The organism is Psychrosphaera sp. (assembly GCF_982872775.1).
The window spans coordinates 1-45748 of sequence record NZ_CEYNSH010000024.1 but is presented as its reverse complement, the minus strand read 5'-3'; the positions used below and the strand labels follow the sequence as shown (position 1 = coordinate 45748).

38 protein-coding genes are annotated in these 45748 nt (G+C 42.8%); 3 read left to right on the top strand and 35 right to left on the bottom strand.

All coding sequences use genetic code 11. The features are described 5' to 3' along the window. Nucleotides 1-7: 7 nt before the first annotated feature. The 33 genes from AC4E96_RS08800 to ligA form a co-directional block, all read right to left on the bottom strand. Nucleotides 8-520, bottom strand: coding sequence for a DUF2802 domain-containing protein (locus AC4E96_RS08800; RefSeq protein ID WP_490255545.1), 513 nt, complete (start codon nucleotides 518-520; stop codon nucleotides 8-10). Between the two features lie 31 nt (nucleotides 521-551). Beyond that, nucleotides 552-1046, bottom strand: coding sequence for a chemotaxis protein CheW (locus AC4E96_RS08795; protein ID WP_488032649.1), 495 nt, complete (start codon nucleotides 1044-1046; stop codon nucleotides 552-554). A 24-nt stretch (nucleotides 1047-1070) separates the two neighbouring features. Continuing rightward, a complete protein-coding gene (locus tag AC4E96_RS08790; protein WP_488032648.1) occupies nucleotides 1071-2042 on the bottom strand; it encodes a chemotaxis protein CheW in 972 nt (323 codons plus the stop codon). A 4-nt stretch (nucleotides 2043-2046) separates the two neighbouring features. Further along, the gene (locus tag AC4E96_RS08785) at nucleotides 2047-2814 is read right to left on the bottom strand and encodes a ParA family protein (protein WP_490255544.1); all 768 of its coding nucleotides are present in this window, start codon (nucleotides 2812-2814) and stop codon (nucleotides 2047-2049) included. Nucleotides 2815-2857: 43 nt separating this feature from the next. Beyond that, nucleotides 2858-3841, bottom strand: a complete 984-nt coding sequence (locus AC4E96_RS08780; RefSeq protein ID WP_488032646.1) for an OmpA family protein — start codon at nucleotides 3839-3841, stop codon at nucleotides 2858-2860. A 10-nt stretch (nucleotides 3842-3851) separates the two neighbouring features. Beyond that, complete coding sequence (locus tag AC4E96_RS08775; RefSeq protein WP_490255543.1) at nucleotides 3852-4601, bottom strand: flagellar motor protein; 750 nt, start codon at nucleotides 4599-4601, stop codon at nucleotides 3852-3854. Continuing rightward, on the bottom strand, nucleotides 4594-5856 hold the full coding sequence (locus tag AC4E96_RS08770) for a protein-glutamate methylesterase/protein-glutamine glutaminase (RefSeq protein WP_490255542.1): 1263 nt from the start codon (nucleotides 5854-5856) through the stop codon (nucleotides 4594-4596). Before AC4E96_RS08770 ends, AC4E96_RS08775 begins: the two co-directional genes overlap by 8 nt. Nucleotides 5857-5866: 10 nt before the next feature. Further along, nucleotides 5867-8092, bottom strand: a complete 2226-nt coding sequence (locus AC4E96_RS08765; RefSeq protein ID WP_490255541.1) for a chemotaxis protein CheA — start codon at nucleotides 8090-8092, stop codon at nucleotides 5867-5869. Between the two features lie 17 nt (nucleotides 8093-8109). Beyond that, a complete protein-coding gene (locus tag AC4E96_RS08760; protein WP_488032642.1) occupies nucleotides 8110-8853 on the bottom strand; it encodes a protein phosphatase CheZ in 744 nt (247 codons plus the stop codon). 20 nt (nucleotides 8854-8873) lie between these two features. After that, nucleotides 8874-9257 carry a chemotaxis response regulator CheY gene (gene cheY, locus AC4E96_RS08755; RefSeq protein ID WP_488032641.1) on the bottom strand — a complete coding sequence of 128 codons (384 nt, stop codon included), beginning with the start codon at nucleotides 9255-9257 and terminating at the stop codon, nucleotides 8874-8876. Nucleotides 9258-9331: 74 nt separating this feature from the next. Beyond that, nucleotides 9332-10054 (bottom strand): RNA polymerase sigma factor FliA, encoded by a 723-nt coding sequence (locus AC4E96_RS08750; protein ID WP_488032640.1) that lies wholly within the window; start codon nucleotides 10052-10054, stop codon nucleotides 9332-9334. Between the two features lie 10 nt (nucleotides 10055-10064). Next, nucleotides 10065-10919, bottom strand: coding sequence for a MinD/ParA family protein (locus AC4E96_RS08745; protein WP_488032639.1), 855 nt, complete (start codon nucleotides 10917-10919; stop codon nucleotides 10065-10067). Continuing rightward, on the bottom strand, nucleotides 10912-12570 hold the full coding sequence (gene flhF / locus AC4E96_RS08740; protein ID WP_490255540.1) for a flagellar biosynthesis GTPase FlhF: 1659 nt from the start codon (nucleotides 12568-12570) through the stop codon (nucleotides 10912-10914). The genes AC4E96_RS08745 and flhF overlap by 8 nt, the downstream gene beginning before the upstream one ends. A 22-nt stretch (nucleotides 12571-12592) precedes the next feature. Next, nucleotides 12593-14695 carry a flagellar biosynthesis protein FlhA gene (gene flhA, locus AC4E96_RS08735; RefSeq protein ID WP_490255539.1) on the bottom strand — a complete coding sequence of 701 codons (2103 nt, stop codon included), beginning with the start codon at nucleotides 14693-14695 and terminating at the stop codon, nucleotides 12593-12595. Between the two features lie 79 nt (nucleotides 14696-14774). Further along, nucleotides 14775-15905, bottom strand: a complete 1131-nt coding sequence (gene flhB, locus AC4E96_RS08730; protein ID WP_490255538.1) for a flagellar biosynthesis protein FlhB — start codon at nucleotides 15903-15905, stop codon at nucleotides 14775-14777. A gap of 33 nt (nucleotides 15906-15938) precedes the next feature. Further along, the gene (fliR, locus tag AC4E96_RS08725) at nucleotides 15939-16712 is read right to left on the bottom strand and encodes a flagellar biosynthetic protein FliR (protein ID WP_488032635.1); all 774 of its coding nucleotides are present in this window, start codon (nucleotides 16710-16712) and stop codon (nucleotides 15939-15941) included. Between the two features lie 5 nt (nucleotides 16713-16717). After that, on the bottom strand, nucleotides 16718-16987 hold the full coding sequence (gene fliQ / locus AC4E96_RS08720) for a flagellar biosynthesis protein FliQ (RefSeq protein WP_488032634.1): 270 nt from the start codon (nucleotides 16985-16987) through the stop codon (nucleotides 16718-16720). A 12-nt stretch (nucleotides 16988-16999) separates the two neighbouring features. Next, the gene (fliP, locus tag AC4E96_RS08715) at nucleotides 17000-17719 is read right to left on the bottom strand and encodes a flagellar type III secretion system pore protein FliP (RefSeq protein WP_488032660.1); all 720 of its coding nucleotides are present in this window, start codon (nucleotides 17717-17719) and stop codon (nucleotides 17000-17002) included. Between the two features lie 55 nt (nucleotides 17720-17774). Then, nucleotides 17775-18287 (bottom strand): flagellar biosynthetic protein FliO, encoded by a 513-nt coding sequence (gene fliO / locus AC4E96_RS08710; protein WP_488032633.1) that lies wholly within the window; start codon nucleotides 18285-18287, stop codon nucleotides 17775-17777. Further along, nucleotides 18262-18666: a flagellar motor switch protein FliN gene (gene fliN, locus AC4E96_RS08705; RefSeq protein WP_490255537.1), complete on the bottom strand. Its 405-nt coding sequence runs from the start codon at nucleotides 18664-18666 to the stop codon at nucleotides 18262-18264. Before fliN ends, fliO begins: the two co-directional genes overlap by 26 nt. A gap of 22 nt (nucleotides 18667-18688) precedes the next feature. After that, a complete protein-coding gene (gene fliM, locus AC4E96_RS08700; RefSeq protein WP_488032631.1) occupies nucleotides 18689-19756 on the bottom strand; it encodes a flagellar motor switch protein FliM in 1068 nt (355 codons plus the stop codon). Nucleotides 19757-19810: 54 nt separating this feature from the next. Further along, complete coding sequence (gene fliL, locus AC4E96_RS08695; RefSeq protein WP_490255536.1) at nucleotides 19811-20359, bottom strand: flagellar basal body-associated protein FliL; 549 nt, start codon at nucleotides 20357-20359, stop codon at nucleotides 19811-19813. A gap of 234 nt (nucleotides 20360-20593) precedes the next feature. After that, the gene (locus tag AC4E96_RS08690; RefSeq protein WP_490255535.1) at nucleotides 20594-22855 is read right to left on the bottom strand and encodes a flagellar hook-length control protein FliK; all 2262 of its coding nucleotides are present in this window, start codon (nucleotides 22853-22855) and stop codon (nucleotides 20594-20596) included. Between the two features lie 184 nt (nucleotides 22856-23039). Further along, entirely contained in the window at nucleotides 23040-23504 is a 465-nt protein-coding gene (fliJ, locus tag AC4E96_RS08685) for a flagellar export protein FliJ (protein ID WP_490255534.1), read from the bottom strand. A gap of 13 nt (nucleotides 23505-23517) precedes the next feature. Next, nucleotides 23518-24843, bottom strand: coding sequence for a flagellar protein export ATPase FliI (gene fliI / locus AC4E96_RS08680; protein WP_490255533.1), 1326 nt, complete (start codon nucleotides 24841-24843; stop codon nucleotides 23518-23520). After that, nucleotides 24836-25900 (bottom strand): flagellar assembly protein FliH, encoded by a 1065-nt coding sequence (fliH, locus tag AC4E96_RS08675; RefSeq protein WP_490255532.1) that lies wholly within the window; start codon nucleotides 25898-25900, stop codon nucleotides 24836-24838. Before fliH ends, fliI begins: the two co-directional genes overlap by 8 nt. A gap of 28 nt (nucleotides 25901-25928) precedes the next feature. Beyond that, nucleotides 25929-26981, bottom strand: a complete 1053-nt coding sequence (gene fliG / locus AC4E96_RS08670) for a flagellar motor switch protein FliG (protein ID WP_488032625.1) — start codon at nucleotides 26979-26981, stop codon at nucleotides 25929-25931. After that, nucleotides 26974-28638, bottom strand: a complete 1665-nt coding sequence (fliF, locus tag AC4E96_RS08665; RefSeq protein WP_488032659.1) for a flagellar basal-body MS-ring/collar protein FliF — start codon at nucleotides 28636-28638, stop codon at nucleotides 26974-26976. Before fliF ends, fliG begins: the two co-directional genes overlap by 8 nt. Before the next feature lie 127 nt (nucleotides 28639-28765). After that, nucleotides 28766-29119 carry a flagellar hook-basal body complex protein FliE gene (gene fliE, locus AC4E96_RS08660; RefSeq protein WP_488032624.1) on the bottom strand — a complete coding sequence of 118 codons (354 nt, stop codon included), beginning with the start codon at nucleotides 29117-29119 and terminating at the stop codon, nucleotides 28766-28768. 302 nt (nucleotides 29120-29421) lie between these two features. Continuing rightward, nucleotides 29422-30792 (bottom strand): sigma-54-dependent transcriptional regulator, encoded by a 1371-nt coding sequence (locus tag AC4E96_RS08655; RefSeq protein ID WP_490255531.1) that lies wholly within the window; start codon nucleotides 30790-30792, stop codon nucleotides 29422-29424. Further along, nucleotides 30789-32090 (bottom strand): sensor histidine kinase, encoded by a 1302-nt coding sequence (locus AC4E96_RS08650; protein ID WP_488032622.1) that lies wholly within the window; start codon nucleotides 32088-32090, stop codon nucleotides 30789-30791. Before AC4E96_RS08650 ends, AC4E96_RS08655 begins: the two co-directional genes overlap by 4 nt. A 131-nt stretch (nucleotides 32091-32221) precedes the next feature. Further along, on the bottom strand, nucleotides 32222-33706 hold the full coding sequence (locus tag AC4E96_RS08645; protein WP_490255530.1) for a sigma-54 interaction domain-containing protein: 1485 nt from the start codon (nucleotides 33704-33706) through the stop codon (nucleotides 32222-32224). A 107-nt stretch (nucleotides 33707-33813) separates the two neighbouring features. Further along, nucleotides 33814-35871 (bottom strand): NAD-dependent DNA ligase LigA, encoded by a 2058-nt coding sequence (gene ligA, locus AC4E96_RS08640; protein ID WP_490255529.1) that lies wholly within the window; start codon nucleotides 35869-35871, stop codon nucleotides 33814-33816. 220 nt (nucleotides 35872-36091) lie between these two features. On the opposite strand from ligA, the gene AC4E96_RS08635 reads away from it, so the two are divergent. Next, nucleotides 36092-37978, top strand: a complete 1887-nt coding sequence (locus tag AC4E96_RS08635; RefSeq protein ID WP_490255528.1) for a tetratricopeptide repeat-containing diguanylate cyclase — start codon at nucleotides 36092-36094, stop codon at nucleotides 37976-37978. Nucleotides 37979-38073: 95 nt separating this feature from the next. On the opposite strand, the gene AC4E96_RS08630 is transcribed toward AC4E96_RS08635, so the two are convergent. After that, complete coding sequence (locus AC4E96_RS08630) at nucleotides 38074-39435, bottom strand: GAF domain-containing sensor histidine kinase (protein ID WP_490255527.1); 1362 nt, start codon at nucleotides 39433-39435, stop codon at nucleotides 38074-38076. Between the two features lie 316 nt (nucleotides 39436-39751). Between AC4E96_RS08630 and AC4E96_RS08625 the strand changes: the two genes are divergently transcribed. Together AC4E96_RS08625 and AC4E96_RS08620 are read left to right on the top strand one after the other, a co-directional pair. Next, nucleotides 39752-43786 (top strand): ExeM/NucH family extracellular endonuclease, encoded by a 4035-nt coding sequence (locus AC4E96_RS08625; protein WP_490255526.1) that lies wholly within the window; start codon nucleotides 39752-39754, stop codon nucleotides 43784-43786. A gap of 159 nt (nucleotides 43787-43945) precedes the next feature. Beyond that, nucleotides 43946-45307: an MFS transporter gene (locus AC4E96_RS08620; RefSeq protein ID WP_490255525.1), complete on the top strand. Its 1362-nt coding sequence runs from the start codon at nucleotides 43946-43948 to the stop codon at nucleotides 45305-45307. Here the strand turns inward: AC4E96_RS08620 and AC4E96_RS08615 are convergent. After that, nucleotides 45291-45748, bottom strand: a 458-nt coding sequence (locus tag AC4E96_RS08615; protein ID WP_490255524.1) for a response regulator, incomplete at its 5' end; no start/stop codon positions are given. The two genes, AC4E96_RS08620 and AC4E96_RS08615, sit on opposite strands and share 17 nt — an antisense overlap.

Below are 45748 nucleotides of genomic sequence, written 5' to 3'. Positions count from 1 at the left end.
TGAGCTTTTAAGCTGACTTAGCTTTTTTGTTTTGATTTTGCATGGCTAACAAAAGTTCTGCTTCTGCACGTGATAACTCACACTCAGAAACGATTTCTTCTATGTCAGCTCCTAATTCAACCATTTTCTTAGCACGAGAGTACAAACGGTTAGGTTCACTTTCTTGTTCTAATAACAATACCTTGTTACTCAACTCAGAAAGAACTTCAACTTGTTGAGCTTGGTTGTTTTGTAAGAGTTCTAGGTTTGCCCCTAACGAACTGATCTGGCTAGAAAGCTGCTCAGACTGAGTGTTGCTTTTTTGCTGAAGGGATTGTTGCTGCGACTTGAGGGCGTGCAGTTCTTTGCGGAGTAGAGTCAGCTCTGACACTGACTCTTCAATTTGATTTAGGATGGCAGAGTTTTGACGTTTTAAGGACTGTTGGACCTTACGAATACGAAATGACAACATCAACAGCCACACCAGCAACATAACGCCACTGATAAAACCTAATAAAACTTGCCAATTTTCCATATTCATAAGGATTACTCTACTCGCCAGATTCTAGATATTAAATATCAGAAATCTCGTCCCACTCTTCGTCCGTCATAAGTTTATTTAAATCGACTAGGATCAATAGTTGACCGTCACGGTTACTGACACCTTGGATGAACTTGGCACTTTCATCAGTACCGACATTTGGCGCACTATCAATTTCAGATGATTTTAAGTAAACCACTTCTGCGACGCTATCGACTAGAATACCAATAACTTGTTTATCTGATTCGATGATAACAATGCGTGAATTATCATTCACTTCTCCAGGCTGTAGACCGAATCTTGCACGAGTGTCAATGACAGTAACTACGTTACCCCTCAGATTGATAATACCCAACACATAATCAGGAGCACCTGGAACAGGAGCAATTTCGGTATACCTAAGTACCTCCTGCACCTGCATAACGTTAATGCCGTAAGTCTCGTCTTCTAACCGAAACGTAACCCACTGCAATACCTCATCGTTACCGTCAGCTAATTTATTCACTGGGGCTCTTTCTTCACTCATTTGAGCAACTCCTACATTAAAATCTTACACTTGCCGTGCATCTATACCTTTATCAAGCATGGCAACTAAATCTGATACGTGCAACAAAGCACACATTTTTTTCTTAATTGTGCCTAACAGCCATGGGCGTTTACCTGCTTGGGTCCGCCACTTAACTTCATCGGGTTGAATGTACTCGGTGGTCACTAGCTTTTCTGCTGCAAGCCCCCAGTTACTCTCACCTAACATAATTAAGTACTTATAGGATAGTTCAGACTGTAACTTTTCTGTATATTTTTCAGGCATCACCCATTTTGCAGTCTCAACTACGTTGACCTTTTTCTCCCGATTGACCATTACTCCTAAGAACCAGTCTGGTTTGCCAAACAAACTTGTTACTTCGTCTAAGTTATGAATACCACCTAATTCCTGTAAAGGTACGGCCAGCACCAGACCCGCCACATCAAAAAACAAAGCCTGAAATGGCTCATTTATAATGTCTACTTCGGGGTCATAAGCAACGTTTTCACTTTGACTATGTGTCTCGTTGTCTGCTTTCGTCTCTGTCGTTACTTCCGTTTCGACTTCTGTTTCGACTTCTACCGATGTTTCGGTAAACGTTTCTAACGTTGTCTCTAAATCGACTTGAGGCTCTACCTCTGCCTCAAGTTGCAGTTTCATTTTCTCAGCCGCCTCAGCTTCTTTTTGCTGAATACTGACTTGTTGAAGCAACATTTCTAGCGAATTGACTTCAGGCACTTCTGGTTCTTTAACCGGTCGCTTCTTATCGGCAACTATCGCTTTTTCTATAGGTTTTAGTTGTAAATGATGGGATTCTTCCTGAACGCGACTATCACTAAAATCTTTTTTAATTTTAGCACTATACTGGGATTCTGGCGCTTTTGCTTCAACTGTACTTTCTGCTACAGGAGGCTCTGAAATAACGTCATCATCCATGACATCCTCGGTCAATAATTGATCGAGGTAGTTTTTCATTACTTTTTCACTAGCAAACATAATGTTAGCTTTTCTCAATTGTTTTTAATAATTCTTGGTAGGCGAAGACACCACGAGAATTTTTGTTATAAATAGGTAGCGGTGTACGTTCCATACTAGCAGTTCGAAATTTAGTATCAATAGGAATAACACCTTGCCACACCTTGTTTCCATACATGTGGTTTAATTCTTTGTATGCTTCGATGGAGGCTTTGGTTCGTTTGTCATACATAGTAGGGATAATGCAAACGTCGTATTCTTTTTGTTGCGAGCTCTGAATTAACTCCATAGTTCGATACATACGCTCTAAGCCCTTTAATGCCATACACTCGGTTTGAACCGGTATTAATACTTTTTCACAGGCAGCTAAGGCGTTAACCATAAGTACCCCAAGAACGGGTGGGCAGTCGATAAGTATGTGGTCATATTCAGAAGCAAACTTATTCAGTGCGCGTTTTATAATAAGGCCCATACCGGCTTTTTTACTTAAAACACCATCCAGCGTTGCCATTGCCATCGTTGCAGGAAGAACATCAAGGTTTTCAATGGGTGAGTCCCATATACAGCGGTCCCACTCCTGTTGAGTCATGGTATCAGACTCGGTGAAGACATTATAAACACCGTATTCGAGTTGTTCTGAGTCTAAGCCAAAATAATAAGTTAACGAAGCGTGAGGATCGGTGTCTATCATTAACACACGTTTGTTTTGCTGAGCTAATATTGCACCTAAAGTGATTACAGTCGTCGTTTTACCGACGCCACCCTTTTGGTTTGCCACCGTCCAAACTTTCATTTACATTGGCCTACTTAAATCGAAACTTAGTTATTTTTATATTTTAATTATTATTATCGTCGTTACCTGATGATTTTTGCTCATCTTCTGCTTCTTGTCGAGTGGTTATTCTAATTCCACCGTTAGGTAACTGAATTACTCTAATTTCACCGCTATTTTGAGACTGTTCAGGGAACTTGTCAGTGATCTCTTGTTGAAGCTCACTATTGGCAGGCTGTCGGTCCGACTCTTGTAGATAACTAAATTTACTCAATGCAATTACGACGCGCCGATTACGAGCTCGGCCTTCCGCCGTGCTGTTATCTGCAATTGGGTCATTAGGGCCATTAGCTTCAATACTTAAACGCTCTTGCACTATTCCAAAACGCTCTAGTAATCCTGTGATAGCGGCAGCTCTCGCTGCTGACAACTCCCAGTTTGAAGAAAATATCTCGTTATTTATAGCTAGGTTATCTGTATAACCTCTTACCTCTACAAAGTTATTTACTGATGCTAATGTTTGAGCGACCTCTTGAATAACCGGCGTAGCTTGTGGGTTTAATGTCGCGCTACCCGACGCAAACAACACGCCACTGGAAAGTTCTATGGTCAGCCAATCTTCATTTAGTTGTAGATTGGCCTCACCTGAGTCTTCGGTGTCAGAGAGTGCAGTCTGTAAGTCTTGTTTTAAAGCTTGTAGTGGATTGCCGAGTTGTTTGTTTTCTGATTCGTTGATGTTCAGGTTTTCGTCTGTTAACTCTGGGCCTTTTTCTGGTGCCAATGAGTTCCCTTCAAATATGTCCCTTTGTGATACTTGATTGGTTAAGATACCATTTCCAGCAAGTCCTCTTCCGTTGTCACCACTTATTTGAAAGATCTCTCCCAACGACTCTGAAAGCACATCGAATGATTCTTGCTTGACGATAGATAGTGCATACAAAACAACAAACAAAGCAAACATCAATGTCATATAGTCAGCATATGAAACTAACCAACGTTCTAAGTTGTCTTGATTTTTGGCCTTCAGCCTTTGGCTTATCCGTCCCATGGCCGCCTCTCTAACTTTCTGCGCGAGAATATGACGCTAACCGACGTTCAATGCTTTGTGGATTTTCACCATTTGCTGCGTACAACACGCCTTCTAGGATCATTTCTTTCAATAGTACTTCATCGTCTATTTGAGACTGGAGTTTTTGGCCAATTGGAATGAACAGTAAGTTGGCTCCACCAACTCCATAGATTGTGGCGACAAAAGCGGTCGCAATACCGTGGCCGAGTGCAGATGGGTCATCAATATTTGCCATCGCTTGGATCAAGCCTAAAACTGCCCCTATGATACCAATCGTTGGGCTGTACCCACCTAAAGCATCATAAATACGAGCAGCTCGATATTTTCTATCAGACTCGAGTTCGATATCAAGTTCGAGCGACTTTCTTACCACTTCAGTATCGACACCATCAACCAACATAGCGAGTGCTTTTTTAGTAAACGGGTCTTCAACTACATTTATTTCATCTTCAAGTGCCAGAAACCCTTTCTGACGCGCTATATCTGACCAACGACTTATCATCTGTCTAGTCGAAATAAAATTCATTTCTTTTTTGTACCAGACTTGGCCAAACATTTTCAAACCAGTAATGAATTGATGACTTGGTGTTTGCAACATTACGGCACCAAATGAGCCACCAATCACAATAACAAACGCCGGAAAATGAAAAAGAGCAGAAATTCCGCCCCCTTCAATCGCATAACCACCTACTATCGCTACAAGCGCAACGATAACGCCTGCAAATGCTAACCTATCCACCGGATATCTCCTTCATAATCGCAGAGCCCACCTTGTCTAATGCGATGTTTTTTTCAGCAATGCCAGCGACTGTTACTGCTTGTGGCATTCCATAAACTACGCTCGACTCTTCGTCTTGGGCCCAAATAGTTGCACCTCGTTGTTTTAACATCCTGCAACCTTCGCGCCCATCTGCACCCATTCCGGTTAAAATTATTGCCAAAACCTCTCCACCATACGTTTTTGCTGCGCTTGCGAAGGATAGGTCTACGCTAGGTTTGTACGTCAAACGTTCAGATTCATCTTCCCGAATGACTAATGATGCCTTGCCGCTTCGCCCTTCAATGAGCATTTGTTTGCCGCCTGGAGCCAAATAAGCATGACCTGGCTTTAACACATCCCCACTTTTCGCTTCTGATACCTTGATCTGACATTGATTGTTTAATCTAGTCGCAAAGGCGGGCGTAAATGCTGCTGGCATATGTTGGACAATGATAACCGGTAAAGGAAAATTGGCTGAAAATTCTGAAAGAACTCTTTGTAACGCAACTGGTCCTCCCGTTGAAGTACCAATAGCAACAAGCTTATATGAATTGTCGCTTCCTTTGCTCACTCTCTCTGAGTCACTCGAGGCTGTATCAGAACTTGTTGATCTAAGTCGCGCTTTTGCCCTAGCTAATCGCTCCGCCGAGGCTCGACCTAGTGAGTTCGGCTCTGTTGCGTTGCCTCTTAGTGGAGAACGTAATTTATCACTACTAGAGCTTTGCTCGGTTTGACCTCTGGTAGCTCGCGCTGATGTTCTGTCTGTTAATGATTGACGGCTTTGTTGGGCGCGGCTAGACAGAACTCTCGAGCGACTCGGCGATTGCATTGACGCTTTTTTCTTACCAAGTTGTAACACGCGCTCTTGGAGTAACTGAGTGCCCTCTTTTTTGTTTTTCGCAATATCTTCAAAACGTTTTGGCAGGAAATCAAGCGCACCGGCTTCAAGCGCATTTAATGTTGCTTTAGCACCATCATGAGTCAGGGAGGAAAACATGATAATGGGCGTTGGCGTAGTACCCATTATTTCTTTGACTGCACTAATGCCATCAAGGACTGGCATCTCAATGTCCATCGTTATGACATCAGGCTTTAGTCGAGCTGTCTCTTCAATAGCCTTTTTGCCGTCAGCCGCGCTACCGATGACTTGTAATTCAGGGTGATCATTTAGAATTTCAGTAACTCGGCGTCTGAAAAACGCCGAGTCATCTACGACAAGGACAGTAATGGCCATTATTTAGTTATTATTTAAACCTTAAGTTAGAACGCTTCGCGTAATGCTTTAACAAGTTTGGAACATCAAATATCAATGCGATACCACCATCAGAAGTTATAGTCGCGCCAGCCATACCTGGCGTTCCCTGCAACATGGCGTCTAACGGTTTAATAACTACTTCTTCTTGGCCAATCAATGAGTCAACAACAAAACCAACTTGTTGTGCACCGATTTGTATAACAACAACGTGGCCTTTGTCTTCTTTTTCACGGCTGGCTCGATTTGAACCTTTAATGAGCCAGTCTTCAAGATAGAAGAGTGGGATGGCTTTTTCACGGACAATTACGGTTTGTTGGCCGTCTACAATGTTCGTTTTAGTTAAATCTAAATGGATAATTTCATTAACGGTTGAAAGCGGCAATGCAAAAATCAAATCGCCAACAACGACCATTAACGTTGGTAAAATAGCTAATGTAAGAGGGACTTTAATTTCAAGTGTTGTACCGCGTCCTAGCTCTGAGTCAATCTCAACTGAGCCATTGAGCTGTGTGATCTTAGTTTTGACCACATCCATACCTACACCACGACCGGAAATATCAGAGATCTCTTCTTTAGTTGAGAAGCCTGGCGCAAATATTAAGCTATAAGCTTCGGTATCGGATAATCTTGCTGCAGCATCCGCGTCTAATACACCTTTAGATATTGCAATATCTTTCAACTTCTCCGGATCCATCCCCTTACCATCATCTTCAATGGTCAAAAGAATATGATCGCCTTCTTGAGAAGCAGATAAGCGCACGGTACCCATTCGAGCTTTACCAGCGGCTTCACGATCATCTGGCATTTCAATACCATGGTCGACTGAGTTGCGAACCAAGTGAACCAATGGATCCGCCAACGCTTCTACTAGATTTTTATCTAAATCGGTGTCTTCACCAACAAGCTCTAACGTAATTTCTTTATTTAAGGTTCTTGCCAAGTCACGTACAACGCGAGGGAAACGACCAAATACTTTCTTAATTGGTTGCATTCGCGTTTTCATTACCGCGCCTTGCAAATCACCAGTAACCACGTCTAAATTTGAAATAGCCTTTGTCATGGCCTCGTCAGAGCCATAATTGACGCCTAAGCTGACCAAACGATTTCGAACCAAAACAAGCTCACCAACCATATTCATGATTTCATCAAGACGTTTAGTATCAACTCGAACGGTCGTTTCAGCTGGTGCTGGTTGACCCTTTGCACCGCCTGATTTAGCCGATGCTTTAGCTGGAGCTTTTGCAGGTGGTTTGCCAGGCGGTTTTGGTGCTGGCTCACTCGCCTTAGGCGCTTGAGGTGGTTTTGCAGGCGGCTTCTGAGGTGGAGCATTGCCCCCTGCTGCTGGCTCAGGAGCTTTTGGAGAAGGCTTCTTCGTGCTACCTTTTTCGGTAGGTCCTGTTCCTTTACCGTGAATTTCGTCTAACAAAGATTCGAATTCATCATCACTAATTTCATCGCCACCAGGTCCAGGACTTGCTGGTGCTGTTGGTGCTTTTGCTGGTGAATCTTCTGCCTTGAAAGAACCTTTGCCATGAAGCTCGTCTAAAAGAGCCTCAAACTCATCATCACTAATTTCATCTGAAGATGCACTTGGAGGCGCACTCGAAGCGCTTGAGCTACTCGAATCACCGTTAGGTTTGCCGTGTAACTCATCTAAAAGAGCCTCAAATTCATCTTCAGTTATTTCATCAAGAGATTCCGATTCTCCTGCAGGTGATGCATCAGCACTAAAATCATCAAAATCTAAGAAGCCATCGTCGTCCGCATCAGCCACTGGCTCAGCAGCCGGCTCTGGCGCGACTTCTGCTGGCGCTTCGTCGGCACCTTCAGGTTGACAATATCGGTGAAGTGCAGCGAGAAGTTCTGGGTCTGCAGGGTCAGGTTGCTCACCTTGTTTGACCTGCTCGAACATTTCATTGACCGTATCAAGAGACTGTAAAATAACATCCATTAACTCTGGAGTTACTTTACGTTGGCCTGTTCTTAAGATATCAAAAACATTTTCTGCGCCATGACACGCATCAACCAAATTGGTTAATGCCAAAAAGCCTGCGCCACCTTTAACAGTGTGAAAGCCTCGAAATATAGAATTCAATAAGTCAGCGTTTTCTGGATCGTTTTCCAGCTCTACTAACTCTTCTGATAACAACTCCAGTATTTCAGCAGCTTCAATTAAGAAGTCTTGGAGTATCTCTTGATCCACGTCCAATGCCATTCGGCATCTCCCCTAATCTAAAAACCTAAACTAGACAGCAGGTCATCAACTTCGTCTTGATTTGAAACCGCATCTTCACGATTTTCAGCATCAATAATTGGACCTTCAGCACCATTTTTATCGACCGGCTTTTTCGCTTCATTAGTCGAACTTGAACTTGTCTCACCAAATACAGTTAAAAGGTGAATCAGGCTTTCTTCAACTTCTTGTACTAGCTCGATGACTCGTTTAATAACTTGACCAGTCAAATCTTGGAAATCTTGGGCTAATAAAATTTCGGTCATTAAAGAGTGAATTTTAGCGGTGTCTTGTTCCGCTTGTTGCATAAAGTCATTGATGCTGTAACACAAAGACTTAAACTCACCGAGTTCTATTTGACGTTGCATGAGCTTTTCCCATTCAGGCTTCAGCTTTGCAACGTCGCTGTTTATTTTGTCTGCCAACGGTAAACTTTCATCAATGGCATCCATTGTTTTGTTTGCCGCTTGCTCTGTGATATTCATCACGTAATTTAGGCGCTCTTTAGCGTCTGGAATATCATCAGTTGCCAAATTTGCAATTTTTGGGTCTAACTGAAAATTGCGCAAAGAGTCGTGCAATTGACGAGTTAATTTACCGACTTCATCAAAAAGCTCACGGTTTTCTTGGCTGGTTAAATTCTTAACTATTTCGTTAGCAGACTCGTTGTCACCCGCTTCAAGCGCAGCTACAAGCGCTTTTGCGTCGTCAAGACTAATCTGCGGAGTTGTCTCAGAAGACATACACACCCCTTATTTTTAGATTATTCTAGACGTTCGAAAATTTTGTCTAATTTGCCTTTCAGCGTTGCCGCTGTGAAAGGTTTAACGATATAGCCATTAACACCAGCTTGTGCGGCCGCGACAATTTGTTCTTTCTTCGCTTCTGCAGTTACCATCATTACAGGCAAGTGCTTTAGGTTGTCGTCTTTGCGAATTTCACGGAGCAAGTCAATACCTTGCATGCCTGGCATGTTCCAGTCTGTAACAACAAAATCAAAATCACCGTTTTGAAGCATCGGTAATGCAGTACTGCCATCATCCGCTTCAGACACATTAGTGAAGCCAAGATCGCGAAGAAGGTTTTTGATGATTCTTCTCATTGTTGAAAAGTCATCAACAACGAGAATTTTCATATTCTTATCCAAAGCATCCTCCAGTGAGGTAAATTATTAAAATACATTAATTATTATTAATAAAAATAACCAAGTTACAAGTTTAATTACTGCCAATCTTTCATTCTTGCCTTCAATCGCATCATCGCTTGGCTGTGAATTTGACTAACTCGTGACTCACTTACGTTTAAAACAGAGCCGATTTCTCTTAAATTTAGCTCATCATCATAATAAAGCGACAAAATAAGTGCTTCACGCTCGGGTAAAGACTTAATCATTTCGCCTAAGTTCTTATAAAATGCACTTTTCTCTAGTTGCCCGTAGGTCGAATCGTTTTCATCAGCATCGTCGACAAACAGCACATCTTCAGTCACACCTAGGTCTTCAATACCGACTACTTTACCCGCCGCAGCCTCTTTAACCATAGTGTAATATTGGTCAAGTGGTATATCTAAAGCTTCGGCTACTTCGGTGTCTTTCACATCGCGGCCAAGTTTAGATTCTAGTTCATTTATTTTATCTGCAACCAAACGAGCATTGCGGTGAACGGAACGCGGTGTCCAGTCCCCTTTTCTTATTTCATCGAGCATAGCGCCACGTATTCGAATACCAGCAAAGGTCTCAAAGCTAGCCCCTTTACTGTGATCGAAATTTTTGGACGCCTCTAACAAGCCGATCATGCCGGCTTGAATTAAGTCTTCAACTAGCACGCTATCAGGCAGTCGAGCTGCCAGATGGTGAGCAATCCTTTTTACTAGCACAGCGTGCTTTTCCACTATATCCGTCAGTGTTTGTTGAGCTTCGTAGGCCGTTGCTACTTTGTTGTTCAACAGAAACCTCTTAGTTGACCAGTTGCTCTAAAAAAAACTCTAAATTACCGGACGCATGACTCGGCGCCGGCCACTTGTTAATTTTAGCAGCTAGTGTCTTAAACGCGACGGCTGAAGGTGAGCGAGGAAACGCATCAACAATAGCTCGTTGACGTCTAACTGCTTTTCTTAAATTATCATCAAAAGGAATAATAGCAGTTAGTTCCAAACTTACCTCTAAAAATCGGTCTGTTACTAACGTGAGTTTTTTGAAAAGGTCCTGGCCTTCTTTAATCGTTCTGACCATATTTGCCACAACTTTAAATTTGCTTACCCCATGATCTCTGTTTAGAACCTTTATCAGCGCATAAGCATCTGTAATTGACGTCGGTTCATCACAGACGACAACTAATACTTCATGAGAGGCTCTTGAAAATGATAAGACCATGTCAGAAATACCTGCAGCGGTGTCTACAATAAACACATCGACTGGGGTTTTCATTTCGCTGAACGCTCGGATGAGTCCGGCGTGTTGGGCTGGGGTTAATTCGACCATGTCAATGGAGCCCGATGTTGCTGGTACAATTTTTATACCGTGTGGGCCCTCAACAAGAATATCATCTAGCTCTGCTTCGCCAGACAATACATGGGACAGATTTTTGTGAACTCGTAAGCCAAGCATTACGTCACAGTTTGCCAGACCTAAATCGGCATCCAATACCAGTACATTTTGCCCAGACTGGGCGAGTGCAATAGCGGTGTTTAGAGAGACACTTGTTTTACCAACGCCGCCTTTTCCACCAGTTACCGCTACTACTTTTGTTTTTTTCGCTATCGACATATTTCGTAAACCGCTAGCTTGATCGAGAGTGTTATCACTAATCATACATGGCTACTGCTTTTGGCACTACCTTATTATTTTTATTAGAAACTTTTTCTTTAAGTTCATATAGCTGATTAGCTTTTTGCACAATTTTGTCGGCATTTGCAACCCTTATGTCCTCAGGGACTCGTTGACCGTTGGTTAAATAACCAATTGGCAGTCGATTGTGGATTGCCACACTGATTAGCTCACCTAAACTTAATGATTCATCTATTTTAGTAAAGATACAGCCAGATAGTGGAATTGTTTTAAAATGTTTGACACTTTCTTGTAAAACACTCATTTGAGAGGTTGCTGACAATACCAAGTAATTCTTAATGTTAACTCGAGAACGCGTCAAAAGTTGGTTAAGGCGTTCTGTCAGTTTAATGTCGCGCTGGCTCATACCAGCAGTGTCGATTAATAACAGCTTCTTATCGCGTAATTGGTAAATTGCTTCTGATAACTGCTCTGTATCTTTTGCTTGCTTAAGCGGGCAGCCTAAAATTTTTGCATACGTCGCCAGTTGTTCTAAAGCACCGATTCTAAAGCTATCAGTTGTAATTAGACCTACTTTGTCAGCACCGTGAATCTGCGCAAAACGAGCGGCTAGCTTTGCAATCGTTGTCGTTTTACCAACGCCAGTTGGACCTACAAGTGAATAAACACCACCACGTTTAATAATCTCGTTGTCCGTGGTACTTAATTGTTCTGTCAAAGAACCAAGCATTTCTGGCCATGCCTTGTTTGACTCTACATTGTCATCAACGAAGTGAGATAGGTGCTCTGACACGTTACTAGACAAGCCCATGTCACGTAATTTATTGATCAACATAGCTTTAACTGGCGCTTTGCGATTCACATCCTGCCACATTAATTCAGATACCTGATGCTTCAATAATTCTTTAATTGAGTTCATTTCTGTTTTTAAGTCAGAAAGTTGACGGTCAACATTTACATCCACAGGATTACTATCAGCAAAGTTAGCCTCAACAACATTATTAGTAGCCGTTGCTGCGTTGTTCGTTGACGCACTTGGTGCCATCTGCTGAGGTGCCTGCATCGCAGGCTGCTCAACGGTATCGTCTTGAACCGTATGGCGCGCTTTATTTAGCCATTGTTCAAACTCTGATTCTGCCTGTTGTGATAACGCTTCAGTTGCTCGTAAGGATTTTTGTTGATTCGTTAGTTCTGTTGGGTTGTACACTGAGCTTGAAGGTTGCGCAGTTTGAATTGGTTGAGAAGCAGCCTGTGGCGTCGGCGACGTGCGACGCTCTAACATGCTATCCAGCGCATTAGTCATAGGCTGTGCAGGTGCACTTGCTTGCTCACCGCGTTGGCGCTTCAATAACTCGTCTAACGAACTTGCAATCTTAGCCGCACCTTCTGCATTTGGGCCGTCAAAATTGTGCTGGCTATTAGCACCTGATGTTGATGCTACACTGTTTGTCTGAGATGCGCCCATGTTAGTCTGTGATGGCGAGGTTTGTGATTGAGGTGAAGTTACTTGCGCTGCTTCATTTGGCAATTGTGCATCTGCGTCAATCGCAGCAACAATTTCAACACCTGTGGCGGTTTTCTTATTTGACATTATAACGGCATCTGGCCCTAGCTCTTCTTTTACTTGAGTCAGTGCTGTTCTCATATCTTTTGCAAAATAACGCTTAATTTTCACTTTAAACCTCCGTCACCCGGACTTAACCAACTGAACTAACAATCTTAATTTGTTTTTCTTCAGGAATTTCTTGGTAAGACAAAATCACCATGCCTGGAAGACTGTGTTTGACGAATCTCGATAACACGCTTCGGAGCATACCTGAGGTCAATAGAATTGACGGCTCACCTTGTAATTCCTGATTCTTATGAGCTTCAGCTAACGAACTTTGAATGCGTTCTGCTAAGCCTGGCTCAATGCCGGCACCTTCATTACCAGCGGATTGCATGCTCTGTTGCAACATCTGTTCCAACTCTGGCGCCAAGGTTATGACAGGTATTTCAGGGGTTGCGCCAGCGACATCTTGGACGATGAAACGGCGCAGTGAAATTCGACAAGCTGCGGTCAAAACATCGGGATCTTGGCTCTTTGGAGCGTATTCGACTAGTGTTTGAATAATCGAGCGCATATCTCGAATTGTGACGTTTTCGTTTAATAAGTTTTGTAGCACTTTCGTAAGTACCGACAACGACAACATATCTGGAACTAAGCCATCGACCAACTTTGGATAATTCTTTTGAATCATCTCTAACAGATTTTGAGTTTCTTCGTGGCCCAGAAGTTGTGCCGCGTTATTTGTTAATAATTGAGAGATGTGCGTCGCGACTACAGTTGCGGCATCAACGACGGTATAACCTAAAGACTGTGCTTTGTCGCGATTGGTTTTTTCAATCCAAACGGCTTCTAAACCAAAGGCTGGGTCAACCGTTTCTAGACCTTCAACTTTACCAAAAACTTGTCCAGGGTTAATCGCTAGTTCACGATCGTGACGGATTTCTGCTTCACCGACCACGACACCCATCAAGGTTATGCGATAAGCATTTGGATCCAAATCTAGGTTGTCACGAATGTGAACGGCAGGCACTAAGAACCCAAGCTCTTGACTGAGCTTACGTCTCACACCTTTAATCCGAGACAACAGCTCGCCTCCTTGGCCTTTGTCTACCAGAGGAATGAGTCGATAACCCACTTCCAAGCCAATCGTGTCAACGTGACTGACGTCCTCCCAGCTTACATCTTTGTTTTCAGCCGCTTCTTGTGGATCAACAAGTGGTGCTTCTGATTCTTCTTTTTCGGCTTGTACCGCTTCTTGTGCGGCCTTTTTACTCGCATAATAGGCTGTACCAATAAGTAGCGCACCAAAACCTAAAAACGTTAAGTGAGGCATTCCTGGAACCAAGCCCATAGAGAAAAGCACACCACCAGCAACATAGAGAACTTTTTCGGCGCCTAGCTGACTTGAAAATTGTTTACCCATCTCTTGGTCAGTATTTTGACGAGTAACAACAATCGCGGTGCCTATCGATAGTAACAACCCTGGAATTTGCGCCACAAGGCCATCACCAATAGTTAGAATCGTATAAATTTCAACAGCTTCACCGAATAATAAGTCATGCTGAATCATTCCGATGAACAAGCCACCAATGATGTTAATAAACAAAATGATAATACCGGCGATGGCATCACCTTTTACGAATTTTGAAGCACCATCCATAGATCCATAAAAATCAGCTTCTTTACCGATTTCTTCACGTCGGGCTTTTGCTTGTTCGGGAGTAATAAAACCAGCGTTAAGATCAGCGTCAATTGCCATCTGTTTACCTGGCATTGCGTCTAGTGTGAAACGAGCGGTTACTTCAGAGATACGTCCAGCACCTTTGGTGACTACGACAAAGTTAATGATAACGAGAATAGCAAAGACCACGAGACCAACGGCATAGTTACCACCGATAACAACACTACCGAACGCTTCAATTACTTTACCAGCCGCATCACCACCTTGGTGACCTTCAAGTAAAACAACGCGGGTACTTGCTACGTTTAGTGCCAAGCGAAGTACGGTTGCAATAAGAATGACCGTGGGAAAGGAACCAAAATCAAGTGGCTTGAGTGTATAAACAGTAACGAGAAGAATCACCAAGGCCAATGCGATATTAAAAGAAAATAGAATATCGAGCATTAATGCAGGTAGCGGTAAGACTACCATCGCAAGCGCAGCAAGAATAAAAAGTGGTACGCCAAGCCCATTTAAATGGTGCGCATTTTCTTTAGAAAACAACTGGTTAAATTTTGCGGCTAATTCCATCACAACGACCCAAAACTAGAGAATTGCTAGGATAGAGCAATGTTCAGGCCAAAATGAATGTCAACAAACTGACAGCGGATTAATAACGCATTTCTGGTGGAATCGGTAGCTCTTTGTCCAGTGGTTTTGGCTTCTTGCCCTTGCCTTTTGCGTGTTGCTCTTGCTGAAAAACAAACGCAAGAACTTGTGCGACCGCAACAAACAGTTGTTCTGGGATCTCTTGGTTAATATCGGTCGTGTAATATATTGAACGGGTGAGCAACGGAGTCTCGATGATAGGCACATCTTTTTCTTTGGCAATTTTACGAATGTGCATCGCAATCGTATCCGCCCCTTTCGCAACCACAAATGGCGCATTCGACTTGTTAGTATCGTACTTTATAGCCACCGAATAGTGAGTCGGGTTGGTCACAACAACGTCGGCATTGGGTACTTCTGACATCATTTTTCGTTGTGAAATCTCACGTTGCTGCTGACGAATACGCCCTTTTATTTCAGGGTTACCCTCGGTGTTTTTATATTCGTCTTTGACCTCTTGTTTGGTCATTTTTAACTGTTTGTTGTGATTCCAAGTTTGAAACGGTACATCAACAATGGATATTACTATGGTTGAACAACACAACCCCATAAATATCCAACCTAATAGTTCTGTTGCATCGTAGGTATTATTTGGAAGGTCTTCCATGCTCAAAAACAAAATGTCATTGAGGAAAATATTAATGAGCCACACTGAAACCCCTGCGACCACGGCCACCTTGAGGACGGACTTAAACAACTCCATTGCGGCTTGTGGACCAAACATTCTTTTGAAGCCCTTTAAAGGCGACATTTTAGAAAACTTGGGGGCCATTGCCTGCCAACTAAAATTGATTCCCCCTAATAAGCTATTTGCAACAAATGCCGCAACCAAAACAACAGCAAAAATACCAATAACAGGGATAGCGATATGACCGAGAATACTGCCAAACACACCAAACATTTTAGTTGTATCAAAGGCGTCGTCGCGGTCTAAAGTAAACTGTTGTTCCATGACTTCCATCAATGCACGACCTAAGTCATCACCGAAGATCAGCAACGATGCGGCACTCGCAACCAGAACTCCTGTGGTGCCGAGCTCTTTGGAACGCGCTATTTGGCCTTTTTTTCGGGCGTCATCGAGACGCTTGGCCGTGGGTTCTTCGGTTTTTTCCTGATCTGAGCCTTCTGCCATTATTTCTCACTTTATTAATGGGTGGACAGTCTGTTAACAATTGATTAAATCACACATCACTTCGATGGATTTTTGCCAATTATTATCAAAATGGAATACAAAGTTTTCTAGAGTCAACCACATCACAATAAGACCCGATAACATAGTAAATGGGAAACCGATTGAGAAGATGTTTAACTGCGGTGCCGCTCGGGTCATGATGCCAAAGCTCAGGTTAATAACGAGCATCGCCACTAATGGCGCCAATGCTAAAATAAGCGCGGCTGCAAACATCCAACCGCCAAGTAGTGCAACATCATAAAAGTTACCTGTTGCATACCAAACGTCCGTAATTGGCAGGACATAAAAGCTTTTTACCACCATTTGTAGCATCGCTAAATGACCGTCAATCGACCAAAACATTAACGTAGACAGCACAAGATAAAATTGACTGACCGCAGGAACACTCATGCCATTGGTCGGGTCAACCATTGACGCAAAACCAAGACCTGACTGCATCGCAATTGCCTGACCGGCAATAACAAATATCTGCAAAAAGATAACGGATATAAAACCGAGCGCAGCGCCAATCATAATTTGCTGACCAACACGAATGATCATCTCAACAGAAAACAAATTGGTAAACGTCGAAGGCGGTAAAACAGGCATTACCATAATAGTAAATGCGACTGCGTAGGCTGTTTTTATTGGCCCTGGAATCGTTCGACCACCTATAGCAACCATGACCATCATCATCGCAGATATACGGGAGAACGGTAACAATAAGTCCGCCTGATATTGCATGAGTTGCTCGAGCAATACGTCCATATCAGTTAGCCAATAACGGAAGGAATACGTTCGATTAAATCAAAGAAAAAGTCCATGATCATGCCCGTTATCCAATGGCCTGCGACCATTAAGGCAAGCAAGGTGACAATAAGTCTCGGTAAAAAACTCAAGGTTTGTTCGTTAATAGAGGTCGCGGCTTGGAATACTGCGACTATCAAACCGACTATTAGGCTTGGTACAACCATGATAGATACCAGGACTATGATCAGCCACAATGCTTCTCTGAGTATGTCTACAAACGTTTCTGGTGTCATCGAGCCGACTCCTTAAGTACCCAAACCAAAACTTTTGGCGAGTGTTCCCATTACTAACGACCATCCATCAACTAAGACAAACATCATCAACTTAAATGGCAAAGATACAATCATTGGAGACAACATCATCATACCCATGGCCATCAATACAGATGCCACCACGAGGTCGATAATGAGAAACGGAATGAAAAACATAAAACCAATTTGGAATGCGGTTTTGAGTTCTGAGGTCACAAACGCAGGAATGATAACACTCATCGGTAAGTCTTCTGGGCCACCAACATTAGTGTATCCAGCAATTTCAGCAAAGGTTTCTAAGTCGCTGATTCGGGTCTGAGCTAACATGAATTCCCGCATTGGAATTTTGGCTATTTCATAGGCTTGTACAGAAGTGACTTCTTCATTTAGATAAGGTTCGATGGCATTCTGGTGAATTTCATCAAATACAGGCGCCATAATAAAAAAGCTCAAAAACAATGCCATACCAACAAGGAGCTGACTATTAGGCGTTTGTTGTAAACCGAGTGCCTGTCGCAAAATAGCCAAAACAACGATAATACGTGTAAATGAAGTCATCAGCATGACGATGGCTGGAATAAAGCTCAGCGCCGTCATCATGGCTAATACTTGCAAGGTAATACTATATTCTTTACTTCCGTCTGGATTGTCAGTCACAGTAACAGCGGATATTGCGCCAGGGTCAGCAAGCGCTGATGGGACAAACATCATCATCAAAAGGAGTGTAAATTTAGCGACATTACTCATTTGCACTGGCTGTTCCTCAACCTTATTCTTTTTTTGTGGAGGTAGACGATTTGAATGGTGACTCAACGTCTGATTTTTTCATCGAACTCTGAACGCCATTGTTGAGCATTTCAGTTAGTTTGTTAAGTAATTTGTTATCTGAATTCATCAAAGACGTCGGCGTAATAGGCTCTTCTAATTTGAATAACTGATTGACGCTATGTGGTGTCACACCAAGCGCATACTGAACACCTTGAACCTCAATTATCACAATACGTTCGCGTCCACCTAATGACAGGCTAGTGATCGTTTTCATGTGATGATGATGATTTGGGGTGAAGTTGAACTTTCTTGCTAACCAAGCCAGACCGTAGATAAGCAAAATTATTGCTACCAATGCCATTAGTAGAGGTAATAAGGCGCCGTCAGTTGGAGAGTTTAATTTGGGATTAGTCGCAACTTGGCCCACAGATTCTTGGGCCAAGCCATTAAAACTCGATGCAGTTAAGATAGCAAAACTGCTGATTTTATTAACGAAGTTTTTTGATTCTTTCAATTTGGCTGATCACATCAGTTAAACGAATACCAAACTTATCATTAACTACAACCACTTCGCCATGGGCAATTAATGTTCCATTGACCAGAACGTCCAAAGGTTCACCCGCAACGCGGTCCAACTCAACAACAGAGCCTTGGTTAAGTTGTAGTAAATTTCGAATACTGATTTTACTGCGGCCTACTTCCATTGAAATATTGACTGGAATATCAAGAATTGTCTCCAACTTGCGAGACTCATCTTCATTTAGATTATTGCTTGTATCCGTCAGTTCTTCTAGTTCTGCTGCTTGGACGTCGTCACCGCCTTCAGCGTCATCACCTTCAGCTTCAGCAAGGGCTGCAGCCCATTCGTCCATAGTATCTTGATCATCGCTCATAACTTTAACCTCTATAACTCACTTAAAGCTCTAAATCATCTTCAAGTGCTAATAATTCAGAGTCATCGTCTAATCGACGACCACCTTTTGTTAATACATTCATTTCAGACTTGGCCGATTCTGGTCGCTTGATCTTCTCAGCTATTTGCAAAGCGACATTATCTCGACAACGGCCTAATTTGGCTCGGTATGTCGGTAAGTCCTCAATGAATACCGTAATGTATTCTGGCATTTCAATAGGAATGATATCGCCATCTTTAAGTTCCATAACTTGATGGAGTGGCAATTCCATTTCTAATAATTGGGTTTGTAAATCGACGTACACGTCCATGATTTCATCACGTAACGCCTTACTCCAACGGTAATCCGTATCTTCACGGTCACTTTGAACACCGGCATCAAGTAATTCACGGATTGGCTCTAGCATCGAATATGGCAACGCAACGTGGAAATCACCGCCACCACCATCTAGCTCAATGTGGAATGACGAAATGACAATAACTTCTGTTGGCGAAACAATATTTGCCATCGCAGGATTTACTTCAGAGTCTAAATATTCAAAAGACACATCCATCACAGGTGACCATGCTTCTTTGTAATCTTCAAATATAAGCTTGAGCAGCATTTGAATAATACGACGTTCTGTTGGCGTAAATTCACGACCTTCGATTTTGGCGTGATAACGACCGTCACCACCGAAAAAGTTGTCAACTAGAATAAATACTAAACGGGCTTCCATTGTGATTAGGCCCGTGCCTTTTAATGGTCTAAAACGAACCATATTCAAGCTTGTTGGTACAAACAAGGTATGTATGTACTCACCAAACTTGATCATTTGAACACCGTTTATTGACACTTCTGCCGTTCGGCGCATCATGTTAAACAGACTGATACGCATGTGACGGGCAAATCGTTCGTTAACCAACTCCAAGGTTGGCATACGACCACGCACAATTCGATCTTGTGACGAGAAGTCGTAATCGGACATGCCGGCGCCACCGCCGCCACCTTCGTCGATTTCCTCTTCTTCTACGTCATCGACGCCGTGGAGTAGCGCGTCAATTTCGTCTTGTGACAATAAATCAGTCATAATGTTCTCTTAACAAAATGGTGTTCAAAACTTGTTATGCCTAAGCCCAATGGCTTATTGCATCACAAAACCAGTAAATAACACTTCTTCAACAATTTTTGAGCCGGTTACGTCTATAACTGCCTTCTGCACTTCTTGTGCCGCTTTTAACTTTAATGCGTCTTTTCCTGCAGCAGTCGCCAACGCATCTGCGTTTGCCGTACTGAAAGCCTTTAATAATGAGCCTTCGATAAGAGGAATATGTTTTTGCGCCAATTCCTCATTATTGTCACCGCGAACCATAAGTTGAACTTTTATTTGCACTAGACGGTCTCTTGACGTGCCTGGCACATTAAATGTAAATGGTCGTGGCATAGTAACGTACTTCGCGGTTCCCACTTCAACAGGTTCTTCTGGATCCGCGCTCTCAGCGTCGTCACCTTCTTCACCATCTGTGGTTTCTTCGGTGGTTTGCTCCGCCGTTTCATCATCACCTGATAATAAGAAAAAGGCAGCACCAGCGCCAACAACCAGTACCACAACGGCAATGATGATAATCATCATTTTATTGCCGCCTTTTCCACCTTCTTCTTCAAGAGTCAACTCATCATTTTCTTCAGCCATTGCTTATCTCCGTTATTTTAAGCACTGCGCTAAGATAGGCCGCGTCTCACTTAAAATGTTAGCTTCTGTTGTTCTCTACAATGTTATTGTTGATCTCTATTTTTAGCAATAAATAAGCCTGCTTATCCACGACTAAACCTTGCTTTTACTGCCGACTGATGAATAAAACAACAACTACCATTGGTGCTGTTTGCTCTTTGGCGTAAAAAGCCAAATTTCTCTACAAAAAACTTATTAGGCATAATCATCAACTTGCCAAGGTGATTTAACCTTTACTTCGACGGCTTGCGCTTCATCATTATTGTCGTCTTCGCCAAGCTCATTTGCCCCTGCAGTGTTCAGGGAACCTTGTTCGTTTTCTTGCTCGTCTGCTTGGCCGCTATCGTTATCTTTTCTAACGTCACTATCACCGAGCTGCATACCGTGTTGCTCTAACAATTCTTTTAGCCTAGGTAAACTTTCTTCTAAAGCATCTTTGGCTTGTTGACTGCTTACGACGAAACTAACATTGGCTTGCTCACCCATAGATAGCTTGATCTGCATGCTACCTAGTTCGGGTGGATCGAGGCGAATATCTACCGACTTCATATTTCTCGCCAGCATCATACCGACTTGTGCTTGAATATTGCTCGCCAAAGCTTGTTTGTTAAATAAAATGTTTTCTTTAATTACAGCATCAGTCTTGGTTTGCGTAATACTTTCAAGCTTCGGTGCTTGAAGCGTTTTATCTAGTTGTACACCGGCTACTTCTACAACTGATGGTTTGTTGTATGTTGTCGGCTTATCTGTATTTACAGCTTCTCCTAATACACCAGACTCAATAAGACTTTTTAACTGACTGGACTTAGAAGTCCCCGTGTCGGTCATTAATCGTTGTAATTCTGACAACTTAAAGTCATTTAATTTTTCGCTTTGACTGACTTGCTGCTCTAACTCTGCGCTCACAACCCCTTGAGCCACAACATTAGCGTTAGTGCTTTGACCGTTTGCCGCAGCTTGTAACTGAATCGGTGCAGTAATTGGCGGCTTAGTTTGCGCGCTTGATTCTGTATTATTTAGTGCCGCGATGACCTGTTGTGCCATTGCCGCATTGCCATCACTTTTAGCTGAACCGTTTCCTTGGTTGTTCGCAATGTTATTGGCAAAGTTAAGAGGAGTGTTTTTATCTGATGCTCCAGTAACACTTTCTGATGCATTGGTATTGTTCTTCGTGCCGTTCAAAACATCAGGCCTAATCGTCGCGGTACCATTTTCTGTCGATTGTTCACGTGTTGCCTTAATATTGGCGAACTCCAGCAATGACTCTGCTGAAGTGACCTTTTCAGTCACGGATGCTGACGTTAAATCTGAATGACTTTTTTCAGATTCATTTTTTAATTTAAGTACGACATCATTGAGCCAACTTAAAGTGGACTCTTCAGAGTCTGGACTCTCATTTGAAGGCTCTGTATTTGGTTGCTCAACGAAGTTACTTAGTTTCTGAGATAGTAACTTAAGCTGTTCTTGCAGTTGCTCAAATACGGCTAGCTGTTGCTCTGACAATTGACTCAAATCCAAGCTTTGTAGGTTATTCAATTGAGCAGTGAGGTCCTCTAGCACAGTATTCAAATCGATGTTGTTCACCAGCTGAGACAAAGGATCAATACTAGGTCCATCGGAACTACCTAACAGCGAAGCCAAGTTATTGAGAAGTTGCGCCATCTGCTGATCGATATCAGTCGCTGTATCCGAAGGGCTCTGTACCAATGATTCACCTTTCATTAAGGCTGCCAGACTTTGTAATACTTGCTCGGTTTTAAACTTAGATGAGGCTGTTTGTTCACCGTTCAATAAAGAATTTAATAGCGCTTCAAGCTCAGACAAAGCTTTTGACACCGGAGCATCGCTGTCTTTAAGTATTTCCCCTTTCAAACTTGAATCAACCACACCGTTTTGTTTGGTCTCACCTTGCTCTACCTGGTCCGACGCAATTTTTTCTTTTGTCTTTTGCTTACTGTCGAGCGTTGAAAAGGCCTCTTTTTTATCTGACGTTAATTCTGGCTTTGCGGTCTCACCGTCATTTTTTTCTGCAGGTTCTCGCTGAGCTCTATCTGTTTGAGTATCTAAATCACGACGAGACACATCCTGACGTTGATTTCGTGAAACGTCTTCATCTCTAGGGTCTTCTCGCTTGGCGGTATTTTCCACGCGCTTAGGCTCGAGTGCTCTTTCTTGTTGGGTGCGAGCATCCTGTTTTGCACGGTCGTCTTGAGCACGCTGAGCTTGAGCGGCCTGCTCTTGACGCTCAGCAACTTGAAGCCTAGCTTCTCGTTTGGCCTCTAAGTGGCGATCCATTTGTTGCCGCGTTGCCGCCATCGCTTGTTGGAAGTCATAATCGTTTTTATTCGAATTTTGTGACTTAGTATTATTACGAGGCGATAGTTCGCGCACAGGCAAATCAGGCTCTAGGCCTTTAATATTGTGGATTTGTGACAAAACTGGGCGTTGTTGCAGCATACGAGCTCCTAACAAAAAATAAATTCAGTTTGCGCTTTAAATGCGCTCTAAATTTTCTTAACTGTGTAGGAATATTCAAAGATCGTTCCAAGTTAACAAATTGGTTAAACGAGCCCGTTAGAATAAGAAAAATAAAGTACTAGCCAGCTGATTTATAAGGTTAAAAACAAGGGCTCAAACATTACTAAGCTTGTGACTTGGCGAGAAGTTGTTCGCGAATGTATTTTTGGGCGGCAAACTCATCAGCCTGGTTTTGCTCAGCTTTAGCTTCACGTGCATTGCGCACTTGAGCTTTTTTATCAAGCAAGGTGTCGACGGCTTTAAGTTTGTTTTTTTGCATTAGCCACTCTTGGCGTCGTTGCGCAACGACTTCCTTCGCCGTACTTACGACGTTTGATTGGGCCAAAATGCCTTGGTCAAGCTGAACAATAAAACGTTGATAATGTTGGTAACTGCCACCGCCCATTCCGGTTGCCCCCATATCCTGCATACGCTTTAAGTAGTCGAGCTTATAGCTTTCTACTTCTTTAAGTTTGGCTTGGTTTGCTTCTAAAAACGACTGCGCTGACTGTAAATCTGTTGCCGCTTTTTGTTCACGCTCTTTTTCAATACGTTTTAAAACTAGTAGCTGATTATCTTCTTTTGCCATAAATCACCTCTACCTATGGCATTTCATTGGTCAATGCTTGAAGTTGCATTAACGATTGGTCGTATGGGTACACATCCGTCATCGTTTGCTGTAAGTAGGCATCCATTACAGGTTTAAGTTGAATCGCTTTGTCGACGATAGGGTTACTACCTGAGGCGTAGGCTCCGATAGAAATTAAGTCTTTATTCTGTTCATAGGCCGATAAGTACTTTTTAAATTTAAGTGCCATTTGTAAGTGTTGTGGCGAGGTGACTTGTGGCATTACACGACTAATAGACTTCGCGACATCTATCGCAGGATAATGTCCGGCATCGGCCAAGTCTCGAGATAGTACTATGTGACCATCTAATATGGCTCGAGACGCATCCGCGATAGGGTCTTGCATGTCATCCCCTTCGGACAAAACGGTATAGAACGCAGTGATCGAACCTTGGCCTTCTCCACCATTACCGGCCCGCTCAATTAACGCCGGTAATTTTGCAAAGACAGACGCTGGATATCCTTTTGTTGCAGGTGGTTCACCGATGGCCAGCGCAATCTCTCGTTGCGCTTGTGCATACCGTGTCACAGAGTCAATCAATAGTAGGACATTAAGCCCCTGATCTCGAAAATATTCAGCCACCTGAGTTGCTGTTTCACACCCTTTTAAACGACGAATAGGCGCCATGTCTGCCGGTGCCGCGACGACGACGGCTCGTTGACGACCTTCTTCACCAAGAATTTCATCAATAAACTCTTTCACTTCTCGGCCACGTTCACCAATTAAACCAACCACGACTACGTCTGCTGTTGTACCTTTGGTCATCATGCCAAGCAACACAGATTTACCGACACCTGAGCCGGCAAACAAGCCCATGCGCTGACCTTGACCAACGGTTAAAATGCCATTGATCGCTTTTACACCAACATCTATTGAGGATTTAATTGGTTTGCGCGCCAATGGGTTAATTGGCTCGGATTGGTATGCAGGTCCGTCACCTAATTCTATCGGTCCCCGCCCATCGAGCGGTTGCCCAGTAGGATCGATAACGCGGCCCAATAGGTTAATAGAAAGCGGTAAGCGTTGTGCTTGACTGGAGGTAGTGACACGGCCTCTTGGAACAATGCCGCTTACTTGGTCAGTCGGCATCAAAAATATTTTGTCGTTTTCAAATCCCACGAATTCAGCGTCGACTTCACCATTTAATGTTTGAATTTTACAGTGCCCACCTAAAGGAACAGACACACCAACAGCTTCTAACGTTAAACCGTTCACTTTCGTTAAACGACCAGATACTTCTGGCTTTGCATCGGTCACTAACCGTTGAGATTTTTTAATTCGTTCAGCCAGACTATCCATTTTGCTCACCTGTTGAGGCGTTTTCAGATTGTTCTAACTCACTTCCAGCAGTATCATCGGTCACAGGTACTTCCTCACTTTCTTGTGGAGGGTTTGTGTCTATGTTTTCTGCAGTCGGCTCGGTGTTTTCACCTGTCGAAGTGGTGTGCGCAGGGTCATCAATGTGCTCAGTCACAATTGGTTCATCTGCTTTTGTGGGCTGATTGCGTTCCATAGGAGCAGGCTTTAATCCAGGCCCTGAATTCGTCTCTTTGTCCAAAGAAGCGTTCTGAATAAAGTCATCAATGGTTTGTTTTATTCGTGTCTTAACGGTTCTGTCGATTAGCGAATTGGGTGTCGCAACCATAACATCGCCAAGTTCAAACGTAGGCTCTGGCTTGAGGATCCACTTTTGTTCGACAATGGCGTCATCATCGTATTCTTCTTTTAATAATTCGATGTCTTGTGGATGTAAATGAATTTCGGCGATTTCAGTATTAAATGGTAATGCCGCAATGGACTCGTGAAGCGCGGCAAGTATGCTTTCTTTGTTTGATTTGATTTCCGTTCGAAGCACTGATTCTGCCAACATGACAGCCAAAGATAACAGCTGTTGCTCAGCCGCTTTATCAACACGCTCTATCGGCGTTACAAGTTGCTCCGCCAGTGCTTGCCAACGGTTAATCGCTTCATTGATTGCTTCTCTACCCTCTTCTCGGCCAGCTTCTATGCCCTCTTGATGACCTTGTTCGAGTCCTTCGGCATGACCTTTTTCAAGGCCCTCAGCGTGACCAGCAGCCACCCCTTCTTCTTTACCCTGAGAAAAACCTTCGTTATAGGCATCCTGGCGAATCTGCTCAATTTCTTCCGCTGTCAGTGGTTGAACCTCTTCCTCTTCGGTCTGTTCGACTTGAACCTTCTTTTTGTACATATCTTCAATCGACATGCCCATAAAATTGGTTTTGCCTACAACCGTCGCCTTTTTGACTTCACTGACATCAGGCGCAACCCAATCTTTCAGGAGCTCCAACATCTCTTTACTTGGAGTGACGGGTTGGTTGGTTAGTTTATCAGCCACAATTTTTACCTACTTTTTGAGGGAAGACTTACAGGAAGTCTTCACCACCACCGCCGCCTAACATAATCTCACCGGCATCAGCCAATCGACGTGCAATGGCAAGAATTTCTTTTTGTGCAGTTTCAACTTCAGAAACACGAATTGGCGGCATTGCCTCTAAGTCATCTGCCATCATGTCAGCGGCACGTTTAGACATATTCTTAAGGATCTTTTCTTTCAGTGCATCGTCCGCACCTTTAATTGCCTTCATTAATGAGTCTTGCTGAACTTCACGTAATATTGCCTGAATCGCTCGGTCATCAACGTCAATTAAATTATCAAATACAAACATGAGATCTTGGATTTGTTGTGCCATTTCTTCATCGTGTTCACGCATCGCATCCATTAACTGACCTTCGATATTGGTATCCAAGAAGTTCATGATTTCTGCAGCTGCTTTCAGGCCGCCCATCTTAGCGGCTTGTGCACCCGCTTGACCCGCAAACTGTTTCTCCATGATCTCGTTGAGTTCTTGAAGTGCGGCAGGCTGAACTTCTTCTAAGTTTGCAATACGCATAGTCAAGTCGATACGGACTTTGTCAGAAAATTGACTCAAGATTTCTGCTGATTGATCAGGCGCTAAATAAGCCAAAACAATCGTTTGAATCTGCGGGTGCTCGTTGCGGATAATGTTAGCAACCTGCTTCGAGTCCATCCATTTAAGTGAATCTAGACCTTTCGCACCACCACCAAGAATGATCTGGTCGAGTAACGTCGCGGCTTTATCTTCACCTAGTGCAGCAGTAAGTGCTTTCTTAATGAAGTCTTCCGATTGGAAACCAATCGTACTGTAATCTTGAATTTGTTCGATAAACAGGCTGTGAACCGCCGATATTTTGTCTTGACTCAGATCATCCAACTGAGCCATCGCAATACCGACCTTCTGAACCTGCTTTGGCTCAAGGTGTTTAAGGATTTGAGCGGCGTCTTCTTCAGATAAGCTCAAAAGTAATATAGCGGCTTTTTCAACGCCTTCTAGTTTGTCTACATCAAACGTAGGCTGTTGTTGCTGCTGTTGTTGTGCTTCAACGACATCATTCATCTTCTAATAACCACCCTTTAACCACTTGCGAAGACAGCTCTGGTTCATTCGCAACTAACGCTCTGACTGCTTTCAATAAGTCTTCGTCACCATGTAAGTCTGGTAATTGTAACGTACCGTCAGCAGAGAAGCCGATATCTTTTTCATCAAATTCGGTATTCAGCATATCCAGCGCTTCATCACCTAAGTCTACACCACCAAGCGCTTCTTCTTCGTATTTCTCAGTTGTATCTTCTGGCGCTAGTAACTTGTTCAATAATGGACGAACAAGGAAGATAATTAGCACAATGATGACGACCATGGCGGCCAATGTCTTGATCATCGGCTGGAACCATTCTTGTTGATATAAAGGCACTTCGATCTCTGACATCACATCTGCTTTATTGAATGGGATCGTCACGACCTCTAATGTATCGCCGCGCGTCATATCAAAGCCAATACCACCTTGAAGTAAACGACGTAAATTCACTAGCGCTTGTTGCGAACGAGGGATTTGCTGAACCGTACCATCTTCACCAGTTGTGCGAATATAATCTACCGCCACTGAAACACTGAGACGACGGACAACGCCTGTTTGGTTTTGTTTGTGACTGATTGTTTGATCTAGTTCGTAGTTACGAGTTTGCTCTTTGTGTGAACGACCTGTCGCGCCACGGGCATTGGCACCACCCGCTTCTTCAGGAATATCAGACTCAAGAGGTGGTTGATTAGATAACGCACCTGGAATACCAATTGGTCCTGACCCTGTTTGGTTTTCTTCAATCAGCATTTCACTTCGAATTGCAGGTAAATCAGGGTTATAGGTTTTTTGAGTTTCTTGAACTTGAGTAAAATCCATTGTCACGTCTACCTGGGCAGTATAATTTTCCATACCGATAACAGGTGACAAAATCGCATTAATTTTTTGTAAGTACTCATCTTCGCGCTTTTGTTCAATTTCGAACTGCTTGCGTGATAACGCTGATAAAGAGTTTTGTGACCCAGAATTTAGTAAACGGCCATTTTGGTCGGTAACGGTTACTCGAGTCGTAGACAAACCTTGTACGGCCGATGCGACAATGTCGACAATGCTGTCAGTTTCTTCTGCTTTGAGCATACGACCGCGTTTAAGAGTGACGACCACCGTCGCTGATGGTTCCTTAGTATGGCGAGCAAAAATATTTTGTTTTGGAATCGCTAGCAAAACTCGTGCACGACTAACCGAATTTAGTTCTTCAATTGTGCGTGCAAGTTGCTGCTCTCGGCTGTGTTTCAATCGCTCAGTTTCCATGCGCTGACTGACACCAAAACCAGTGTCTTGCATTAGAATGTCTGCACCTTCAGACGGTCCTTGGTTTAAACCACCACGAGCCAATGACAACTTAATGTCTTGATATTGGTCGGATGGAACTTTAATCGTGTTTTGCTCTAACACGTATTCAATTTTCTGGGCGTCTAAATAATCGAGTGTTTCAATTAACTGTTCGGTTTCAAACTGGCCTAACGGACGCATTTCAGGTTCACGTGACCACATAAAAATAATGATGGTAATGGCGATACAAATGACCAAGGCCAAAATCAAGGCACCTTGACGCAACACTTCGGCGCTTGAAACGGCACTTAAAAAGCCAGATTTTTGCTCTTCAATATTATCGCCATCTCCGTTGAGCGACACCATATCATTACCAATATCTTGGCCTGGCGCTGCTACTTGAGTTGATAATTCGTCTGCCACGTTAAACCCTTAATTCTCTATTCGTTACAACGACACTAACGTCAAAAACTTAAAGCCGATAAGCCTATGCTTAAACCGGCATACTCATAATAGTTTTGTATGATTCAACTAACTTATTTCGAACTTGAACCGTTGCCTCAAATGCAACGCCAGCCTTCGAAGATGCAATCATAGCTTCAGCAAGTGATACTGAACGGTCGCCCATCTCAACGGCGTTTTTCAACTCGCCGGATTTGGCTTGGAGGTCGTTCACGTTGTCCACTGCTTGCTTAAGTAGTTCACCAAAGTTGGCTGATGACGGATTATTTACCTTTTGAACTTGGTTAAAAGGATTAATGTCATTGTTTGGACGAATCGTTTGGCCAGTCGCTTGGGACGCCATCGATTGAAGTTCTGCGTATAAGTTGTTCGCTTGAATGTTCATTCGTCTTTCCTCACTTGGGAATCTAATTACCTAAATGAACAAAGCACAAAAGGTGCCAACTTATTTACCAATAAAATCAACAAGTTAAGTTAAAGTTGAAATACAAAAACAGTAAAGGAGGAGTGACAGGTCTTTGACACTGTTCAAAAACAGAATGAAAAAAGTCCACTGCGCTCTATCAGGACGAGCAACAGTGGACAGGAGCTTAACAGGTTTTAATTTTGTTAAATGGGGTGTTTAAATAAATTAATTTAAAGTTGTGCTTTAAATCACGCTTCAACACCAATCACTTGCAAAGTGCGTTAGGCTGGAACTTCAATCCCCTGCTCACGCATTTTGGCTAGTTTATATCTTAGTGTCCGAGGACTAATCCCGAGCTTTTCCGCAACATCTTTTCGCTTGCCATGACAGGCTTGCAATGCGTCCAGAATAATTCGGTTCTCTTGGTCGCGTATTTCGGATTTAAAGCCATTTGGATCTGTACCATTGGCAGCTGAAGATGATGAGTTGCTTGAGGCTTGAATATTCGCCGCGATATTATCAACAGCCACTTCTTCAACCAAAATGTGATCGGCTTCGATACTATCACCCGCACACAAAATCAGTGCACGCTGAATAACATTATCCAGTTCGCGAACATTTCCTGGCCAATGATGCGTAAGAAGTTTAGCTTGAGCTGCCGCGCTCAACTCAGGAATAGAACGACCTTGTTCTACACAATAGCGTTGTAATAAATGCGCCGTAATTGGCAATAGGTCATCTTTGCGCTCAGCCAGTGGTAACCACTTAATTGGAAACACGTTAAGTCGATAATACAAATCTTCTCTGAACTTGCCCTCTTGAACGGCCGCCATCAAATCACGGTTAGACGTTGCCAATACTCTGACATCAAGTTTAATTGTTTTGCGGCTGCCAAGGCGCTCTACTTCGCGCTCTTGCAATATACGCAATAATTTTGCTTGAAGATTTAAATCCATTTCGGTGATTTCATCTAACAAAATAGTGCCGTGTTGTGCTTGTTCAAACTTACCAGGGCAAGCTTGCACTGCACCAGTAAAGGCGCCTTTTTCATAACCAAATAAAGTTGCTTCCAACATATTATCTGGGATCGCAGCGCAGTTAATTGCAATAAAATCATGGTCGGCACGACTTGATTGATCGTGAATATAACGTGCCATCACTTCTTTACCAGAGCCACTCGGCCCAGTGATCATAACGGACGCATCAGATGCCGCAACTCTCGAAGCTAGTTTTAGTAGTTCAATACTTTTTGCATCTGCAACAACTGGGTTGTGTTTTTCTGGTTGCTTAACAGGGGCGTATCGTCCCACCATATTAAGCAATACTTCTGGTGCAAAAGGCTTGGCCATGTAATCAATCGCGCCATACTTCATCGCTTCTACCGCATGATCAATCGTTGCATAGGCCGTCATTAATAAAAATGGCGTATTTGGATAAAGCTTTTTGACTGACTTTAATAAATCCAATCCGCTTAGCCCGCCCATTTGGACATCCGATACGATTATATCGATCACCGTTTCTTTGAGTTTGACTAATGCCATTTCAGCAGAGTCGGCCTCAATGACCGAGTAGCCAGCAATAGAAAGTGTATCAACTAATGCTTCACGTAGACCCGAGTCGTCTTCAACAACTAGTACTTGAGATTGGCTCATGCTAATACCTCCTGACGTTGTGATTCTGCACGCTGAATATCATTTTGTGGTGCTAATTTAATCGGTAAATAAATTGAGAATATGGCACCACCTGACGGTTTGTTGGTGACTTCTACATTACCTTGATGAGCTTGAGCGACCGTTTTAACAACGGACAGGCCAAGACCTGTACCCTGCGAACGGGTGGTATAAAACGGTTCAAATATTTTATCAATGACATCAGATTTGATGCCCGGTCCATTGTCTTCAACAGATATACAGACTTGGTTTGGCTTATTGTCCATTCGTCTTGCAGACAGATGAATTTGCACACCTTCACCAACGACTTGTACCGCATTGTGAACTAGGTTGGTAATAGCACTGGCTAAACTTGTTTTATTTGCCAATAACAAAATATCAGGTTCTGGTAATTCAACTGTCATGGTCCCTGCTTGCTGAACCATTGCATCTGCACCTTGGTGCACACTAGTCAATAACTGTTGTAATGAAACCTGCTCTAGTACTTGATTCTCGCCACTTTTGGCAAACATCAACATGTCATTCACTTGTTTTTCCAGATCACTTAAACGAGAAGACAACTTGGTCACAAAGCTATTTTTCTGTTCAACCTTAAGTCGGCTATTAGATAAGTTGGCAGCGTATAACATGGCCGCAGAAAGTGGTGTTCGAATTTGGTGTGCCAAACTTGCGACCATTCGCCCTAGCGCTGAAACACGTTGTAAATGGCTAATACGTTCTTGTAATTGACGAGTTTCAGTTAAATCAGTCATAACAATTAACTGGCCAGATTTAAGTGGCATCAACTCTAGTTTTACTCGACGTCCCGTATTGAGTGACACTTCATGGCCATCGTCCTCCCGAGGTTTAAAACTACGAGCAATAACAGTACGCCACTTTTCACCTTCTAATGGCTCACCGAGTAATTGAATGGCTTGTTTATTTGCTTGGCGTACCATGCCCTTGTTATCAAGGACAATTATGCCATTGGGAAGTACGTCAACTAAGTGGCTAAGCTCAACATTTTGCTGACGCATTTCATCGATTTGATCTGACGTTAATTCGTCATTCGTCAAAATTCTATCGTTTGAAGCGAGCTTCTCAGCCTCTGATTTAAAAAAGGAATCCGACTTGTCACTGTGTGATGAGGCGACGAAGTCTTTATCAAATGCAGAGAGACTCGCCGATTGATTGTGCTGGGTGTCCGCAAAGCTTCTGAACTTTGACGTGAACGACGCTAATTTAATATTAGCATCGACAACTCGGCGTCCTGACATAACGGTTGATAATCTGGCTGACATAATACTGGCCTCTCTGGTTTTAATACAGAGTGACTAATGCAACCAGAATGCCAAGTTTTTATTCCAATAAAATCAACAACTTAAACCGACTAAAAGCGAATGCCTCAAGGTTCAAATTTTTGACTCAACACTTAATCGTCTTTATTTAGGTCGTATTTTTTCATCTTCTCGACCAATGTTGTACGTCTCAAAGACAGCTGTTCAGCGGCACGAGATACTACATAATCCGAGTTTTGGAGTGCTTGCTCAATAAGATTTACTTCTAGCTCTGCTAGGTATTCTTTTAAATCAAGACCTTCAGGCGGGAGCATGACCGTTGTTGGATCTGCAAAAGTGGTTGCTGACATCACAAAGTCATTTTCTTCATCACCATCATCTTCTTCATCATTGAACGCAAAGATATCGTTAAGCGCTTGACGCTCTAGAATTTCATCTGGGTATTCAGGCACAAACGGTGCTTCGTCTGTGTAACAGTAGCGCTGAGGCAAGTCGTGGACGTCAACCGTTTGATTCGGGAACATGATAAGCAGACGTTCAACCAAGTTACCTAATTCTCGAACATTACCAGGCCATTGATGTTGTTTTAATGACTCTAAAGCGCGCTCCGTCAAACTAAATCGGGCTTGGTGTTGCTTTTCAAAACGAGCGATAAATTCTTGAATAAGTTGCTCTAAATCGTCCGCCCGGTCTTTTAATGAGGGAGATTCGATTGGGAAGACATTGAGTCGATAAAATAAGTCTTCTCTAAACTTACCTTCATCAATCATGGTTTCTAAGTTTCTGTGAGTCGCGGCGACAATTCTAACATCCGCTTTAATCGCTTTGTTACCGCCAACGCGCTCGTAGGTACGCTCTTGAATAACACGAAGTAATTTGACCTGCATTTGCAGTGGCATATCACCAATTTCATCTAGAAATAAGGTACCGCCCTGAGCGAGCTCAAATCGACCTTTTCGAGAGGAAATTGCGCCAGTAAACGCGCCCTTTTCATGACCAAAGAGTTCACTTTCTAATAACTCACCAGGGATAGCACCACAGTTAACGGGAACAAATGGACCTTTGCTTCGATTCGATAATAGGTGAACGTTACGGGCGATGACTTCTTTACCTGTGCCGCTGTCACCTAAGATCAAGACGTTTGCGTCTTTCTCGGCCACTTGTTTAATAAGGAAGCGAATAGTTTGCATCGCATTAGTCGAGCCAATTAAACCATCAAATTTGGAACCGTCAGTCAACGCTGTACGTTTGGGAAGTAGTCGTTTGTATTCTTGACAGTCTCTGATCTGCTGCATCACAACAGGGTAGCTCAACGGTTCAGAGAGTAAGCCAATAACATTCTTTTTCTCAAACAAATATTTGAGTGTGTCACCAAGAATTAAAAACGGGATAGCAGGTTGAGAAGCAACAACATCTTCGTGATTTCCCGACTTGAGTGCACCGACGATACAGGCCATCACACTGTCTTCTTCTTCACACTTTTTCGCAAATGAAGAAGCGCTGACTATTTCACAAGACTCACCAATAAACGTCAATAAATGGCTGATCAGTTCTGCGCGAGACTCGTTTTCGTCGAGGATGAGGACCTTTCCCAATCCAATTTGTTGTTCATTACCCATGGCTTATATGACATTCTGACTACTTTAATGAATAACCTGATTGTAACCTTGATGATCGGATGTGCAAGCACTTCCGACAAATATTTGACGAAAGTGCTCATTACTGACTAGTTTTTGACTGTAATACCGTGCTCGGCTAATAGTGAAATTAAGCCGGCTTCATCTATGACAGGCACGTTTAAATCTTGTGCTTTCGTTAATTTTGAACCCGCCTTTTCACCAGCGACCAGGTAGTCTGTCTTTGCCGAAACACTGCCAGCGACCTTAGCCCCGAGTTCGACCAATAGGTTTTTGGCTTCACTTCGACTTACAGCGGTTAGCGTGCCAGTTATAACATAAGTCAAACCGGTTAGTGGCTGTTCGGATGCTTGTTTTTTCTCTATCGCAGGCCAGTTAACACCGGCTTCAATTAGCGCATCAATAATTTCGGTATTGTGCGACTCTCTAAAGAAAGAATAAACGTGCTGAGCGACGATATTACCTACATCGCTGACTTCAATGAGTTGTTCTAGGCTTGCTTCTTTGAGCGCTTCTAACGTCAAGAAATGTTGAGCGAGATTTGCGGCAGTCGTTTCGCCGACTTCACGAATACCCAATGAATATAAAAACTTAGCCAAGGTCGTTTGTTTGGCCTCATCTAAGGCATTAATCAAGTTTGCAGCCGATTTGGGCCCCATTCTTTCAAGTGCCTCAATTTGAGATTGTTCAAGCTTGAATAAGTCCGCTGGCGACATAATAAGTGACATATCAACAAGTTGTTCAACAATTTTGTCGCCTAGGCCATCTATGTCCATCGCTTTGCGTGATGCAAAGTGTTTTATCGCTTGTTTGCGCTGAGCGCCGCACACTAAGCCACCCGTACAGCGAGTAACGGCCTCTCCTTCTGGCTTCTCTACATGAGATTCACATACGGGACAAAGGGTTGGAAACTCAATATCGCGAACATCACTTGGGCGTTTTTCTAGGACTGCACCGACGACTTGTGGAATCACATCTCCAGCACGACGAATAATAACAGTATCGCCGATTTTGATGCCTAATCGGGCAATCTCTTCGGCGTTATGAAGCGTCGCATTTGACACCGTAACACCACCAACAAAAACAGGCTCTAATTTAGCAACGGGAGTAATTGCACCTGTGCGGCCAACCTGAAACTCAACGTCGCGAAGTGTAGTCATTTCCTCTTGTGCTGGGAACTTATAGGCAATAGCCCAGCGAGGCGCTCGCGCAACAAACCCAAGCTCTTCTTGTATAGCAATGTCATCAACTTTGATTACGGTGCCATCGATTTCATAATTTAGCTTTGCGCGCTTTTCTTGTATGTCTGCATAAAACTCAAGAACACCTTCCACTCCTTTAACGACTCGTACTTCAGGGCAAAGCGGCATTCCCCACTTTTGAACTTGCTTTAAACGAGCAAAATGCGCTTCTGGCAATTCAATCTCATCGCTGACTACGCCAAGACTGTAGGCATAAAAACCAAGTGGGCGAGTAGCGGTAATCTTTGAGTCGAGTTGTCGAAGGCTTCCAGCCGCACCGTTTCTCGGGTTGACCATAGGCTTAGTCCCGTTTTCGAGTGCCTTTTCATTAAACGCTTTAAAGCCGTCTAACCATAAAAAGACCTCACCTCTGATTTCAACTCTTGCAGGAACATTGTCACCGCTAAGTCTAAGTGGAATTGATTTTATGGTTTTCACATTGGCAGTGATGTTCTCCCCAACCATGCCATCACCACGAGTCGCAGCCTGAACAAGAACACCGTTTTCATACAACAAGCTCACCGCCAAGCCATCTAACTTAGGCTCACAACAAAACTCAAAAGTGTCACTTGATTTTAATCTATCGCCAATTCGTTTGTTAAAAGCGACAAACTCTTCTTCGACCATCGCATTGTCCAACGACAACATAGGGACTTCGTGATTTACTTGTTTAAACTTATCAAGTGCAACACCGCCTACCTTTTGAGTAGGTGAATCGGGGGCTTGTAAATCAGGAAATTGTGCCTCGAGTGCTTGTAACGCTCTAAATACGCGATCGTATTCAGCATCAGGAACCGTAGGCTCATCGAGTACATAATATTGATGATTATATAAGTGTAACTTACTCTCTAATTCTCGCATTTGTTGGGCGGTAGAATTTTGCGTCGCCGTGGTTTCGCTAGTCATGTGCACCATTGTCCTGGTCTGTCTAAAATTTTTGTCTATTTTATCTTGGAAAATGACAAGAAATAAATGGTTCGTTCTTTTAATCTATCAAACTTATTGAAAATAAACCTTTATTGAATTTTTATTCACAAACAGGATGATTTTTTGTTGAAAATGTGTCATTTTTAGCCTCGAAATTCAGACATTTCGGTTTGTTAAAATAGGAATTTACAGCGAAAACATGCAGATAATAAAAACAATATTGCAGATAGTACTGTTCACTCTTTTTGTGTTTTCTACACTTGTAAAAGCACAAACGCCCACCAGCCTTAGTGAATTTAATGAACAGCTAACAGCTTTAGAAGATAATCTTTCCATTACGCCTCAAGATGCGTTAGCGGAAGCTGAACTATTAATTGCCGCTGCAAAAGAAAATAATTGGTCAAAAGGTTACATCGAGGCAAGCACGCTAAAAGTGGAGACTTTGCTTGGTCTTGAGCAGTTGCAGTCCACCCAGCAACTTATTTTGCAATTGTTACCGCTTACCGACTCAGACGAACTGGTCGAAGCAAACGTACGTCTTTTATTGGCACAACTGCAAATAAACCATATTCAAAATCGCTCTACAACGGACATTCTAGAAAACATCTATTCTAAATTGACGGCGATTACTGATCCTAAAATGCTAGGTTCTATTTACTCTGTATTGGCGAATCAATTTTTTGACAAGGGTCAAACCGAGCAAGCCGTTACCTATCACAACCTTGCTAGAAAACAATTTGAACAAATAGATTTTAAAGTTGGGCTTGCCTCAACCCTCAACGGCCTCGCTAATATCTATTCTTCTGAAAGTGAATACAAAAAAGCAATAGAGTATTTACAAGAAGCGCTTGAGGTTATGAGAGAGTTAGGTAACCGCTTTTCAGAATCTATTGTGTTGTTTAACCTCGCTCATAATTACATGGCAATGGAACAATACGAACAGGCACAAACCGCTTTTTCTGATTCCTTAACAATCTCCAATGAGTTAAATGATATTGCCGGACAAGCATGGACTAAAAAAGCGCTTGGCGGATTATACGAGTCGCAAGAAAACTTTGAAAAAGCATTGCTTTACTACGATCAATCCTTGTCGTTCTTCAGAGAAAACCTAGACAAACGCAACATAATGAATATTCAATTTGGTCGAGTGAATAGCATGATCGAGCTCAAACAAGTTGAAGACGCTGAAGTAGAGCTTGCCGAACTAGAAGAAATGATCGATGAGCTAGACGAAGAAGACAACGAATTTTCGGCTGGATTAAAACGCCAAAAAGCCAAATTGGCTGCAGCGAAAGGTGATCATAAGACAGCATTTGAGTTACAAACAGAAGTAACTAAAGAGTTACAAAAAATCCATGAAAAGTCGGGACGCAAAAATCTCGAAGAGTTACTCGTTCAATACGACATGGAGAAAAAAGAAAACGATAACCGTTTACTGCAGCAAGAAAACGAACTAAAAGAGCTCAAACTTCAACAACAACAAAGAGAGGGCTTTTTGTGGCGTTTAGCAATGGCTTTTGCGGTATTGGTGCTTATATTGGTTGGCTACCTTCTGCAACGAATTTTGGTAAATCGCAATCACTTCCAACAAATGGCGCTCAAAGACCACTTAACCGATGCGCCTAATCGCCGTGCAATTTTACATTTTGCCGAACGTCACTTTCAATTGTCGCGTCGCAATCGTCAACCATTTACGTTAGCGATATTGGATTTAGACTTCTTCAAAAGGATCAATGACTCATTTGGTCACGATGCGGGTGACGAAGTGTTAAAAGCGATTGCGCAAGCTATAAAGAGCTCAATTAGAACGCAAGATAGTTTTGGCCGTTATGGTGGCGAAGAGTGGCTTCTCGTTTTAAACAACGCCAACAAAGAAGACGTTGAAGTTATTTTTGCACGTATCAAAGAAAACTTAGCTAGTATCCGAGTTGACAACATTCCAGATGATTACAAGATCACATTTAGTTTAGGTGCATCTCAAATACAAAAAGGCGATATGTCATTAAACAGTGTGATTAAACGCGCTGACGAGTGTCTATATAAAGCAAAAGAAGGTGGCAGAGACCGCTACGTTATAGAACCTTAACGGTTAGCTAAAATTATTCAAGGGCGGCAACGAGAAAACTCGAGCCGCCTTTTTTATTAGGCAACTCACAAGACAAAGCCCCACATGGCAGACGACTATTCTGTTGGTAACTCAATACTAAACTCAGTCCCCTGCCCGACTGTTGATTTTAAAGTTAGTTTGCCGCTTAACTGTTGTTTTACCGTATTGTAGGCAATTGCTAAACCCAGCCCTTTATGACCCGAGCCTCTTTTTGTTGTGTAAAAAGGTTCAAATACGTGCTTTTTTTGTTCACTGCTCATTCCTAACCCATTGTCTTTAATCGACAGTATACAGCTGTGTTCCTTTTCGACGAGACCTATATGAAGCTTTTTGTCTAGTCTGTTCACACCAACAAAAGCATGCTGTATACAGTTTTGAACAATATTTGTAACCGCTTGCGCAATTAAACCGGGATAAGTTGTTAATTTGATGTCAGCCTGAGGTGAAAACTCTAGACTTATTTCATTAATTGTCAGTTGAGCTTTCAGGGTATTAAGAACGTGGTATAAATACTCGCGTAAATTAATCGTGGTCAAAGACACTTGGGTTTGATCTGCCGCGACAAGCTTAAAGTCGTGGATTAAATTGGCGGCTGTGTCCAAGTTATTCAGTGCTAAGCCGACAGCACTTTTACTCTCGGATATACAATCTGCTAACATTAATTGAGTTAACGTTTTGTTTTCAAGGGCCTGCTCCACCGCGTTGATAGAGTCTCCCAAAGCACTGATTGAGGTGATTGCCACGCCAAGAGGTGTATTCACCTCATGCGCCACTCCTGATACTAAGTTGCCCATGGCTGCCATTTTTTCACTTTCAACTAGCTGACTTTGTGTTTCTTTTAAGTCTTTAACTATCTGCTGCAACTCCATGGTGCGTTCAGCGACGACTTCTTCTAAGTTTTCATTAATTGCTTTTAATACAATTTCGTACTCCATACGAAAATTCGCACTAATAGCGCGGCCACAGATCTCAGCAATAGAAGATAAAAAAACAACTTCATCAGCTTGCCAGTTTTTGACCTTGCCTTTGCTTTCACAGCATATTATCCCGTACATTTTTCCTTTGAAGCGCACTGGCATATCTAGCATAGACTTAATATCTAAAGGCTTTAAATAACAGTCTTTAAATTCAGAAGTAGCATCATCTGTTTCTGCATTAGGCGCAATTAGGACTCGCCCAGTATTTATCGCATTAAAGTAAGCGGGGAAATCGACGCGCTTTAATTCAACACCAGGGTTATATGTGAGTTCACCGTCATCAAGTAAAACCGTACATTCAATACAGTCTTCTTTTACTCGCCACATACTTGCACGACTTATCCCAAGACCTTCACTACAAGCTAAGAGGATTTTTTTTGCTGCAACGGCGATATTCCCATGATCGATTTCTGGGGATAAGCTCAGATTTAACAGTATTTGTTCGAGGTCAGCTCTCAATCCGTGTACTCCGAATTCCACACTAGGCTTGAAGTCAAACTCAATCCTTTTCAATTAGTTATATATGAATAAAGGTAGACCCTATTTATCCAAAACAGCAACAAGCGCTGTCAGTATATTTTTTTGTTTAAAATTGGATTCCACAATAAGTAAAAAAACCTTGCCAAATAGAGTAAAAACTCGATAACAATTTAAGTACAGTTTTTAATGATCTTGTCATAAAAAAAAGTGAAAATAATACGGCTAAAAATAAGCGATAAAAACAATAAAAAGTGCTGTTCAAAAAAAACATAAATATAATGACAAAGGAAATCTAATGAAGACAACCTACACGAGCATTATACTGGCCCTCCTCGCGGGCTCGGCAAATGCGGAAACGGTCTCAAACCCCTGTCTTAATTGTCCGACACTTTCTACCATTGAAAACGCTGACAATTTTAATGACTCCGAATACTACGCTAGTGTCACTACCGCCATCTCAAACGGTTTAACACAAGCTGAAATCAAATCCCTTCTCTCCTCTACAATCACTAACAATCACAAACAGCTCACCTACAGCGAAGCCTGGACTGCTCTAACAGAAACGGATGAAGATCCAGCAGACTCGTCAAAAGTGATGCTAATTTACAAAGGGATTTCAATCCCTAAAGTCCACAATGCGAGTGGTACACAAAGTTCTAATCAAGACTATTGGAACCGTGAGCACGTATGGGCCAAAAGCCATGGCTTCCGCTCGTCTAGCACGATGGCTTATACCGATATTCACCATCTTCGACCTGCAGATGTCAGCATTAACTCAGCGCGCAGTAATTACGACTTTGATTTGAGCGATGCACCGCTAAGTGAAGCGCCAGAAAATCGTGTTGATAGTGATACTTTTGAACCTCGTGACGCGGTTAAAGGTGATGTAGCGCGAATGATGTTCTACATGGACACTCGTTACGAAGGACTTGACCCAAGTACACCTGATTTGACATTGGTTAACCGACTGACTAGCTCGGATGAACCAATGTTTGGTATGTTGTGTCGACTGATTGAGTGGCACAATGCTGACCCTGTAGATACGGTTGAACAAAATAGAAATAACCGTATTTACGAATTTCAAGGTAACCGTAATCCATTCATCGATCACCCAGAGTGGGTAGAAACCATTTTCCCAGTTGCCGATTGTGATACACAAGGCGGTGACACCGGTGGCGATACTGGTGGAGACACTGGTGGTGATAATGGCAACACGCCAGCAACCTTGATCATTTCTGAATACATTGAAGGTAGCAGCTACAACAAAGCTATCGAGTTATTTAACCTAACGAACGCAGATATTGATTTAGCTGCTCAAAACGTTGCTCTGTTGCGTTACAGCAATGGCAATACGTCAGGTACTGCAATTAATCTGACTGGGATTATTCCAGCAAATGGAACCTATGTTGTTGCGCATAGCAGTGCAAATGCAGAAATCAAAGCCGTTGCACAACAAACCACAGGTAGCTTGTCACACAATGGTGACGATGCGTATGAATTAGTGATGGATACGACGGTAGTTGACTCATTTGGTCGAGTGGGCGAAGACCCAGGTAGCCGTTGGGGTTCTGGTGACAGTTCTACACAAAACAATACGTTACGTCGCTTATCAAGCGTAACATCAGGTGATGCAGTCAGTGGTGATGTATTTGATCCGAGTATCGAATGGGTAGGCGCTGGAAACGATGAAACGTCTGGTCTTGGCTTCCATGAAGTAGAGCAAGGCGAAGTCTTCATTTCAGAGTACATTGAAGGCTCAAGCAACAACAAAGCCATCGAAATATTTAACCCTACGTCAGCTGATATTGATTTAGCGTTAGGCCAATACAAATTAACGCGTTTTAGCAATGGCCGTAATATTGGTGAAGGGACAGACATTGCATTGTCAGGAATACTTCCTGCCAATGGTGTTTTTGTTATAGCGAACACATCTGCTAATGCAGAAATTAAAGCTGTCGCTGACCTTTTGTCTAGCTCGGTGAACCACAACGGTGACGACGCTTACATTCTTTACAAAGGTACTGAGATTGTCGATATCTTTGGTAAAGTTGGTGTCGACCCAGGTAGCCGCTGGGGCAGTGGTGATTCATCAACACAAAACAACACTCTCGTTCGTAAGGCGTCAATCAGTGCAGGTGTGACTGATTTAACTGCTGAATTCATTCCTGGCGATCAATATGATGGTTTAGGAATTGACGTTGCAACCAACCTTGGTATGCATACCTTTAGCGGTGGTGGTGAAACACCTGAACCTGTCGAACCACCTATTGGTCAGTGTTTTGAATCAGCAACACTAATCAGTGTGGTTCAAGGTGATGCAGAGCGTTCACCAATCGAAGGCGAAACAGTAATTGTTGAAGCCGCCGTTACAGCAGTATTCCCTACTCTTGGTGGTTTCTTCGTGCAAGAAGAAAGTATCCATGATGACCAAAACCCAGCGACATCAGAAGGTATTTTTGTATCTGATAAAAACGACGTGTTGGCAGATGGTCAAATGCCAAATATTGGTGATGTCGTTCGAGTCATGGGCGCAGTATCTGAGTCTTATGGCAAAACACAAATCACCCTAACACAGGCACCGGTGCTTTGCGGTAACGAGTACATTACAGCCAGAGAACTTGTATTACCTTTTGCTGATGAAAATGCACCTGAAGCCATTGAAGGCATGCTGGTAACGATCAACGCACCACTGACTGTTACTGACAACTATAACCTTGGCCGCTACGGTGAAGTAACTTTGTCAAACGGTCGTGTGTTTGCACCTACTAACTTGTTCTTACCTGGTTCTGATGAAGTCGCGCAATTGACGGCTCAAAATGAACTAAACAAAGTCTTGTTAGACGATGGCGTCAACGGTCAAAATCCAGCTGTGACGCGTTATCCTGAAGGTGGTTTGTCTGCTTACAATACGTTGCGTTTAGGCGATCAAGTTACTGAACTTAACGGTGTGCTTGACTACAGCTTTGGTCAATACCGTGTTATTCCAACAACAGAGCCTGTGATCGAGCATGTCAACGAGCGCACCGACGAACCAACGATTGAACAGGTTGGTAACTTACGTATTGCTAACGCGAATGTCCTAAACTTATTTAACGGTGACGGACTTGGTGGTGGCTTCCCAACATCACGTGGCGCTGATAGCGAAAGTGAGTACCAACGTCAGCTAGACAAGATCATCAATGCCTTATTAGCAATGAACGCTGATATTATCGGTTTACAAGAAATTGAAAACGATGGTTTTGGTGAATTCAGTGCAATTCAAGAGTTGGTCAATGTATTAAACCAGTACGCACCAGCTGGCGTTGAATATGATTTTGTTAACCCAGGTATCGAAGAGTTTGGTGGTGACGCAATTAAAGTTGCGCTGATTTATAACAAACTCAGTGTTACAGAAGTAGGTACTCCGGCAACAATTCTAGAGTTCCCATTTGAATACCACAACCGACCTCCTCTTGCTCAGACGTTTGAGGCAGCGAATGGCGAAGTTATCACTGTCGTTGTGAACCACTACCGCTCAAAAGGTTGTTCTTCTAGCGGCGGTGTTGAGAACGAAGACCAAGGAGACGGCCAAGGTTGTTACAACTTACGTCGTGTTCAAGCAGCTCAAGCAGTATTAAGCTGGTTAGACACAAACCCAACGGGTGTGGCTGATGACGATGTGGTGTTATTGGGCGACTTCAATGCGTACAACAAAGAAGACCCAATCACTACATTCAACGTAGCTGGTTACACAGACTTACTTCCGGCATTTATGGGTGACGAAAGTTACACGTACTCCATTTTTGGCCAAGTAGGTGCGCTTGACCACGTATTAACAAGTGCTTCTCTAACTGAGAAAGTCGTTGATGCAACAAGCTGGTCAATCAACGCTGATGAGCCGCGTATTCTTGACTACAACATGGAATACAAAAGCGATGAGCAATTGGTTAACTTATATTCTGATGAGCCATTCCGTGCGTCAGATCACGATCCAATTATTGTTGAGATCATGGGTGAATCACCATGGTTAACAACGACTAAGACATATAAAAACCTGACCTTCTTCAGTCACTTTAGACTTTACCGAGTTAAAGTACCGGCTGATGCAAAATCACTAAAAGTAAGCCTGACTGGTGGAATCGGTAACGCTGACTTATATGTCCGCCAAGGTCGTTTCCCAAATCGTCGACACTTTGATTGTGCACCACGTCTAAGTGGCAACGAAGAGGTATGTGAGTTTGATGCACCTGAAGAAGGTTACTGGTTCATTCGAGTCCGCGCTAACCGCTTCTTCTGGGGCCCAGACTTAACGATTGAGACCGTTAGTCCAAAATTAGACGACGCTCAATAATCTATAATCCTCTTTTTGTTGGGATTAAACTCAACAAAAACGAATAAAAATAAGCCGGTAAGTGATTAATCATTTACCGGCTTTTTATTTTCCTCTATGATTGCCTCTCTTCACAAGCCTACATAAAAGTAAGCCATTTCAGTCAATTAGGGACAATCAGTGCAAAGCGACATCTCCATATCTAGATTAAAAGAATTTCCGCCGTTGATGTGGATCATGCTCTTTGGCTCGTTTTTAACCCGTGGTAGTTTTTATATGGTGTGGCCATTTCTAGCCGTTATTTTGTATGACCGATTCGGCTTGTCTGCCACTAATGTTGGTCTGATTTTATCGGGTGCCGCGGTTGTGTCCGTGTTAATTAGTTTTGTCTGTAGCACGCTTTCAGACGTCATTGGCCGAACCAAAATGATGTATGGCACCGGCGTGCTTTATATTATTTCTTTTATTATGCTGGCCGAAGCCGACTCTGTGACTGAGTTTGTTATCGTTATTGGTCTGTGCTCTATCGCCACTTCTTTATGGCGACCACTGCTATCGGCTCTGGTTGGTGACATAATTGAAGACACTCGTACTCGCGAACTTGCAATGCAGAGTTTGTACTTTATTATCAATGTCGGTTGCGCCATTGGCCCTATTATCGGCGTCTCAATGGGGTTAACTGGCGAGCAAAGCAGCTTCTATTTGACGGTCTATGCTTTTGCATTCTTGTTAGTCATGTTGTTTTTTGGTTTTCGAAATCAAGCCAAACTGGACTCAAAGAAGCGTGAAGCGATTAAGCAACATTCAATTGACACAGCTGACAATAACCATGCTTTCAATGAGAAAAGCTGTACCAGTAAAAAAGGTAGCCCTAACTCTATCGCTGAAGCTGAAGCTGAAAATGATGCGCCAAAGGTAACATTCAGTACAACGCTTAAAATCATGGCACATGACAAGTTATTGCAATGTCTAATTTTGGCCAATGTGATTTGTATGTTTGTCTATGCGCAAATGGACACAACTCTCATTCAATATTTGACGAGGGCTGAAGTTCCTGAGTTGTTATCTCTTATTTCCACACTCATATTCGTAAATGCCATCATCATTATTACGTTACAGTTTCCGCTACTCAAACTCATGGCAAGGCTAACTATTACTCAGCGAATTCAAATTGGACTTGGAATGTTATTCATTAGCCAAATCTGGATGGCAGTAAACCCAGTCGATTACTACTGGGGATGGATAGGCTCTATCGCTATTATGAGTATTGGTGAAACAATTTTATTTCCCACAATGAACGTTCATATCGATAGAATCGCGCCAAATCACCTACGTGGTGCTTATTTTGGTGCGGCGTCATTTTATGAGTTTGGTTATGCGTTTGCGCCATTAGGTGGCGGCTTGATACTGGATTATTTAAATGGCACCTGGGTTTATAGTATTGGTGCCGTTTTGATTCTGTTAGTGATGTATCTGTATTTTATATTAGAGTCACTACCTCGCTCTCACGCAAACCTAAATTCCTCTAAATTAACCGGTTAATTTCTGAATAAAATTGATCGATATTGATTGGCTTTTCTACGTGTGCGGCAAAGCCATCTTCGAGGTAACGTCTTACATCTTCCACCATAACATTTGCAGTCAGTGCGACGACTGGAACGTTGGGATTGACACTCTTGATTAGCTTAAAGGCCTCAACCCCATCCATAACAGGCATTTGTATGTCCATCAGCACTAAATCAAATAAGGATTCATTGAACTTATCAACGGCGATTTGGCCATTTTCAGCAAACACCACATCAGCGCCTGTATTTTTAAGCATGGAACGAACTAACAATTGATTAATTTCATTATCTTCAGCAACGAGAATGGTTTTCCCCGTTAAAACCGGTACCTCATGTTGTTTTTCGCTTTGCTTTTTCGGAATCGACTTAGATTGCTCTAAAGGCAATACCACTTTTATTGTCGTACCTTTGCCTTCTT

Bases quoted from the DNA above. Each gene is read 5' to 3' on its own strand.
- AC4E96_RS08800 (WP_490255545.1), bottom strand. From the start codon at position 520: ATGAATATGGAAAATTGGCAAGTTTTATTAGGTTTTATCAGTGGCGTT.
- AC4E96_RS08795 (WP_488032649.1), bottom strand. From the start codon at position 1,046: ATGAGTGAAGAAAGAGCCCCAGTGAATAAATTAGCTGACGGTAACGAT.
- AC4E96_RS08790 (WP_488032648.1), bottom strand. From the start codon at position 2,042: ATGTTTGCTAGTGAAAAAGTAATGAAAAACTACCTCGATCAATTATTG.
- AC4E96_RS08785 (WP_490255544.1), bottom strand. From the start codon at position 2,814: ATGAAAGTTTGGACGGTGGCAAACCAAAAGGGTGGCGTCGGTAAAACG.
- AC4E96_RS08780 (WP_488032646.1), bottom strand. From the start codon at position 3,841: ATGGGACGGATAAGCCAAAGGCTGAAGGCCAAAAATCAAGACAACTTA.
- AC4E96_RS08770 (WP_490255542.1), bottom strand. From the start codon at position 5,856: ATGGCCATTACTGTCCTTGTCGTAGATGACTCGGCGTTTTTCAGACGC.
- AC4E96_RS08765 (WP_490255541.1), bottom strand. From the start codon at position 8,092: ATGGCATTGGACGTGGATCAAGAGATACTCCAAGACTTCTTAATTGAA.
- AC4E96_RS08760 (WP_488032642.1), bottom strand. From the start codon at position 8,853: ATGTCTTCTGAGACAACTCCGCAGATTAGTCTTGACGACGCAAAAGCG.
- AC4E96_RS08745 (WP_488032639.1), bottom strand. From the start codon at position 10,919: ATGATTAGTGATAACACTCTCGATCAAGCTAGCGGTTTACGAAATATG.
- flhA (WP_490255539.1), bottom strand. From the start codon at position 14,695: ATGGAATTAGCCGCAAAATTTAACCAGTTGTTTTCTAAAGAAAATGCG.
- flhB (WP_490255538.1), bottom strand. From the start codon at position 15,905: ATGGCAGAAGGCTCAGATCAGGAAAAAACCGAAGAACCCACGGCCAAG.
- fliR (WP_488032635.1), bottom strand. From the start codon at position 16,712: ATGGACGTATTGCTCGAGCAACTCATGCAATATCAGGCGGACTTATTG.
- fliQ (WP_488032634.1), bottom strand. From the start codon at position 16,987: ATGACACCAGAAACGTTTGTAGACATACTCAGAGAAGCATTGTGGCTG.
- fliP (WP_488032660.1), bottom strand. From the start codon at position 17,719: ATGATGATGTTTGTCCCATCAGCGCTTGCTGACCCTGGCGCAATATCC.
- fliN (WP_490255537.1), bottom strand. From the start codon at position 18,666: ATGAGCGATGATCAAGATACTATGGACGAATGGGCTGCAGCCCTTGCT.
- fliM (WP_488032631.1), bottom strand. From the start codon at position 19,756: ATGACTGATTTATTGTCACAAGACGAAATTGACGCGCTACTCCACGGC.
- fliL (WP_490255536.1), bottom strand. From the start codon at position 20,359: ATGGCTGAAGAAAATGATGAGTTGACTCTTGAAGAAGAAGGTGGAAAA.
- AC4E96_RS08690 (WP_490255535.1), bottom strand. From the start codon at position 22,855: ATGCTGCAACAACGCCCAGTTTTGTCACAAATCCACAATATTAAAGGC.
- fliJ (WP_490255534.1), bottom strand. From the start codon at position 23,504: ATGGCAAAAGAAGATAATCAGCTACTAGTTTTAAAACGTATTGAAAAA.
- fliI (WP_490255533.1), bottom strand. From the start codon at position 24,843: ATGGATAGTCTGGCTGAACGAATTAAAAAATCTCAACGGTTAGTGACC.
- fliG (WP_488032625.1), bottom strand. From the start codon at position 26,981: ATGAATGATGTCGTTGAAGCACAACAACAGCAGCAACAACAGCCTACG.
- fliF (WP_488032659.1), bottom strand. From the start codon at position 28,638: ATGGTGTCGCTCAACGGAGATGGCGATAATATTGAAGAGCAAAAATCT.
- fliE (WP_488032624.1), bottom strand. From the start codon at position 29,119: ATGAACATTCAAGCGAACAACTTATACGCAGAACTTCAATCGATGGCG.
- AC4E96_RS08655 (WP_490255531.1), bottom strand. From the start codon at position 30,792: ATGAGCCAATCTCAAGTACTAGTTGTTGAAGACGACTCGGGTCTACGT.
- AC4E96_RS08650 (WP_488032622.1), bottom strand. From the start codon at position 32,090: ATGTCAGCCAGATTATCAACCGTTATGTCAGGACGCCGAGTTGTCGAT.
- AC4E96_RS08645 (WP_490255530.1), bottom strand. From the start codon at position 33,706: ATGGGTAATGAACAACAAATTGGATTGGGAAAGGTCCTCATCCTCGAC.
- ligA (WP_490255529.1), bottom strand. From the start codon at position 35,871: ATGACTAGCGAAACCACGGCGACGCAAAATTCTACCGCCCAACAAATG.
- AC4E96_RS08635 (WP_490255528.1), top strand. From the start codon at position 36,092: ATGCAGATAATAAAAACAATATTGCAGATAGTACTGTTCACTCTTTTT.
- AC4E96_RS08625 (WP_490255526.1), top strand. From the start codon at position 39,752: ATGAAGACAACCTACACGAGCATTATACTGGCCCTCCTCGCGGGCTCG.